Here is a 57,443-nt window from a genome sequence, read left to right as displayed (position 1 = left end):
CTCGAGCACCTGGGTCGCGCCGGCACAAGGCGATTGCCCTTCGCCCCACAGCGGGCCGGTGGGATGCAAGTCAAGAATGGCCAGGCGCGGATCGCTGCACTCGCCCTCTCCTGCCGGGAAGAAACTGCGACTGTCGGTGAACGCGAGCAGGTCGCCGACCTGGGCACGCTGCCAGGTGCCATCGGCCACCCGGGCGGCCAGCACCTGGTTGAACAGGTAGCTGCGCCCGGCCGACAACAGCCGCGAGCGCACGTTGCGCTGCTCGGGCAATGCCTGGCGTGCAGCCCAGTCCTGGGCATCATGCACGTTGCCGCCGGCATGACCGAAACGCTGGCTGCCGAAGTAATTAGGCACACCCTGCTGCTTGAGTTGCTCCAGGCGGGCATCGAGGGCCGGGCGGTCGGCCTGCAGCGCGGTCAGGCGCAAGGTGAAACCATTGGCCGAATGCGCCCCACGCTGCAGCTTGCGCTGATGGCGCACCTGCTTGAGCACCCGCAGGGTGTCGTCCTCGGCGCGGGACAGGTCGGGGTCGGCCTTGCCCGGCAGGTGCAGGCTGAACCACTGGCGTGTCAAGGCTTGGCGGTCCTTCAGGCCGGCATAGCTGATGGCGCGCACCGGCACACCGGCGGCGCGGGCCAGGCGGCGGGCCGCTTCCTCGGTGTTGAGATCGCGCTTCTCGACCCACAGCCACAGATGCTCCCCCTGACCGGACAGCGGGATATCGAGGACTTCATCGACCTGGAAGTCTTCGGCCACCGCCTTGAGCACGGCGGTGCCCAAGGCTTCGCCCGAGGCCCGCGGCCCCAGCAGTTCCAGTTCGGTCATGCTGGCAGTAGCAGGGCGACCGCGTGAACGGCGATGCCCTCCTCGCGGCCGGTGAAGCCCAGCTTTTCTTCGGTGGTGGCCTTGACGTTGACCTGGTCGAGTTCGACCTGCAGGTCTGCGGCGATCTGCTGGCGCATGGTCTCGATATGCGGGGCCATCTTCGGCGCCTGGGCGACGATGGTGGCGTCGACGTTGCCGACCTTCCAGCCCTTGTCGCGCACGACGGCGACCACGTGGCGCAGCAGCACGCGACTGTCGGCACCCTTGAACTGCGGGTCGGTGTCAGGGAAATGCTTGCCGATGTCGCCCAACGCCGCAGCGCCGAGCAGGGCATCGCTCAGGGCGTGCAGCAGCACGTCACCGTCGGAGTGGGCCAGCAGGCCGAACTTGTGGGGGATACGCACCCCGCCCAAGGTAATGAAATCACCGTCGCAGAAACGGTGGACATCGTAGCCGTGGCCAATACGCATAGAAAAACGCCCTGATTGAGTCAGGGCGTGATTCTACCTGCTTTTGAGGTAATGGGGCTGCTTCGCAGCCCATCGCCGGCAAGCCGGCTCCGACAGAAATTGCAGGCGGTGTCAGACCCTGCCCAACGCCACCGCATGATGACGCAGGTGCTCATCGATGAAGCTGGCGATGAAGTAGTAGCTGTGGTCATAGCCCGGCTGCAGGCGCAGGGTCAGCGCATGACCACCCTTGCGCGCCGCCTGCTCCAGCGCCTGCGGCTTGAGCTGCTTCTCGAGGAAGTCATCGCGATCGCCCTGGTCCACCAGCAACGGCGGGCACTCCCCTGCCTCGGCCAGCAACACGCTGGCGTCCCACTCCCGCCAACGCGCACGGTCCTCCCCCAGGTAGCGGGAAAACGCCTTCTCGCCCCACGGGCAATCCATCGGATTGCTGATGGGCGAAAACGCCGACACCGAACGGTAGCGCCCTGGGTTGCGCAGGGCGCAGACCAGCGCGCCATGCCCACCCATGGAATGGCCGCTGATGCTGCGCTGGTCCGACGCCGGGAAGTGCGCCTCGATCAGGGCCGGCAACTCCTCCACCACGTAGTCGTGCATCCGGTAATGCTGGGCCCAGGGCTGCTGGGTGGCATTGAGGTAGAACCCTGCGCCCAGGCCGAAGTCCCAGGCGCCGTCCGGGTCGCCCGGCACCTGCTCGCCACGCGGGCTGGTATCCGGGGCAACGATGATCAGCCCGAGTTCCGCGGCCAGGCGCTGGGCACCGGCCTTCTGCATGAAGTTCTCGTCGGTGCAGGTCAGGCCGCTGAGCCAGTACAATACCGGCAGCTTCTCGCCCTGCTCGGCCTGGGGCGGCAGGTACACGGCGAACACCATGTCGCAGCCGAGCACCTTGGAGCTGTGCCGGTAACGCTTGTGCCAGCCGCCGAAGCTTTTCTGGCAGGAGAGATTTTCCAGGGTCATGGCGAGGCCCTCAGAAGTGGATCACGCTGCGGATGCTCTTGCCTTCGTGCATCAGGTCGAAGGCCTTGTTGATGTCCTCCAGGCCCATGGTGTGGGTGATGAAGGTGTCCAGCGGAATCTCGCCCTTCTCGGACATCTCGACGTAGCTCGGCAGCTCGCTACGACCCCGCACGCCGCCGAAGGCCGAACCACGCCAGACGCGGCCGGTGACCAGCTGGAACGGACGGGTGGCGATTTCCTGGCCGGCACCGGCGACGCCGATGATCACCGACTCGCCCCAGCCCTTGTGGCAGCACTCCAGCGCCGCGCGCATCAGTTGCACGTTGCCGATGCACTCGAAGGAGAAATCGACGCCGCCGTCGGTGAGGTCGACGATCACTTCCTGGATCGGGCGATCGTAGTCTTTCGGGTTGATGCAGTCGGTGGCGCCCAGTTGGCGGGCGATCTCGAACTTGGCCGGGTTGATGTCGATGGCGATGATGCGCGAAGCCTTGGCCTTGACCGCGCCGATCACCGCCGACAGGCCGATGCCGCCGAGGCCGAAGATGGCCACGGTGTCACCCGGCTTGACCTTGGCGGTGTTGAGTACCGCGCCGATGCCGGTGGTCACGCCGCAACCGAGCAGGCAGACCTTTTCCAGCGGAGCTTCCTTCTGGATCTTGGCCACGGAGATTTCCGGCAGCACGGTATACTCGGAGAAGGTCGAGGTGCCCATGTAGTGGAACAGCTGCTGACCCTTGTAGCTGAAGCGGGTGGTGCCGTCGGGCATCAGGCCTTTGCCTTGGGTGGCGCGGATGGCCTGGCACAGGTTGGTCTTGCCCGACAGGCAGAATTTACACTTGCCGCATTCCGGGGTGTACAGCGGGATCACGTGGTCACCGACCGCCACCGAGGTGACGCCTTCGCCTACGGCTTCGACAATCGCCCCCCCCTCATGGCCGAGGATCGACGGGAAGATGCCCTCCGGGTCGGCGCCGGACAGGGTATAGGCGTCGGTGTGGCAGACACCGGAGGCGACAACGCGCAGCAGCACTTCGCCGGCCTTGGGCATGGCCACGTCCACTTCGACGATTTCCAGGGGTTTCTTGGCCTCGAAGGCGACGGCGGCGCGGGACTTGATCATCAAAGGTCTCCAGAACAGGTATGGGTTGCTGGCTTGCAGTGTAATTCACCGCCTTTTGATGAATAATCCAGCCACTCACAAAACATTATTGCTACACAGGGATAATCCATGAGCAGCCGCTGGGAAGGCATCGACGAGTTCGTCGCGGTGGCCGAATCAGGTCAGTTCACCGCCGCCGCCGAACGACTTGGGGTGTCGTCCTCGCACATCAGCCGGCAGATCGCCCGCCTGGAGGAACGCCTGCAGACACGTTTGCTGTACCGCAGCACCCGGCGGGTGACCCTGAGCGAAGCCGGGCAGACCTTTCTCCAGCACTGCCAGCGCCTGCAGGACGGCCGCGAGGAGGCGCTGCGGGCCATGGGCGACCTGGCCAGCGAGCCCAAGGGCCTGCTGCGCATGACCTGCGCGGTGGCCTATGGCGAACGCTTCATCGTGCCCTTGGTGACGCGCTTCATGGCGCAGTACCCGCAGTTGCGGGTCGAAGTGGAGCTGAGCAACCGTACCCTCGACCTGCTGCACGAAGGCATGGACCTGGCGATCCGCCTGGGACGGCTGCAGGATTCGCGGCTGGTGGCCACGCGCCTGGCGCCTCGGCGCATGTACCTGTGCGCGTCGCCGGCCTACCTGGAGCGCTATGGTCGACCGCACAGCTTATCTGAGCTGGCGCGGCACAACTGCCTGGTGGGCAGTTCGGACCTGTGGGCGCTGCAGCAGGAGGGACGCGAGATCAGCCAGCGGGTGCAGGGTAACTGGCGCTGCAACAGCGGCCAGGCGGTGCTGGACGCGGCGCTGCAAGGCATGGGGCTGTGCCAGTTGCCGGACTACTACGTGCTCGAGCATTTGCACAGCGGCGCGCTGGTGTCGTTGCTGGAGGGCCATCAGCCGCCGAATACGGCGGTGTGGGCGTTGTATCCACAGCAACGGCATCTGTCGCCGAAGGTGCGCAGGTTGGTCGACTACCTGAAGGAAGGGTTGGCACAGTTGCCGGAGTATCGCACCACTCCCCCGCAGGCGCTCAGCGGCGCCCGGCCCAGCGCTGGCGCAGCCACTCCAGGTCTTCCGGACGGGTCACCTTGATGTTGTCGCTGCGCCCTTCGACCAGGCGTGGCGCATTACCGGCCCATTCGATGGCCGACGACTCGTCGGTGACCGCCACATCGGATACCAGGCACTCGGCCAGCGCCCGGTGCAGCATGCCAAGGCGGAACATCTGCGGGGTGTACGCCTGCCAGACGGTGCTGCGATCGACCGTGGCCGCCACCCTGCCCTCGCCGTCGGCACGCTTGAGCGTGTCCCGGGCGGGAACGGCGAGCAATCCGCCGACGGAATCTTCAGCCAGGGCTGACAGCAATTTGTCCAGATCGCTGCGCGCCAGGTTCGGCCGCGCGGCGTCGTGCACCAGCACCCAGTCGTCATCCGATGCACCCTGTGCGTGCAGCAGCAACAGCGCATTGAGCACCGAATCGGCGCGCTCGCGACCGCCCGGGGCGCGCTGGATGCGTGGATCGCTGGCGCAGCGCAGGCCGGGCCAGTAAGGGTCTTGTTCGGCAATGCTGACCACCACGCCCTTGAGCATGGGATGGTCGAGGAAACAGTCGAGGCTGTGCTCGAGAATCGTCTGCCCGCCCAGTTGAAGGTACTGCTTGGGACGGTCGGCAGCCATGCGGGCACCAACGCCCGCGGCGGGAATCACGGCCCAGAAGGCCGGCAGTTCATGTGTCATTTCTGCGGCAGCTGGTAGAGGGTTTCGCCCTCCTTGACCATCCCCAGTTCATGACGAGCCCGTTCTTCCACGGTCTCCATACCTTTCTTCAATTCCAGGACTTCAGCGTCGAGCACGCGATTGCGCTCCAGCAGGCGCTCGTTTTCCGCATGCTGGTCGGCGATCTGCTGCTTGAGTTCGGTCACTTGCGCCAGGCTGCCATTGCCTACCCAAAGGCGATATTGCAGGCCGCCGAGCAGCAGGAGCAGGACGAGGAACAACCAATAGGGACTGCGCATGAAGATATCCAGGGTAAAAAAGGCCGCCGCAGCGAGCTTCCGATAGCACGAAGCCTGGCCGAGGCCAGGCTTCGTCGACAGAAACCCGTGGAAACGACCGAACGATCAGTACGAACGTTCAGCCGGCCCCGGCTGCTGCCTTTTTACCATCTCTTGCTCAGCCGCGAAACTCGGCACGACCACGATATACAGCCTTGGCGCCCAGTTGCTCTTCGATGCGCAGCAGTTGGTTGTACTTGCTGACGCGGTCGGAACGGCACAGCGAACCGGTCTTGATCTGACCGGCGGCGGTACCCACGGCCAGGTCGGCGATGGTCGAATCCTCGGTTTCACCGGAACGGTGCGAGATCACCGCGGTGTAGCCGGCGGCCTTGGCCATCTGGATGGCTTCCAGGGTCTCGGTCAGCGAGCCGATCTGGTTGAACTTGATCAGGATCGAGTTGCCGATGCCCTTCTCGATGCCTTCCTTGAGGATCTTGGTGTTGGTCACGAACAGGTCGTCGCCAACCAGTTGCACCTTGGCACCGATCTTGTCGGTCAGGATCTTCCAACCGGCCCAGTCGGACTCGTCCAGGCCGTCTTCGATCGAGATGATCGGGAAACGCTCGGTCAGGCCCTTCAGGTACTCGGCGAAGCCTTCGGCGTCGAACGACTTGCCTTCACCGGACAGGTTGTACTTGCCGTCTTCATAGAATTCGGAAGCCGCGCAGTCCAGGGCCAGGGTCACGTCGGTGCCCAGCTTGTAGCCGGCCTTTTCGACGGCTTCGGCAATGGCTGCCAGGGCGTCTTCGTTGGAAGCCAGGTTCGGCGCGAAGCCACCTTCGTCGCCGACGGCGGTGTTCAGGCCACGGGCCTTCAGTACAGCCTTGAGGTGGTGGAAGATCTCGGTGCCCATGCGCAGGCCATCGGAGAAGGTCTTGGCGCCAACCGGCTGCACCATGAACTCCTGGATGTCGACGTTGTTGTCGGCGTGCTCGCCGCCGTTGATGATGTTCATCATCGGCACCGGCATGGAGTACTGGCCCGGGGTGCCATTGAGGTTGGCGATGTGGGCGTACAGCGGCAGGTCCAGGTCCTGAGCGGCGGCCTTGGCGGCGGCCAGGGATACTGCCAGGATGGCGTTGGCGCCCAGCTTGGCCTTGTTCTCGGTACCGTCCAGTTCGATCATGGCACGGTCCAGGGCTTTCTGGTCGGCGGGGTCCTTGCCCAGCAGCAGGTCACGGATCGGGCCGTTGATGTTGCCGACGGCCTTCAGCACGCCCTTGCCCAGGTAACGGCTCTTGTCGCCATCACGCAGCTCCAGCGCTTCGCGCGAGCCAGTGGAAGCACCCGACGGCGCGCAGGCGCTGCCGATGATGCCGTTGTCGAGCAGTACATCGGCTTCCACGGTGGGGTTGCCACGCGAATCGAGAACTTCACGACCTTTGATGTCGACGATCTTTGCCATTGTTGTAAGCACTCCAGAATTGACGAAAACAACGCAGCTTTGGGAATTCTTGCCGTTCACCAGGCGACATGGCACGGGCAGGCCTGGCGAAGGGAGCCCCTGACCGAAAGGTCAGGGGTGGAACGGGCGGTACTTTACCCGAGAAACGAGCTTTACGCGGTTTCTACCGTCGGAAAACTTTTCACCAGGTCGTCCAGTTGCTTGAGCTGGGCCAGGAACGGCTCCAACTTATCCAGGCGCAGGGCACACGGACCGTCGCACTTGGCGTTGTCCGGATCCGGGTGGGCCTCGAGGAACAGGCCCGCCAAGCCCTGGCTCATGCCAGCCTTGGCCAGGTCGGTGACCTGGGCGCGGCGGCCGCCGGCGGAGTCGGCGCGACCACCTGGGGTTTGCAACGAATGGGTCACATCGAAGAACACCGGGTACTCGAACTGCTTCATGATGCCGAAGCCGAGCATGTCCACGACCAGGTTGTTGTAGCCGAAGCTCGAACCGCGCTCACAGAGGATGAGCTGGTCGTTGCCTGCCTCGACGCACTTGGCGAGGATGTGCTTCATCTCGTGGGGCGCGAGGAACTGCGCCTTCTTGATGTTGATCACGGCACCGGTCTTGGCCATCGCCACGACCAGGTCGGTCTGGCGCGACAGGAAGGCCGGCAGTTGGATGATGTCGCACACCTTGGCCACCGGCTCGCACTGGTAGGGCTCGTGCACGTCGGTGATCACCGGCACATTGAAGGTCTGCTTGATCTCCTCGAAGATCTTCAGGCCTTCTTCCATGCCGGGGCCGCGGTACGAGTTGACCGACGAACGGTTGGCCTTGTCGAAGCTGGCCTTGAACACGTACGGGATGCCGAGCTTCTCGGTCACCCGCACGTACTCCTCGCAGACCTTCAGGGCCAGGTCACGGGACTCCAGGACGTTCATGCCGCCGAACAGGACGAACGGCTTGTCGTTGGCGATCTCGATGTTACCGACGCGAATGATCTTCTGAGTCATGGATCAGGCCTTGTTCTTCTGTGCCAGGGCCGCCTTGACGAAGCCGCTGAACAGCGGGTGGCCGTCACGCGGGGTCGAGGTGAACTCCGGGTGGAACTGGCAAGCAACGAACCAAGGGTGGTCCTTGGACTCGACCACTTCGACCAGCGCGCCGTCCTCGGAACGGCCGGAAACCACCAGGCCGGCGTCGACCAGTTGCGGCAGCAGGACGTTGTTGACTTCGTAACGGTGACGGTGGCGCTCGGTGATCACGTCCTTGCCGTAGCAGTCGTGAACCTTGGAGCCGGCCGCCAGCTGGCAGTCCTGGGCGCCCAGGCGCATGGTGCCGCCCAGGTCGGAGGCTTCGGTACGGGTCTCGACCGCGCCGGTGGCATCGGCCCATTCGGTGATCAGGCCGACAACCGGGTGGCCGCTGTTGCGGTCGAACTCGGTGGAGTTGGCGTCTTTCCAACCCATCACGTTGCGGGCGAACTCGATCACGGCCACCTGCATGCCCAGGCAGATGCCCAGGTACGGGACCTTGTTCTCACGGGCATATTGCACCGCGGTGATCTTGCCTTCGACGCCGCGCAGGCCGAAACCGCCCGGGACCAGGATGGCATCGGCGCCTTCGAGCAGGCTGGTGCCCTGGTTCTCGATGTCCTCGGAGTCGATGTAACGCAGGTTGACCTTGGTGCGGTTGGTGATGCCGGCGTGGCTCATCGCTTCGATCAGCGACTTGTACGCGTCCAGCAGCTCCATGTACTTGCCGACCATCGCGATGGTCACTTCCTGCTCAGGGTTGAGCTTGGCATCGACGACCTTGTCCCACTCGGACAGGTCGGCGCTGTTGCACTGCAAGCCGAAGCGCTCGACGACGAAGTCGTCCAGGCCCTGGGCGTGCAGTACGCCTGGGATCTTGTAGATGGTGTCGACGTCTTCCAGCGAGATCACCGCACGTTCTTCGACGTTGGTGAACAGCGCGATCTTGCGACGCGACGAGGCATCGACCGGGTGGTCGGAGCGGCAGATCAGCACATCGGGCTGCAGGCCGATGGAGCGCAACTCCTTGACCGAGTGCTGGGTCGGCTTGGTCTTGGTCTCGCCGGCAGTGGCGATGTACGGGACCAGGGTCAGGTGCATCAGCATGGCGCGCTTGGAGCCCACTTCGACGCGCAGCTGGCGGATCGCCTCGAGGAACGGTTGCGACTCGATGTCGCCCACGGTGCCGCCGATCTCGACCAGCGCGACGTCGGCATCGCCGGCGCCCTTGATGATGCGGCGCTTGATCTCGTCGGTGATGTGCGGAATGACCTGGATGGTCGCGCCCAGGTAATCACCACGGCGTTCCTTGCGCAGCACGTGCTCGTAGATGCGGCCGGTGGTGAAGTTGTTGTTCTGGGTCATCGTGGTGCGGATGAACCGCTCGTAGTGGCCCAGGTCAAGGTCGGTCTCGGCGCCGTCGTGGGTGACGAATACTTCACCGTGCTGGAACGGGCTCATGGTGCCCGGGTCGACGTTGATGTACGGGTCCAGCTTGAGCATGGTGACTTTGAGCCCCCGCGCTTCCAGGATGGCCGCCAGGGAAGCCGAGGCAATGCCTTTCCCCAATGAAGAAACAACACCGCCCGTGACGAATATGTAGCGCGTCATGAAAAACCCTAGAAGTCTGCGTTAAGGCGGCATGGGCCGCCGGAGAAAGCGAAGGAAGGCCGAAGCCCCCGATCACCTGCGTCAATCACAGTGCATCTCGAAAAACTGCCGCGTCTGTACAGACCAGGGGTGTCCCCGGCATGGAGCTCGCTCGTCATTTTAAGAAATCAGCCCAGCAAAAAACTGCTTGGTAATCGGCAACCTCTGTGATTTTGCGCAACCCACAGAAGCTGTATCAAGAAGGGAGGGTAGTCTACCCGAATGTACCCTTCAGCTCAAACCTTGCACGTTCGTCGGCGGCTGCCAGTGCAACTGACAATCCGCCTGCGCCAGCTCGGGCAGGTTGGCCACCGCGAGCAACTGCTCGCCGCGATACAGCAGCGGCAGTCGCGGGCGCACGAAGTGCGGGACCTGCAGCTCGTTGAGCAGGCGCTTGAGATCGCGCCGACCGCGACCAGGCAGTTGCATGATCTCGCCGCCCTGGCGGTAGCGGATGTGCAGGCCTTCACCCAACGGGGCCGACATCAGGCGGACACTGCCATTACCCGGCAGGCGCAACGGTTGCCCGCTGTCCAGCCAGGGGTGATTACCCGACACCGCAGCCAGCCAAACGCCATTTAGCCACCAGATACGTCCATGGCTGCGATGCAGTTCGCCATCGGTCAGGCGCCAGACCGGGCAGGCATCGGCCGCCGCGTCGCGCAGATCGTTCCAACCGGCCCAGTGGCGGCTGTCGGGCAGGCGGGTGCGCTGGCTGAGCCAGAACTGCAGGGCATTGCGCTGGCGCGCTGGGGACATCGCGGCGAGCACCTCGAGGCTGAGCGAATACAGCTCCAGCCAGGGCAGCGGCGCATTGTCGCAGGCGATCGCCAGGTCGCTGGCGGCCAGTTCGTCCAGCAGGCCCATCGCCTCGCCCAGGTGTTCGGCACTGCGTGCCAGATTGGCTTCGGCCTGTGGCCAGCGCTGGCGCAGGATTGGGAAGACCTCGCCGCGCAGGAAGTTGCGGGCAAAGGCTGTATCGCTATTGGAAGGGTCGTCGACCCATACCAGCCCGTGCATGTCGGCGTAGGTCTGCAGTTGCTGGCGCGACAGCCCCAGCAATGGGCGCACCAGGCTGCCCTGCCCTAGCGGCCGCTGTTGCGGCATGGCGGACAAGCCACGCAGGCCGGCGCCGCGCAGCAAGCGAAACAGCAGGGTCTCGGCCTGATCGTCACGGTGCTGGCCGGTGAACAGCACTTCGCCTAGGCCCAGCCGTTTTTCGAAGGCGTCGTAGCGGGCGTTGCGGGCCGCCTGTTCGAGGCTGGCACCGGGGGCAACCTGGACAGGAAGCACATCGAGTTCGACACCCAGTGCAGCACACACCGCTCGGCAGTGATCGGGCCAGGCATCGGCGGCGGCTTGCAGGCCGTGATGGACATGGATGGCGCGCAGAGGGGGCGCGGGGTGGTTGCGGGTGTAGTCGGCGAGCTGATGCAGGAGGACGGTGGAGTCCAGGCCACCGGAGAAGGCGACGTACCAGGCGGGGGCGTTGAGCCAGGGGGTGAGGTTGAGCATCAGGGCCTCACAGGACTTGAGATCGCCGGGGGCGCCTTGCGCCCCTTTCGCGACACAAGGCCGCTCCCACAAGATGGCGTCAGTTTCGAATACTGCGCAATCCTGTGGGAGCGGCCTTGTGTCGCGAAAGGGCCGCGAAGCGGCCCCCCGGAATCCATCAGAGGCCGTAGCTCATCAGGCGATCGTAACGGCGCTTGAGCAGCGCGTCGTTGTCGAGCTTGCCGAGCATGTCCAGCTGTTCGATCAGATCGGCGCGAACATTGGCCGCCATCTTCGCCGGATCGCGGTGGGCGCCGCCCAGCGGCTCCGGGATGACCTTGTCGACGATGTTCAGGCTCTTAAGGCGCTCGGCGGTCACGCCCATGGCCTCGGCGGCATCGGCCGCGCGGTCGGCGGTCTTCCACAGGATCGAGGCGCAACCTTCCGGCGAGATCACCGAGTAGGTGGAGTACTGCAGCATGTTCAGCTGGTCGCACACGCCGATGGCCAGTGCGCCGCCGGAACCACCCTCACCGATCACGGTGGCGATGATCGGCGTCTTCAGGCGCGCCATCACGCGCAGGTTCCAGGCAATGGCCTCGCTCTGGTTGCGCTCTTCGGCGTCGATGCCCGGGTAGGCACCCGGGGTGTCGATGAAGGTCAGGATCGGCATCTTGAAACGCTCAGCCATTTCCATCAGGCGACAGGCCTTGCGGTAGCCTTCAGGGCGCGGCATGCCGAAGTTGCGGCGTACCTTTTCGCGCACCTCACGGCCCTTCTGGTGACCGATGACCATGACCGGCTTGTCGTTCAGGCGCGCGGTGCCACCGACGATCGCGGCGTCGTCGGCAAAGTGACGGTCGCCGTGCAGCTCCTCGAACTCGGTGAAGATGTGGTCGATGTAATCGAGGGTGTACGGGCGGCGCGGGTGACGGGCCAGACGGGCGATCTGCCAGCTGGTCAGGTTGCCGAAGATGCTCTCGGTCAGGGTGCTGCTCTTGTCCTGCAGACGGGCAATTTCATCGCTGATGTTCAGCGAGTTGTCGTTGCCCACCAGGCGCAGCTCTTCGATCTTGGCTTGCAGGTCGGCAATCGGCTGTTCGAAATCGAGGAAATTCGGGTTCATAGGCTTCCGTCTTGGGTCTACGGCCAGGCGGCCGGCCGGTTGATCCGTTTGGCGCCCTACCTTAAGGGATCAGGCGCATAAAGGTCGAGATTAAAATGCGTCGTTTCAACGGTATTGCAGGAAGACGTTCTCACGCCCGAACTGGTCACGCAGTGCCTGAATCAGCCCATCGGCCGGGTCGATCGACCACTGGTCGCCAAACTGCAGCATGGCCTTGGCGTCGCTGCCGGTGTACTCCAGGGTGATCGGGCAACCACCACGGTGCCGGGTGATCAGCTCGCCCAGCCATTTCAGACGATCGCCCTTGAGCGCGTCGTGACCAACCTTCAGGCGCAGGCTCTCGGCCAGCTTGGTCCGGGCATCCTCCATGGTCATCACGGTCTTGACCCGCAGGCGCAGGCCGCCGGAGAAGTCGTCGTTGCTCACCTCCCCCTCCACCACCACCATGGCGTCGGTCTGCAGCAGGGCCTGGGCGCCCATGAAGGCATCGGCGAACAGCGAGGCCTCGATGCGCCCGGAACGGTCATCCAAGGTGACGAAGCCCATCTTGTCACCCTTTTTGTTCTTCATCACCCGCAGCGCAATGATCATGCCGGCGATGGTCTGGGTGTCGCGGGCCGGTTTGAGGTCGACGATGCGCTGGCGGGCGAAGCGGCGGATCTCGGTCTCGTATTCGTCGATCGGGTGGCCGGTCAGGTACAGGCCAAGGGTGTCCTTTTCACCCTTGAGGCGTTCCTTGAGCGTCAGCTCGCGCACCTTGCGGTGGTTGGCGTAGACGTCGACATCCGCCTCGTCGAACATGCCGCCGAACAGGTCGACGTGGCCACTGTCCGCAGTATGGGCGGCCTGCTCGGCAGCCTTGACTGCCTCGCCCAGCGCCGACAGCAAGGTTGCACGGTTGATGTCGATGTTGGCCTGATAGGCCTTGATCTCGTCATGGAAATGCGGCCCCAGGCGGTCCAGCGCACCACTGCGGATCAGCGCGTCGAGGGTCCGCTTGTTGACCCGCTTGAGGTCGATACGCTCGCAGAAGTCGAACAGGTCCTTGAACGGGCCGCCCTGGGCGCGGGCCTCGACGATTGCCTCCACCGGCCCCTCGCCGACGCCCTTGATCGCGCCCAGGCCATAGACGATGCGGCCATCGTTGTTGACGGTGAACTTGAAGTCCGAGAAGTTCACGTCCGGCGCGTCCAGGCGCAGCTTCATGCTGCGCACTTCCTCGACCAGCACCACCACCTTGTCGGTGTTGTGCATATCCGCCGACAGCACCGCGGCCATGAACGGCGCCGGGTAGTGGGTTTTCAGCCAGGCGGTCTGGTAGGACACCAGGCCGTAGGCGGCGGAGTGGGATTTGTTGAAGCCGTAGCCGGCGAATTTCTCTACCAGGTCGAAAATGTTACCAGCCAGGTCCGCATCGATGTTGTTGGCCACGCAGCCTTCGATAAAACCACCGCGCTGCTTGGCCATTTCCTCGGGCTTTTTCTTACCCATGGCCCGGCGCAGCATGTCGGCGCCACCGAGGGTGTAGCCGGCCATCACCTGGGCGATCTGCATCACCTGTTCCTGGTACAGGATGATGCCGTAGGTAGGCGCGAGTACCGGTTTCAGACCTTCGTACTGGTAGTCGGAGTGCGGGTAGGCCAGTTCCGCCCGGCCGTGCTTGCGGTTGATGAAGTCGTCCACCATGCCCGATTGCAACGGGCCCGGACGGAACAGCGCCACCAGTGCGATGAGGTCTTCCAGGCAGTCGGGCTTGAGCTTCTTGATCAGCTCCTTCATGCCCCGGGATTCGAGCTGGAACACCGCCGTGGTTTCGGCTTTCTGCAGCAGCTCGTAAGTCTTGCGGTCGTCCAGCGGGATGAAGTCGATGTTGACGTCGGGCAGGTTCTTCTTGGCCTGCTCGCGGTTGATGATCTCCATCGCCCACTTGATGATGGTCAGGGTCCGCAGGCCGAGGAAGTCGAACTTCACCAGGCCCGCAGCCTCGACGTCGTCCTTGTCGAACTGGGTAACCAGGCCGCCGCCCTCTTCGTCACAGGCAATCGGTGAGAAGTCAGTGAGCTTGGTCGGCGCGATCACCACGCCACCGGCGTGCTTGCCGGTACCGCGGGTGACACCTTCGAGCTTGAGCGCCATGTCCCAGATCTCGCGGGCATCCTCGTCGCCCTTGAGGAAGTCGCGCAGGATCTCTTCCTGCTCGTAGGCCTTCTCCAGGGTCATGCCCACTTCGAACGGGATCATCTTCGACAGGCGGTCGGCCAGGCCGTAGGACTTGCCTTGCACCCGCGCCACGTCGCGCACCACCGCCTTGGCGGCCATGGTGCCGAAGGTGATGATCTGGCTCACCGCGTTGCGGCCGTAGGCTTCGGCCACGTAGTCGATCACCCGGTCACGGCCATCCATGCAGAAGTCGACGTCGAAGTCAGGCATGGAAATACGTTCTGGGTTCAGGAAGCGCTCGAACAGCAGGTCATAGGCCAGCGGGTCGAGGTCGGTGATCTTCAGTACATAGGCCACCAGGGAGCCGGCACCCGAGCCCCGGCCCGGGCCAACCGGCACGTCGTTGTTCTTCGCCCACTTGATGAAGTCCATAACGATCAGGAAGTAACCGGGGAAGCCCATCTGGATGATGATGTCCAGCTCGAACTTCAGGCGGTCCAGGTAGACCTGGCGCTTCTCTTCGTAATTGGGCGTGGTCTCTTTCGGCCAAAGCACCGCCAGGCGCTCCTCCAGGCCTTCGTGGGAGACGTGACGCAGGTAGTCGTCGATGCCCATGCCGTTGGGCGTCGGGAAATCGGGGAGGAAGTATTTGCCCAGCTGCACGGTGATGTTGCAGCGCTTGGCGATCTCCACGGTGTTGGCGATGGCGTCCGGCAGGTCGCTGAACAGCTCGGCCATCTCTTCGGGCGACTTGAGGTACTGCTGGTCACTGTAGCCGCGCGGGCGGCGCGGGTCGTCGAGGGTCCAGCCCTCGCCAATGCACACGCGGGTCTCGTGGGCGTCGAAATCCGACTGCTTGATGAAGCGCACATCGTTGGTCGCCACCAGCGGGGCGCCGAGCTTGTCGGCCAGGGCCACGGCGGCGTGCACGTACTCTTCGTCACCGGCGCGATTGGTACGCTGCAACTCGACATAGAAGCGGTCCGGGAACATGCCCATCCAGTCGCCGAGCAGGGCTTCGGCTTCGTCCTGGCGACCGGCCATCAGGGCCACGCCGATATCGCCTTCCTTGCCTGCCGACAGGGCGATCAGCCCCTCGCTGGCCGGGGCGATCCAGTCGCGCTGGATGATCACCAGGCCGTTGCGCTGGCCGTCGGTCCAGCCTCGGGAGATCAGCTCGGTGAGGTTGCGATAGCCCTTGGGATTCATGGCCAGGAAGCAGATGCGCGACAGCGGCGCCTCGGAATCGGCCCCGGCCAGCCACAGGTCGGCGCCGCAGATCGGCTTGATGCCAGCGCCCATGGCGGTCTTGTAGAACTTCACCAGCGAGCACATGTTGCTCTGGTCGGTAATTGCCACCGCCGGCATGTTCATCCCGGCCAGGGCCTTGGCCAGCGGCTTGATCCGCACCAGGCCGTCGACCAGGGAGAATTCGGAGTGCACGCGAAGGTGAACGAAGGAGACCGACATGGAGGATCCTGTAGCAGTGCTGAACGACAAGGGCGGGATTGTAGCGTATTGCTCTTCGCTTGCCTCGCCTGGAGGTCAGCGGTTGGTTGCAGAATGCATCGCGGGGCAAGCCCGCTCCCACGCAGCCGATTCCAGTGCAGGCTTGGCGTGGGAGCGGGCTTGCCCCGCGATGAGTGGCGCCGATCAGATCAGCGAAGTGGAAATGCCTTCACGGGCTTCCCATGCGGCCCGAACCGGCGCGAACGAACGCCGATGAATGGGCGTCGGCCCAAGACGGGCCAGGGCCTCAAGGTGCACTGGAGTCGGATACCCCTTGTGCCCGCCGATCCCATAACCCGGGTAGATCAGCTCGAACGCGCTCATCTCGCGGTCGCGGGTGACCTTCGCCAGGATCGATGCAGCGGCGATCGCCGGCACCTGCGAGTCACCCTTGACCACAGGCGCAGCCGGTACCGAAAGCTTCGGGCAACGGTTGCCGTCGATCAGCGCCAGTTTCGGTGTGATGTGCAACCCTTCGACCGCACGCTGCATGGCCAGCATGGTCGCATGGAGGATGTTCAGTCGGTCGATTTCCTCGACCTCGGCGCGAGCGATGCAGAAACTCAGCGCCTTCTCGCAGATCTCGTCGAACAGCGCGTCGCGCTTGGCCTCGGTGAGCTTTTTCGAGTCGTTCAGGCCGAGGATCGGTCGGCGCGGGTCGAGAATGACCGCCGCGGTGACCACCGCGCCGCACAGCGGGCCACGGCCCACTTCATCGACGCCGGCTACCAGCTCTTCAACCAGGTTGAAATCCAGTCCCATCTGCATCTCAGCGGTCCTTCAACAGGGCGAGCACCGCGTCGGCCGCCTGATTGGAGGCGTCGCGGCGCAAGGTGCGGTGGATCTGGTCGAAGCTGTCGGTCTGCTGCGAGCCGTCCTTGACCAGCGGCGCCAGGGTCTGTGCCAGGGCTTCGCTGGTAGCGGCGTCCTGCAACAGCTCCGGTACCAGCAGGCGCTGGGCCAGCAGGTTGGGCAGCGACACGTACGGGCTCTTGACCATGCGCTTGAGGATCCAGTAGGTCAGCGGCGCCAAGCGGTAGGCCACCACCATCGGTCGCTTGTACAGCATCGCTTCCAGGGTGGCGGTGCCGGAGGCGATCAGCACCGCGTCACAGGCGGCCAGCGCCTGGTGCGAGCGGCCATCCAGCAAGGTCAGTGGCAGTTCGCGCCCTTCGAGCATCTGCTCGACCTGAGCGCGCCGGGCGGCATTCGCGCACGGCAGCACGAAGCGCACGCCGGGCACCAGCTCGCGCAAGCGCTGGGCGGCATCGAGGAACAAAGCTCCCAGGCGCCCTACCTCACCGCCCCGGCTGCCAGGCATCAACGCGATCACCGGGCCTTCGGCCAGGCCCAGTTCGGCACGCGCCGCGCCACGGTCGGCCTCCAGGGGAATCGTGTCCGCCAGCGGATGGCCAACGAAACGCACCGGCACGCCCTGCTCTTCATAGAAGCGCGCCTCGAACGGCAGCAGGGTGAGCATCAGGTCGCAGCCCTCACGAATTTTCAGCACGCGCTTCTGCCGCCAGGCCCAGACCGACGGGCTGACGTAATGCACCGTCTTGATTCCGGCCTGACGCAGCTTGAGTTCGATATTGAGGGTGAAATCGGGGGCATCGATACCGATGAACACGTCGGGCTTTTCGCCGATCAGTGTGTGGATCAGTTCCTTGCGCCGCTTGAGCAGCTCGCGCAGGCGCCCGAGCACCTCGACCAGGCCCATGACGGCCAGGCGTTCCATCGGAAAGTAGGAGGTCATGCCCTCGGCTTCCATCAAGGGACCGCCAACACCGATGAACCGCACATCGGGATGACGTGCCTTGATAGCGCGCATCAGGCCGGAACCGAGAATGTCCCCGCTGGCCTCGCCGGCGACCAGCGCCACGCAGAGCTGGGCCATATCAGCGGGTGATGCCGCGTGCGGAATTGGCGATCGATTGACGGAACAGATCGACTTCAGGGAACTGCGTGACCAGCTCATCCAGCTCCTTGAGCGCCTCTTCGACGGTCAGGCCCTGGCGGTAGACGATCTTGTAGGCGCGACGCAGGGCGTGCAGCACTTCGTCGCTGAAACCGCGACGACGCAGGCCTTCGAAGTTCATGCTGCGCGCCTCGGCCGGGCTGCCGAACACGGTGACATAGGCCGGTACGTCCTTGCCGATCGCGGTGCCCATGCCGGAAAACGCATGGGCGCCGATATGGCAGTACTGGTGCACCAGCGTGTAACCGGACAGGATGGCCCAGTCGCCGACATGCACATGGCCCGCCAGCGCGGTGTTGTTGACCAGGATGCAGTGGTTGCCGATGACGCTGTCGTGGCCGATGTGGGCATAGGCCATGATCAGGTTGTGATCGCCCAGGGTGGTTTCCGAACGGTCCTGCACGGTGCCGCGGTGGATGGTGACACCCTCGCGGATCACGTTGTGGTCACCGATCACCAGGCGCGTCGGCTCACCCTTGTACTTCAGGTCAGGGGTGTCTTCGCCGATCGAGGAAAACTGATAGATGCGGTTGTGCTTGCCGATACGGGTCGGCCCCTTTAGCACCACATGCGGACCGATGACGGTACCCTCCCCGATTTCCACATCGGGGCCTACGATCGACCAGGGGCCGACCTCGACGCCCTCGGCCAACTTGGCCGAGGGGTCGATGATCGCCCGTGGGTCAATCGAACTCATAGGGAGCGTTCCGCGCAGGTGATCTCGGCCGAGCAGACCGGCTTGCCGTCCACCAGGGCGCGGCACTCGAACTTCCAGATCATGCTCTTGCGGCTGAGGAACTTGGCTTCCAGCACCAGCTGGTCGCCCGGCAGCACCGGCTGGCGGAAACGCAGCTTATCGGAGCCGACGAAGTAGTAGAGGGTGCCGTCCGCCGGCTTGGCGTCGAGCATCTTGAATCCGAGAATCCCGGCCGCCTGGGCCATCGCCTCGATGATCAGCACGCCCGGCATGATCGGATGCGCCGGGAAGTGGCCATTGAAGAACGGCTCGTTGATGCTGACATTCTTGTAGGCACGAATGCTTTGAGCCTCGAAGTCCAGATCCGTCACACGGTCCACGAGCAGGAACGGGTAACGGTGAGGCAGGTATTCGCGAATCTCGTTGATGTCCATCATTTCGGGGGGAAGCCTGTATAAGAATAGGGAGCGCAGGTGCTGACCACACGCTCCTTTTGCAGATCCAAAGAGGAGCCAGCTAGCGACTGTAACGCTCGCTCAGTAAATGGTATCAGCCTTCTGATGTCGGCTGGCCACCTGAGGTCACGGTGTCGACACGCTTTTCCAGCTGCTGGAGACGCTTGGACATCTCGTCCAGCTGGCGAATGCGAGCGGCGCTCTTGCGCCACTCGGCCAAGGGTTGCATGGCCGTACCGGAAGAATAGCCACCCGGCTCGGTAATCGAACGGGTCACCATGGTCATGCCGGAAACGAAGACATTGTCGCAGACGTCGATGTGGCCGACCATCCCGACACCACCGGCAATCATGCAATGCTTGCCGATGCGGGTACTGCCGGAAATCCCGACGCAGGCCGCCATCGCCGTGTGGTCGCCGACCTGCACGTTGTGGGCGATCTGGATCTGGTTGTCGAGCTTGACGCCATCGCCGATGCGGGTGTCCGACAGCGCACCACGGTCTACCGCGGTGTTCACGCCGATCTCCACATCATCACCCAGGGTGACGCCGCCGATCTGCGCGATCTTGCGCCAGATGCCCTTCTCGTTGGCAAAGCCGAAGCCCTCGCCACCGATCACCGCGCCAGACTGGATGACCACGCGCTTACCAATGGTCACGTCGTGATACAGCGTGACACGCGCAGCCAGCCAGCCACCCTCGCCGATGACACAGCGGGCACCGACGAAGCAGTGCGCGCCGACCGTCACATTGGCGCCGATGCACGCGCCGCTTTCGATCACCGCGAACGGGCCGATGCTGGCGCTGGCATCGACCTGGGCATCCTCGGCCACCACGGCGCTGGGATGGATTCCCGCCACAGCCTTGGGCTTCGGATCGAACAGGTGCGAAATGCGCGCATAGGCCAGGTAAGGGTCGGGAACGATCAAGGCGTTGCCGGCAAAACCTTCGGCGTCCTCGGCCTTGAGCAGTACCGCACTGGCCGAGGAATCGTCCAGGAACTTGCGATACTGCTTGTTGGCCAGGAAGCTCAACTGCCCGCAACCGGCCTCCTGCAAGGTGGCCAGCCCGGTGATCTGCAGCGCCTCGGGGCCTCTGAGTTCGGCCCCGAGGGCTTCGGCCAGCTGGCCGAGCGTCATGGTCACAGTCATATCAACGGGCTTGGTTCATGCGCTCGATGACCTGACGGGTGATGTCGTACTGAGGCTTGACATCGATGACCGCGCCACGCTCCAGAACCAGGTCGAAACCGCCCTTCTTGATCACTTCCTCGACAGCACCGTCGAGCTTCGGCTTGAGCTGCTTGAGCATGTCGCGGTCGGCCACGGCCTTGGCTTCGTTGAGTTCCTTGGACTGGAACTGGAAGTCGCGGGCTTTTTGCTTGAACTCGAGCTCCAGGCGTTCACGCTCAGGCTGAGGCATCTTGTCGCCGCCCTTGATCAGGCGGTCCTGGATACCCTTGGCGCTGCTTTCCAGGCCCTTGAGCTTGGTCAGTTGCGGGCCGAACTTCTTCTCGGCGTCAACGGCGTACTTCTTGGCCGCGTCGGATTCCAGCAGAGCCATCTGATAGTTCAGCACGGCAACTTTCATTTCGGCGAAAGCCGGGGTGGCGACCAGCGCCGCGGCTACGAAGGCCAGTTGGGTCAACTTACGCACGATGCACTCCTGGATAATCCGTTGTCGTTATGCAAGGGCCGACCTCAGAAGGTCTGGCCCAGAGAGAATTGGAACACTTGCGTGTCGGCGTCGTCCGGTTTCTTGATCGGCATCGCCAGGCTGAAGCTCAACGGGCCCAGCGCGGTGATCCAGGTCACGCCCAGACCGACCGAGCTGGCCATGTCCGAGAAGCCGACCTTGGTGCAATCGGGCTTCGAGCCGCAGTTGGTGTCGAACACGTTACCCACATCCCAGAACACGGACGTGCGCAGCGAACGCTGATCCTTGACGAACGGCAGCGGGAACAGCAGCTCCACGCCACCTTGGACGAGGACGTTACCACCGAACGGCAGCGGATCCTGGTCCGGGTCGGCGATGGTGCCCTGGTTGCCGGTTACCGCAGCGCCACGGCTCGGAGTACTGCGTGGGCCCAGGGTGCTGTCCTTGAAGCCGCGCACGGAGTTGAAGCCGCCCGCATAGTAGTTTTCATAGAACGGCAGGCCGGAGGTCGAGCCGAAACCATCACCATAGCCCAGTTCGGTGTGCAGGCGCAGGGTGTAGTCGTTATTGATCGGCTTGAACAGCTGGCCACGGTAGTCGAGCTTGTAGAACGACAGGTCGCTGCCCGGCACGGTGGTTTCCAGCGTCAGGCTCTGGGAGTGACCACGGGTAGCCAGCACGCCTTTGTTCAGGGTCGACTCGGACCAGCCGATCGAGGCCTTGAAGTTCAGGAAGTTGTCGCCTTCGTCCTGAAGGAACTTGAAGATCTCATCGACGGTGTAACGGCCGGTCTTGATCTTGTCCTGCTGCACGGTCAGGCCGTAAGTCAGGCGCGAGGTCTCGCTGATCGGGTAGCCGAGGCTGACACCGGCACCGAGGCTGTCCACCGCATAGCTGGCCACGTCGACGTCGAGGTCGTCGTAGTCGGTGCTGCGGTAGAAGGCGTTGTAGCCCAGGCTCACGCCATCGGCGGTGAAGTAGGGATCGACATAGCCGAAGTTGTAGCGGGTCTGGTACTCGGAGCGGGTCAGGCCAATGGAGACCTTGTTACCGGTACCGAGGAAGTTGTTCTGGCTGATCGAGCCGCCCAGGATCAGGCCGGCGCTCTGGGCGAAACCGACGCTGGCAGTGATCGAGCCGGAGGCCTGCTCTTCGACGCTGTAGTTGACGTCGACCTGGTCGTCGGTACCCGGTACCGGCGGCGTCTCGACGTTGACTTCCTTGAAGAAGCCCAGGCGCTCGAGGCGGGTCTTGGACTGGTCGATCAGGTAGGTCGAAGCCCAGCCACCTTCCATCTGACGCATTTCGCGGCGCAGCACTTCGTCTTCGGTCTTGGTGTTGCCGCGATAGTTGATGCGGTTGACGTAGGCACGCTTGCCCGGATCGACGACGAACATGATGTCGACGGTGTGATCCTGGTCGTTCGGCTGCGGCACGCCGTTGACGTTGGCGAAGGTGTAGCCTTCGTTGCCCAGACGACGGGTTATGAGGTCGGAGGTGGTGGTCATCACCTTGCGCGAGAACACCTGGCCCGGCTGCACCAGCAGCAGCGACTTGATCTGGTCTTCCGGCACTTTCAGGTCACCGGACAGCTTCACGTCGCGGACGGTGTACTTCTCGCCCTCGTTGATGTTGACGGTGATGTAGACGTGCTTCTTGTCCGGGGTGATCGACACCTGGGTGGACGCGATGTCCATGTTGATGTAGCCGCGGTCCAGGTAGTAGGAACGCAGCCGCTCCAGGTCACCGGAGAGCTTTTCCCGGGCGTACTTGTCGTCGTTCTTGAAGAACGACAGCCAGTTGGTGGTCTTGAGCTCGAACAACTGGCCGAGGGTCTCGTCGTCGAAGACCGTGTTACCCACCACGTTGATGTGCTGGATCGCGGCCACGGTGCCTTCGTTGATCTTGATCTTCAGGCCGACGCGGTTGCGCGGTTGCGGAACGACCTCTGCGTCGACCTCGGCGGAGTAGCGGCCCTGGGCAACGTACTGGCGCTGCAGTTCGTTACGCACGCCTTCCAGCGTCGCGCGCTGGAAGATTTCACCTTCGGCCAGGCCCGACTGCTTCAGGCCCTTCATCAGGTCTTCGGTGCTGATCGCCTTGTTGCCTTCGATCTCGATGCTCGACACCGAGGGGCGCTCGACCACGTTGATGATCAGGACATTGCCGTCGCGGTTCAGCTGAATGTCCTGGAAGAAGCCGGTCTTGAACAGCGAGCGGGTCGATTCGACCAGACGGCGGTCGTCGACCTGGTCACCGACGTTCAGCGGCAACGCGCCGAACACGCTGCCGGCGGACACCCGCTGCAGGCCGTTGACACGAATATCGGAGATGGTGAAGGACTCGGCGTGAACTTCAGCGATCATCAGTGCGGAGAGCACCGCAGTTAGCAGCAGACGTTTCATGAAGTCCTTTTATTCCAACTGGCAATAAACAACCTGCCGCGACAAGGCGGCAGGTTTTCGCGATTGAGCGAAGCTTTTATAGTCGACCCAGATCGTTGATCAGGGCGAGCAACATCACCCCGACGACCAAACTGATACCGATCTGGACCCCCCAACCTTGCACCCGATCCGAGAGCGGACGACCGCGCGCCCACTCGATCAGGTAGAACAGCAAATGCCCCCCATCCAGTACCGGGATGGGCAGCAGGTTCAGAACCCCCAGGCTTATGCTCAGGTAGGCCAGGAAATTCAGGAAATCCCCAACGCCCGACTGGGCTGAAGCGCCCGCCACTTTAGCAATGGTTATCGGTCCGCTCAAGTTTTTTACCGAGAGCTCCCCGAACAGCATTTTCTTCAGCGATTCGAGGGTAAGGACGCTCATGTTCCAGGTGCGGGAAAGTCCCTCGCCCACCGCCTCCAGCGGCCCATAGCTGACTTCGCGGAGCATCTTCGCCGGCCACTCGGCGGCCTTGACCCCGGCGCCCAGATAGCCGCCAGAAGCCTGGCCCTCGCCTTTGCGCGCCAGGGTGACGGCAACCTCGAGTGGCGCGCCGTCACGCTCGATGCGCAGGCTGACCTTTTTCTCGGGACGGGCACGGACTGCGTCGACCACCTGCTGCCAATCGGCCAGCTCCACGCCGTCGAGCGCCAGCAGCTTGTCACCGGTCTTGAGCCCGGCCGCGGCCGCCGGCCCTTTCGGATCGATCTCTGCCAGTACCGGCACCACAGCCGGACGCCATGGGCGCAGGCCTAGGGACTGGATCGGCTCGGGTTCGTCAACGCCCTTGAGCCATTGATTCAGGGAAACATTCAATTGGCGCTCGGCCGTCGCGCCCTCATCGAGCACCCCGATCCGCAACGTGCCGGTCTCGCCTAAACGGCGTACCAGTTGCAGATTGACCGCCGACCAGCCATTGGTCGGTTCGCCATCGATGGAAACGATTTCCTGGCCAACGCTCAGACCGGCGCTGGCCGCCAGGCTGCCAGCCTCGACGCCACCGATGACCGGACGTACCTGCTGCGAACCCAGCATGGCCACAACCCAGAAGAACAGGATGGCCAGCAGGAAGTTGGCGATGGGACCGGCGGCCACGATGGCAATACGCTGGCGAACCGACTTGCGATTGAACGACTGCTCGACCAGCGCCGGAGGAACCTCGCCCTCGCGCTCGTCGAGCATCTTGACGTAACCGCCCAGCGGAATAGCGGCGACGACGAACTCGGTACCGTGGCGATCATGCCAGCGCACCAGCGGCGTGCCGAAACCCACCGAGAAACGCAGGACCTTGACCCCGCAACGCCGCGCCACCCAGAAGTGGCCAAACTCGTGGAAGGTAACCAGCACACCCAGTGCAATCAGGGTGCCGACAATCATGTAGAGCGCAGTCATGTCCAATCTCCGGGTGACATTCGGCGGAGTCGGCCGCAGGCTTCAGCGGCCGTGGCGTCGCAGCCACTCCCGGGACAGCTCCCGGGCACGCTGGTCGGCGGCGAACACCGCCTCGAGGGTGGGCAATGCCACCACGGGCTCCTGGTCGAGCACCTGTTCGATCATACCCGCGATCTCCGGGAAGCGGATATGCCGCTGGAGAAACGCCTCGACGGCCACTTCGTTGGCGGCGTTGAGCACCGCCGGCGCACTGTTGCCCGCCTCGGCAGCCTGACGCGCCAGGCGCAGGCATGGGAAGCGCTGTTCGTCGGGCGCCTGGAAATCCAGACGGGCGATGGCGAACAAGTCCAGCGGCGCGACGCCCGAATCGATACGCTCTGGCCAGGCCAGGGCGTTGGAGATTGGCGTGCGCATGTCCGGGTTACCCAGCTGGGCAAGCACCGAGCCATCGACGTAATCCACCAGCGAATGGATGACGCTTTGCGGGTGTACCACCACTTCAATTTGGGACGGCTTGGCATCGAACAGCCAGCAGGCCTCGATCAGCTCCAGGCCTTTGTTCAGCATGCTGGCCGAATCGACCGAGATCTTGCGACCCATGGACCAGTTCGGGTGCGCGCAGGCCTGCTCCGGGGTTACATCCAGCAACACTTCGGCAGGGGTTTCGCGGAACGGCCCGCCTGAGGCGGTCAGCAGGATCCGGCGCACACCGACAGCACCCAGGCCACGGGCGTAGTCGCCGGGCATGCACTGGAAGATCGCGTTGTGCTCACTGTCGATCGGCAGCAACACCGAACCGCTGCGGCGCACCGCATCCATGAACAGGGCCCCGGACATCACCAGGGCCTCCTTGTTGGCGAGCAACACCTTCTTGCCCGCCTCGACCGCGGCCAGGGTCGGGCGCAGGCCGGCGGCGCCGACGATGGCCGCCATCACGGTGTCCACCTCTGACGCAGCGGCCACCTGGCACAATCCGGCCTCACCCTCGAGCACCTCGGTGGCGCAGCCCGCCGCGCCCAGCCCCTGACGCAGGCGCGTGGCCGCCTCGGCGCTCGGCACCACGGCAAACGCCGGACGATGACGCTTGCACAGGGTGAGCAGCTCATCGATGCGCGAATAGCCGCTCAGGGCGAACACCTGGTAACGATCAGGGTGCCGGGCAATGACGTCCAGCGTGCTAAGGCCGATGGAGCCAGTGGCTCCCAGCACGGTTATGCGTTGCACAGCACTCACATCACACCCCACTCAGCCGCCCACAACAGCACGGCAAACATCGGAATCGCCGCAGTCAGGCTGTCGATGCGATCGAGCACGCCGCCATGACCCGGCAGCAGATTGCTGCTGTCCTTGATGCCTTCACGGCGCTTGAACATGCTTTCGGTCAAGTCACCGACTACCGAAGACATCACCACCACCCCGGCGCCCAAGAGCCCCAGTAGCACCTGGCCGATACTCCAGTCACGGGCAAAGCCCACGGTCAGGGTGATCAGCAGACTGACCGCAAGACCGCCATAGACGCCCTCCCAGCTCTTGCCCGGGCTGACCTGCGGCGCCAGCTTGCGCTTGCCGAAGGCCCGACCGGAGAAGTAAGCGCCAATATCGGCAGCCCAGACCAGGACCATGACCGACAGGATCAGCCAGTTGCCCAATGGCCAGTGCTTGAGCAGCACCAACCCCTGCCAGGCAGGCAGCAGCACCAGCAGGCCGATCAGCAGGCGACAGGCGGCACTGCTCCACAGCTCGCCGCTGCGCGGGTAGGTCAGCACCAGCCAGGTGGCCAGGGCCCACCAGATCACCGATGCACCCAGCACCCAAGGCGCGAGGTCGGGCATCAGGTAGAGCAGCATCAGGCCGCCCGCCACCACGGCGGCGTAGGCAATGCGCAGCGGCTGCGCCACCAGGCCGGCCAGACGCGCCCACTCCCAGGCGCCGAGCGTTACCACGCAGCCGATGAACAGGGCGAAATCCCCACCGTTGAGCAGGAAGAAACCACCCAACGCGATCGGCAGCAGGATCAGCGCGGTAATGATGCGTTGTTTAAGCATTAAGCACGGGCTCCGGCTTCGACCTGCTCGCTGGTCTTACCGAAGCGTCGCTGGCGTGAAGCGAAATCGGCCAGCGCGTTGCGCATGGCCTCGTGTTTGAAGTCCGGCCAATAAAGGTCGGAGAAGTACAGCTCGGCGTAGGCCAGCTGCCACAACAGGAAGTTGCTGATGCGGTGCTCGCCACCGGTTCGGATGCACAGGTCGGGCAACGGCAGGTCACCGGTAGCCAGGCAGGTCTGCAGCAGATCCGGGGTGATGTCCTCGGGGCGAAGATGACCGGCCTGGACTTCTCGCGCCAGGCGTTGCGCGGCCTGGGCGATGTCCCATTGGCCGCCATAGTTGGCGGCGATCTGCAGGATGAAACGGTTGCTACCCACCGTCGCCGCTTCGGCTTCGCGCATCGCCGCCTGGAGCTCAGGGTGGAACCGCGAGCGATCACCGATGATGCGCAGGCTGATGTTATTGTCGTTCAGGCGCTTGGCCTCCCGACGCAATGCCGAGAAGAACAGTTCCATCAGCGCACCGACCTCCTCGGCCGGACGCTGCCAGTTTTCGCTGGAGAAGGCGAAGAGCGTGAGCACCTCGACCTTGGCCTCGGCGCAGACTTCGATCACCGCGCGAACGGCATCCACGCCGGCCTTGTGGCCGGCGACGCCGGGCAGAAGACGCTTCTTCGCCCAGCGGTTGTTGCCGTCCATGATGATCGCGACGTGACGCGGCACCGAGCCCGGTGCCGCTGACTTGGTCTTTTCCATTAAGAGAGCAACCCTGGCCTCAAACGGCCATCAGGTCCTTTTCCTTGGCCTTGAAGGCAGCATCGACCTCAGCAACGAACTTGTCGGTCAGCTTCTGGATCTCGTCAGCCGCGCGGCGCTCTTCGTCTTCGCTGATTTCCTTGTCCTTGGTCAGCTTCTTCAGATCGGCGAGGGCATCGCGACGCACGTTGCGCACTGCGACCTTGGCGTCCTCGGCAACGCCGCTGGCCTGCTTGGTGTAGCCCTTGCGGGTTTCTTCGGTCAGGGCCGGCATCGGCACACGAATGGTGGTGCCGGCGCTGGACGGGTTCAGGCCCAGGTCAGAGGTCAGGATGGCCTTTTCGATGGCGGCGCTGAGGTTCTTGTCGTGGGCGACGATCTTCAGGGTACGGGCGTCCTCGACGGTGATCGCGGCCACCTGGTTCAGCGGCATGTCGCTGCCCCAGGCCGGCACCTTGACGCTATCCAGGATGCTCGGGTGGGCGCGACCGGTGCGGATCGCCGCCAGGTTGCGGGCCAGGGCCTCGAGGGACTTGCCCATGCGCTCCTGGGCGTCTTTCTTGATGTCGTTGATCATTTTTGAACTTCCTCGATCAGAGTTCCTTCCGCACCACCATGCACAATATTGAGCAGGGCGCCGGGCTTGTTCATGTTGAAGACGCGCAGCGGCATCTTGTGATCGCGGCAAAGGCAGATTGCCGTCAGGTCCATTACGCCCAGCTTGCGATCCAGCACTTCATCGTAGGACAGATGATCGAACTTCTCGGCATGCGGGTCCTTGAATGGATCTGCAGTGTATACACCATCGACCTTGGTTGCCTTCAATACCACGTCGGCATCGATTTCGATGGCGCGCAGGCAAGCGGCGGAGTCGGTGGTGAAGAACGGGTTGCCGGTACCGGCAGCGAAGATTACGACTTCCTTGGAATTCAGGTGGCGCATGGCCTTGCGGCGATCGTAGTGATCGGTCACACCCACCATGGAGATAGCCGACATGACGATGGCGGTGATGTTCGCCCGCTCCAGCGCGTCGCGCATGGCCAGGCCGTTCATCACGGTGGCCAGCATGCCCATGTGGTCGCCGGTAACGCGGTCCATGCCGGCCGCACTGAGCGCCGCGCCACGGAACAGGTTGCCGCCACCGATCACCAGGCCGACCTGAACGCCGATGCCGACCAGCTGGCCGACTTCCAGCGCCATGCGATCCAGGACCTTGGGGTCGATCCCGAACTCTTCCGAGCCCATCAGGGCCTCGCCGCTAAGTTTGAGTAGAATGCGTTTATAGCGAGCCTGATGACCACTGCCCTGCTGAGCCATTGCGAATCTCTCCTGCGGCGTTTGTAAAAATCTGGCGGGCTGTTTCAGCCTGCGCGTAACTCTAGCGTGACGCACTTGATGCGTCAGCGAGCAACGGTCTCGTGAACCGCTCCCGCTTTGACAAAGAGGCTGCGCGCGTAAGCGGGCAGCCTCTTCGGGGCGACAGACGAATCCGTCTTACTGCTTGGCGGCAGCTACCTGGGCGGCAACTTCGGCAGCGAAGTCGTCAACCGGCTTCTCGATGCCTTCGCCGACCTTGAAGTAGGTGAAGGAAACGATTTCAGCACCGGCTTTCTTGGCCAGCGCGCCAACTTTGACTTCCGGATCCATGACGAAGGCTTGCTCTTTCAGCGAGGCTTCGGCTTTGAACTTGGAGATACGACCGTTGATCATGTTCTCAACGATGTTTTCCGGCTTGCCGGCGATCTTGTCGGCATTCAGTTGCAGGAAGACGTTCTTCTCGCGCTCGATGGCCTCGGCGGAGATTTCCGACGCGTCCAGGAACTCTGGGTTCGAGGCTGCAACGTGCATGGCGATGTTCTTGGCCAGGTCGACGTCGCCGCCTTTCAGGACAACAACGGCACCGATCTTGTTGCCGTGCAGGTAAGCGCCGACAACGTCGCCCTCAACGCGCACCAGGCGACGGATGTTGACGTTCTCGCCGCACTTGGCAACCAGGGCTTCACGAGCGGCTTCACGCGAGGCGATCAGCGGAGCTGCGTCGGTCAGCTTCTGAGCGAAGGCTTCTTCGAGGCTTTCGGCAACGAAGTTCTTGAAGTCGTCCTGCAGGGCCAGGAAGTCGGTCTGCGAGTTCACTTCCAGCAGAACGGCGGATTTACCGTCGGTCTTGACCGCGATAGCGCCTTCAGCAGCGACGTTGCCAGCCTTTTTGGCGGCCTTGATGGCGCCCGAGGCACGCATGTCGTCAATGGCTTTTTCGATGTCGCCGCCGGCCTTTTCCAGGGCCTTCTTGCAATCCATCATGCCTTCGCCGGTACGCTCGCGCAGTTCTTTGACCAGCGCCGCAGTAATTGCTGCCATTTCAAAATCCTCTTGGAAAGTTTTTCAACCATTCCACCCGCTCGTCACGGGCGTTAAATTCTGCAAATCGCTGCCTTTATATCAGCTCGCCCATGATGCGGGGCCGTTGCTGACAGCAGGATTTCAAGGTGGCAAAAAGGGGGCCAAGCCCCCTTTTTGCGTGCCAAGTCGACGCCAGGCGTCAATTACTCGGCAGCAGGTGCAGCCGCTTCTTCAGCGTAGACTTCAGTGCCGCCGGCAACGTTGTTGCGACCGCGGATGACGGCGTCAGCCATCGAAGTCATGTACAGCTCGATGGCGCGGATGGCGTCATCGTTACCTGGGATGATGTAGTCAACACCTTCCGGGCTGCTGTTGGTATCGACAACGCCGATGACCGGGATGCCCAGCTTGTTGGCTTCGGTGATGGCAATGCGCTCGTGGTCGACGTCGATCACGAACAGGGCATCAGGCAGGCCGCCCATGTCCTTGATACCACCCAGGCTGCGATCCAGCTTTTCCAGATCGCGCGAACGCATCAGGGCTTCTTTCTTGGTCAGCTTGGCAAAGGTGCCGTCTTCGGCCTGGGTTTCCAGGTCGCGCAGACGCTTGATCGAGGCGCGAATGGTCTTGTAGTTGGTCAGCATGCCGCCCAACCAACGGTGATCAACGTATGGCGAACCGCAACGAGCAGCTTGCTCGGCGACGATCTTGCCGGCGGAACGCTTGGTGCCGACGAACATGATCTTGTTCTTGCCCTGGGCCAGGCGCTCTACGAAGGACAGAGCTTCGTTGAACATTGGCAGGGTTTTTTCCAGGTTGATGATATGGATCTTGTTACGCGCGCCGAAAATGTACTTGCCCATTTTCGGGTTCCAGTAACGGGTCTGGTGGCCGAAGTGCACACCGGCCTTCAGCATATCGCGCATGTTGACTTGGGACATGATAGTTCCTTGATAAGTCGGGTTGGGCCTCCACGTATCCCAATGACCAACCCGTATTTCCAGGGAAACCGGGCACCCAGGCCATCGTGTCGACACGTGTGTGGGTTTGAGCTGACGGAGGACATCCCCCGAAAGCGGCGCATTTTATACCACAGGCCGAGCGCGAACGGAACCCGGATCATGCTTCGTCCGTCAGCGGCTTTTGCAGGCCCCGCGCTTTGCGGCCAGAATGCCTTCAATAGACCTCCGGATCCACGGGACTCTCCCGACAGATCGCCGCCGCGCTCTGGTAGAATCCGGTCTTTCCCGTTTGTTCGCGCCACACAGGGCGCCGTAGAGAGCCTGTTCATGACCGTCACCATTAAGACCGCAGAAGACATCGAGAAGATGCGCATCGCTGGCCGCCTGGCCGCCGAAGTGCTGGAAATGATCGAGGAACACGTCAAGCCCGGCGTCACCACCGAGGAACTCGACCGCCTGTGCCACGACTATATCGTCAACGTCCAGCAGGCGATCCCCGCGCCTCTCAACTACAAGGGTTTCCCCAAGTCGATCTGCACCTCGATCAACCATGTGGTCTGCCACGGCATTCCCAATGACAAGGCGCTAAAGGACGGCGACACCATCAACATCGACGTGACCGTGATCAAGGACGGCTATCACGGCGACACCAGCCGCATGTTCCATGTCGGCACCGTCGCGCCATGGGCCGAGCGCCTGTCCAAGGTCACTCAGGAGTGCCTGTACAAGGCCATCGAGCTGGTCAAGCCCGGCTGCCGTCTTGGCGACATTGGCGAGGTGATCCAGAAGCACGCCGAGAAGAACGGTTTTTCGGTGGTTCGCGAGTTCTGCGGTCACGGCATCGGCAAGGTGTTCCACGAAGAGCCGCAGATCCTCCATTACGGCCGCGCCGGCACTGGCATGGAGCTCAAGGAAGGCATGACCTTCACCATCGAGCCGATGATCAACCAGGGCAAGGCCGACACCAAGGTGCTTGGCGACGGCTGGACCGCCATCACCAAGGACCGCAAGCTCTCGGCCCAGTGGGAACACACCCTGGTAGTGACCGCCAACGGCTACGAGATCTTCACCCTGCGCAAGGACGACACCATTGCGCGCACCTCGGCCTGACACTGACTAACAGGAACGCGACTCGATGCCCCAGGTGGATCCCGAGCTGTTCGACCGCGGCCAGTTCCAGGCGGAACTGGCCCTCAAGGCAAGCCCTATCGCCGCTTTCAAGAAAGCCATCCGCATGGCCGGCGAGGTGCTCGACAAGCGTTTCCGTGAAGGCCGCGAGATCCGCCGGCTAATCGAGGATCGTGCCTGGTTCGTCGACAATATCCTGCAACAGGCCTGGCACCAGTTCAGCTGGGGCACGCCGGACGGCATCGCCCTGGTGGCGGTGGGCGGCTATGGCCGCGGCGAGTTGCACCCGTTCTCGGACATCGACCTGCTGATCCTGCTCGACGCCGCCGAGCACGAGCAGTACCGCGACGCCATCGAGCGCTTCCTCACGCTGCTGTGGGATATCGGCCTGGAAGTCGGCCAGAGCGTGCGCACCGTCGACGAATGCGCCGAGCAGGCCCGGGCCGACCTCACGGTCATCACCAACCTGATGGAAAGCCGCACCATCGCCGGCCCCGAGTCGCTGCGCCAACGCATGCTCGATGCCACCAGCACCGCGCACATGTGGCCGAGCAAGGAGTTCTTCCTGGCCAAACGCGCCGAGCTCAAGGCCCGCCACCACAAATACAACGACACCGAGTACAACCTCGAGCCCAACGTCAAGGGCGGGCCGGGCGGCCTGCGCGACATTCAAACGGTGCTCTGGGTGGCCCGGCGCCAGTACGGCACCCTGAACCTGCATGCCCTGGCCGGCGAGGATTTCCTGCTGGAGAGCGAGAACGAACTGCTGGCTTCGTCGCAGGCCTTCCTCTGGCGCGTGCGCTATGCCCTGCACATGCTCGCCGGGCGAGCCGAGGACCGCCTGCTGTTCGACCACCAGCGCAGCATCGCCGCGCTGCTGGGCTACACCGACGACAACCCCAAGCGCGCCATCGAACAGTTCATGCAGCAGTACTACCGGGTGGTAATGAGCATCAGCCAGCTGTGCGACCTGATCATCCAGCATTTCGAGGAAGTGATCCTCGCCGATGACGACAGCGGCGCCACCCAGCCGCTGAACGCGCGCTTCCGCCTGCACGACGGCTATATAGAAGCGGTCAACCCGAACGTTTTCCGGCGCACCCCCTTTGCCATGCTGGAGATCTTCGTGCTGATGGCCCAGCACCCCGAGATCAAGGGCGTGCGCGCCGACACCGTGCGCTTGCTGCGCGAGCATCGCCACCTGATCGACGACAAGTTCCGCAACGATATCCGCAACACCAGCCTGTTCATCGAGCTGTTCAAGTGCGAAATCGGCATCCACCGCAACCTGCGGCGGATGAACCGCTACGGCATCCTCGGCCGCTACCTGCCGGAGTTCGGCCTGATCGTCGGGCAGATGCAGCACGACCTGTTCCACATCTACACGGTCGATGCGCACACCCTCAACCTGATCAAGCACTTGCGCAAGCTGCAGTACACCCCGGTTTCCGAGAAATTTCCGCTGGCCAGCAAGCTCATGGGCCGCCTGCCCAAGCCCGAGCTGATCTACCTGGCCGGCCTCTACCACGACATCGGCAAGGGTCGCCAGGGCGATCACTCCGAGCTGGGCGCAGTGGACGCACAGGCCTTCTGCGCGCGCCACCAGCTACCGGCCTGGGACAGCCGGCTGATCGTCTGGCTGGTGCAGAACCACCTGGTGATGTCTACCACTGCGCAACGCAAGGACCTTTCCGACCCTCAGGTGATCAACGACTTCGCCCTGCACGTGGGCGACGAGACGCGCCTGGACTACCTCTACGTGCTGACCGTGGCCGACATCAACGCCACCAACCCCAGCCTGTGGAACTCCTGGCGGGCGAGCCTCTTGCGCCAGCTCTACACCGAGACCAAGCGCGCCTTGCGCCGGGGCCTGGAAAACCCGCTGGACCGCGAGGAGCAGATCCGCCAGACCCAGAGCGCCGCACTCGACATCCTGGTGCGCGAAGGGACCGACCCGGACGACGTCGAACAGCTCTGGTCGCAACTGGGTGACGACTACTTCCTCAAACACACCGCCGCCGACGTGGCCTGGCACAGCGACGCGATCCTCCAGCAGCCGGCCGACGGCGGGCCGCTGGTACTGATCAAGGAAACCACCCAGCGCGAGTTCGAGGGCGGCACGCAGATCTTCATCTATGCCCCCGACCAGCACGATTTCTTCGCCGTGACCGTGGCCGCCATGGCCCAGCTCAACCTGAACATCCACGACGCCCGGATCATCACCTCGAGCAGCCAGTTCACCCTCGACACCTACATTGTGCTCGATAACGACGGCGGCTCGATCGGCGACAATCCGCAGCGGGTCAGGCAGATCCGCGACGGCTTGACCGAAGCGCTTCGCACCCCCGAAGACTACCCGACGATCATCCAGCGCCGGGTGCCGCGCCAGCTCAAGCACTTTGACTTCCCGCCGCAGGTGACCATCCTCAACGACGCCCAACGGCCAGTGACCATCCTCGAGATCACCGCCCCGGACCGCCCCGGCCTGCTGGCACGGATCGGGCGGATCTTCCTGGAGTTCGACATCTCGCTGCAGAACGCCAAGATCGCCACCCTAGGCGAGCGCGTGGAGGACGTGTTCTTCATCACCGACGCCGACAACCAGCCGCTGTCCGACCCGCAGCTGTGCAGCCGCCTGCAGGAGGCCATCGTCCGGCAGCTGCAGGCCGGCCAGGCCAGCGATGCCAGCCCCACCCGCATGACCTTTTGACGATAACGAGACCTTGCGCCAATGAACCCAGCACTGACCCAGCTCCAGCCCTACCCGTTCGAGAAACTGCGTGCCCTGCTGGGGAGCGTGAAACCGGCGGCGGACAAACGCCCGATCGCCCTGTCAATCGGCGAGCCGAAGCACGAATCGCCGGCCTTCGTCGCCAAGGCCATGGCCGACAACCTCGACAAGCTGGCGGTCTACCCCAGCACCCTGGGCCTGCCGGCCCTGCGCCAGGCCATCGGCCAGTGGTGCGAGCGGCGCTTCGGCGTGCCAGTCGGCTGGCTGGACGCCGACCGCCATATCCTGCCGGTCAACGGCACCCGCGAGGCGCTGTTCGCCTTCACCCAGGCCGTGGTCGATCGCTCCGCGGACGGCCTGGTGGTCAGCCCCAACCCGTTCTACCAGATCTACGAAGGCGCGGCCCTGCTGGCCGGCGCCACGCCGCACTACCTGCCCTGCCTGGAAAACAACGGTTTCAACCCGGACTTCGACGCCGTGCCGGCCGACGTCTGGAAACGTTGCCAGATCCTGTTCCTGTGCTCCCCGGGCAACCCCACTGGCGCCCTGGTGCCGATGGACACCCTGAAAAAGCTGATCGCCCTGGCCGACGAGCACGACTTCGTGATCGCCGCCGACGAGTGCTACAGCGAGCTGTACTTCGACGAGGAAGCGCCACCACCGGGCCTGCTCAGCGCCTGCGCGGCACTGGGCCGAAATGACTTCAAGCGCTGCGTGGTGTTCCATAGCCTGTCCAAGCGCTCCAACTTGCCGGGCTTGCGCTCGGGCTTCGTCGCCGGCGACGCCGAAATCATCAAGCCGTTCCTGCTGTACCGCACCTACCACGGCTGCGCCATGCCGGTGCAGACCCAGCTGGCCAGCATCGCCGCCTGGCAGGACGAGGCCCATGTACGCGAAAACCGCGACCAGTACCGCGCCAAGTACGACGCCGTGCTCGACATCCTGCAGCCGGTGCTCGACGTGCAACGCCCGGACGGCAGTTTCTACCTGTGGGCCAAGGTACCGGGCAGCGATGCCGACTTCACCCGCGACCTGTTCGAGGCAGAGCATGTGACCGTGGTGCCGGGTTCGTACCTGTCCCGCGAAGTAGACGGAGTCAATCCGGGCGCCGGGCGCGTGCGCATGGCCCTGGTCGCGCCGCTGGCCGAATGCATCGAGGCGGCCGAGCGGATTCGCGCGTTCCTGGGCCGCTGATGGCAGGCGCCCCTCCTCAAAGGGGGGCGCAATCTCTATCGAGACAAGCATTAAGTACCGCTGGTGCAGAACACTGGCGACCGATAGTTGGCACCTATCAACCCCTGAAGGTGCACAACCATGTCCGATACTCTCGTGGCAAACGCGATCTACCGTCTACGCCAGAAGCTGCATCTGTCCCAGGCGATGAAGCCGCGCAAGAAACGCTCGGTGGCCGATTACTCTGTATTCTGGCGCCCCGGCCAGACACTCAGGATCTCGTTCATCGGCACGCCATGCCCCTGGCTCAAGAAATCGATTTTCGACACCGCGTGCCAATGGCTGAAATATGCCAACCTGAACTTCGAGCTCCTGGACAACGATGTCGACAAAGCCGAGATCCGCATCCAGACCGATGTGCAGGAGGGCGTGAATTTCAGTTTCCTGGGCAACCAGGCCTTGGACGTGGGCGGTGCCACCATGGCATTGGGGGTCAAGCTGTCGGACCCGCTGTTCGAGCCGTTCGTACTGCATGAGTTCGGACACGCATTGGGGATGGAGCATGAGCACCAACACCCAAGGGCCAACATACCCTGGGACCTTGACGCGGTGCGCCAAATGCTGGCCGTGGTCCTGGCCGACGAGGCCAACAACCCGAATGACCTCGACGACCTGATCGAAGAGGACCTTGCCACTCAGTTCCTGCCCTTGCCCGACAACGGCGACCTGCTCATCCTGCCCTATGACAGGCGGTCGATCATGCACTACCCCATCAGGCAGAAACTCACGCGCCACGCGTTCAAGCGCAGCCATAACCTGAAAATCAGCAAAAAGGACAAGCGCTTCATGCGCCTGGTCTATCCGGCTTCATGCCAATAACTAGCGGACCTGCCCGAGGTTGGCCTCGCTCAGGTCCAGCTCGCCTAGCACCTGACGCACCACTTCGTCCCCGACCAGGTGCTGGCGATGCAACTCGTACAACTCCAGCCGCTGCGCACGCAGGGCCCGCAGGCGTAAACGACGTTCGAGCAGATCCATCTGCTCGGCCAACGCCCGGGCCTCGGCACTGTCGTTGTAGCTGTCCAGCTCATCGCGGTATTCGGCCATCAGCCGCGCCTTGAGCTCGGTGGCCAGGGTCGCCTGGGCGGCATCCTGCGGCGCGTTGGCATCGATCACCTCCTCGGCCTCAAGCGCATGGATCGCCGCCTCGGCGGTGCGCCGCCAGGCCTCCTGCACCTCCTGGTGCAAGCGCTCGTCCGGGCTCTTGGTTACCCCGCGCAGCAAGAGAGGCAAGGCAATACAGGCGCTGACCAGCGACAGCAAAATCACTCCGGCGGCGATGAAGATGAGCAGGTCGCGCTCGGGAAACGCCTTGCCCGCGCCGATCAGCAGCGGCACCGACATCACGCCCGCCAGGGTCACAGCACCACGTACGCCGCCCAGGGTCAGCAACCAGCAGGAGCGCGCGGTCGGCATCAGCACCAGCGCAGGCTTGCCGCGCCAGCGTCTGACCACGCCGATAGCCCGCCAGATGCTCTGCACCCAGATGAACCGCAACAGCACCAGCGCAGCGAAGATCGCCACCACATCCAGGCAGCGCCAGGCCAGGGTCGTCCAGGCTGCGGCTTCGTCGGTCACCACTGCCTTGATGATGTCCGGCAATTGCAGCCCCAGCAGCAGGAAGATCAGGCCGTTGAAGGCAAACTCCAGCAGCGACCAGACACTGCGATTGAGCAAGCGCGTGCTGGTCTGCCGGGGCAGCAGGTCCAGCCAGCTCTGCATCATCCCGGCAGCCACCGCCGAGAGAATGCCGGATACGCCGAGCCGTTCAGCCAGTACGTAGGCGGCAAAGGGCAGCAGCAGCATGAATACCACGTGAGTCGCCGGGTCGTCCCAGCCGCGGGTGATCATCCACATACGCAGGCGCCCGACCAGCCAGCTCAGCGCCACCCCCACCGCCAGGCCGCCGAGGGCGACCAGGATGAAGGTCAGGCTGGCCTCGGTCAACGAGAACACTCCGGTGATCGCCGCCACCAGGGCGAACTTGAAGGTCACCAGGCCCGAGGCGTCATTCATCAGCGCCTCGCCCTGAAGCATGTGCATCAGCGGTGTCGGCAGGCGGTCCTGGGTGATGGCCGAGACGGCCACGGCGTCGGTGGGCGACAGCACCGCCGCCAGGGCGAAGGCCACCGCCAGCGGAATGCTCGGCAACAGCCAGTGGATGAAGTAGCCGGCGCCGACCACGGTGAACAGCACCAGCCCCACCGCCAGCGCCACCACGGGCCCGCGGATACGCCACAGTTCGCGCTTGGGCATGCGCCAGCCGTCGGCGAACAGCAGCGGCGGCAGGAACAGGAAAAGGAACAGCTCCGGGTCCAGCGCCACGTGCAGGCCCAGGGTCGGCCAGGCCAGCAAGGCGCCGGCGCCAATCTGCACCAGCGGCAGGGGCAGTGGCAGCACCCGCCCGACCAGTTTCGACACGCTCACCAGCATCAGCAGGATTAGAACGGTATAGGCTGACTGCATCGGCAAGCTTCCTGTTTGATCGGAGAAACCACAGCGAGGCGAAACTTCGCCATTGAAACAATATGTTAGCGGGGACTCGCTATCGTGGACCGCTGCACGATAGTCGCAGCCTGGCCGGGAATGTGTAACACAATGCTACGCGAGAAGCGGTGAAACACATCGGCGACGCCTTCCAGCCCGCAGCCGTGGCGCCAGCCCCATCGATACCGCATAATCGGCCCACCCAATCTTCAAGGAGCATCGGGGACGCCTGGCCCGACCAGGCAGCCCCAGGCATTCAATGGCTTACACTCTCTACGGCATCAAAGCCTGCGACACCATGAAAAAGGCCCGCACCTGGCTTGAAGACAAGGCCATCGGCTACGACTTCCACGACTACAAGACCCAGGGCATCGACCGCGACAGCTTGAACCGCTGGTGCGACGAACATGGCTGGGAAGTCGTGCTGAACCGCGCCGGGACCACCTTCCGCAAGCTCGACGACGCCAGCAAGGCCGACCTCGACCAGGCCAAGGCCGTCGAACTGATGCTCGCCCAACCGTCGATGATCAAACGCCCGGTGCTCGACCTCGGCGAGCGTACCCTGGTCGGCTTCAAGCCTGACCTGTACGCCGCGGCGCTGGCCTGATCCCGCATTACGCTCCATCCCCTTTTCGTACGAGGTAATCGCATGTCTCAATCGCTGTTCAGCCTGGCCTTCGGTGTCGGCACCCAGAACCGCCAGGGCACCTGGCTGGAAGTCTTCTACGCACAACCCGTGCTCAAGCCATCCGCCGAGCTGGTCGCAGCCGTCGCACCAGTGCTGGGCTACGAAGGGGGCAACCAGGCCATCGCCTTCACCACCGCCCAGGCCGCCCAACTGGCCGACGCACTCAAGGGCGTCGATGCCGCCCAGGCCGCCCTGCTGACCCGCCTGGCCGAAAGCCACAAGCCGCTGGTCGCCACCCTGCTGGCCGAAGACGGCGCGCTGACCTCCACCCCAGAGGCCTACCTCAAGCTGCACCTGCTGTCGCACCGCCTGGTCAAGCCGCACGGCGTGTCGCTGGCCGGCATCTTCCCGCTGCTGCCGAACGTCGCCTGGACCAACCAGGGCGCGGTCGACCTGGCCGAGCTGGCCGAGTTGCAACTGGAAGCGCGCCTGAAAGGCGAACTGCTGGAAGTGTTCTCGGTGGACAAGTTCCCGAAGATGACCGACTACGTCGTGCCGGCCGGCGTGCGTATCGCCGACACCGCCCGCGTGCGCCTGGGCGCCTACATCGGCGAAGGCACCACCATCATGCACGAAGGTTTCGTCAACTTTAACGCCGGCACCGAAGGCCCGGGCATGATCGAAGGCCGCGTCTCCGCCGGCGTATTCGTCGGCAAGGGTTCGGACCTGGGCGGCGGCTGCTCGACCATGGGCACCCTGTCCGGTGGCGGCAACATCGTCATCAAGGTCGGCGAAGGCTGCCTGATTGGCGCCAACGCCGGCATCGGCATCCCGCTGGGCGACCGCAACACCGTCGAGGCCGGCCTGTACATCACCGCCGGGACCAAGGTGAACCTGCTGGACGAGAACAACCAGCTGGTCAAGGTGGTCAAGGCCCGCGACCTGGCCGGCCAGACCGACCTGCTGTTCCGTCGCAACTCGCTCAATGGCGCGGTGGAGTGCAAGACTCACAAGTCGGCCATCGAGCTGAACGAGGCGCTGCACGCGCACAACTGAGAACCCGCCTGGGTTTGAAGTGATAAGATCGGGTCTGCTCCCAGGTTTTGCCTGTGGGCAGACCCGATTTTTCTTTCCAGGCCCCGCTAACATGTTCCAGCCCTCCCCCTGGCGTGCCGATTTCCCCGCCATCGGCGCCCTGCAACGGCAGCACCAGACCTACCTGGACAGCGCCGCCACCACCCAGAAGCCCCAGGCTCTGCTGGATGCCCTGGGTCATTACTATGGCCATGGCGCCGCCAACGTGCACCGCGCCCAGCACCTGCCCGGCGCCCTGGCCACCCAAGCCTTCGAGGGCACTCGCGACAAGCTCGCTGCCTGGCTCAATGCCGCCGACGCGCGGCAGATCGTCTTCACCCATGGTGCTACCTCGGCCCTGAACTTGCTGGCCTATGGCCTGGAGCACCGCTTCGAGGCCGGTGACGAGATTGTCGTCAGCGCGTTGGAACACCACGCCAATCTCCTGCCCTGGCAACAGTTGGCGCACCGACGTCAGCTGCGCCTGGTAGTACTGCCGGTGAACGATCTGGGGCAGGTAGATCTGGAACAAGCGCTGCAACTGATCGGCCCGCGCACCCGCGTGCTGGCGATCAGCCAACTGTCCAATGTGCTGGGGACCTGGCAGCCTCTGGCGCCGTTGCTGGCCCATGCCCGCGCCCAGGGCGTGCTGAGCGTGGTCGATGGCGCCCAGGGCGTGGTCCACGGGCGCCACGATGTGCAGCAGCTGGACTGCGACTTCTATGTGTTCTCCAGCCACAAGCTGTACGGCCCGGATGGCGTCGGCGTGCTGTACGGTCGCCAGCAGGCGCTGGCACTGCTGCGCCACTGGCAGTACGGCGGCGAGATGGTGCAGTTGGCGGACTACCAGGAGGCCAGCTTCCGCCCGGCACCGCTGGGATTCGAGGCCGGCACGCCGCCGATCGCCGGTGTCATTGGCCTGGGCGCCACCCTGGACTACCTGGCCAGCCTTGATGCCAATGCCGTGGCCGCCCATGAGGCCACCTTGCACCAGCACCTGGTGCGCGGCCTGGCCGATCGCGAGGGGGTTCGCCTGCTTGGCTCACCGCACGCGGCACTCGCCAGCTTCGTCATTGACGGGGTGCACAACGCCGATATTGCCCATCTGCTGACCGAACAGGGCATCGCCGTGCGCGCCGGGCATCATTGCGCCATGCCGCTGCTCAGGCATCTGGGCCTGGACGGCGCGATCCGCGTGTCGCTGGGGCTTTACAGCGACAGCGACGACCTGCAACGGTTCTTCGACGCACTCGATCAGGGCCTGGAGCTGCTGCGATGAGCCTGTCGGCCGAGGCCAGCCAGGCGCTGGAGAGCTTCAAGCAAGCGCGCGGTTGGGAGCAGCGGGCGCGGTTGCTGATGCAATGGGGTGATCGGCTGGAGCCGCTGGACGACAGCGAGAAGATCGAGGCCAACCGAGTGCATGGCTGCGAGAGCCTGGTGTGGCTGGTGGCCCAACAAGAAAAGGGTCAGTGGCATTTCAAAGCCGCTAGTGATGCACGGCTGTTGCGCGGCTTGCTTGCACTGTTGCTAGTGCGGGTGCAGGGCTTGGCGAGCGATCGATTGGCAGCGCTCGACCTGAGCGCCTGGTTTACCCAGTTGGGGCTTGAGCGGCAGTTGTCTCCGTCGCGCAGCAATGGGCTGCATGCGGTGTTGCTAAAGATGGCCGAACTCGCTACCCAAGCCTGAATCGCTGTTGGATTCATCGCGGGGCAAGCCCGCGATAACCTATTCGGCCTTGATCCGCTCAGAAGGCCGCCGCGCCCCGGCCACCAGCTTCTCCACGGCCTTGCTCGCCGCGACCATGCCGAAGGTCGCGGTCACCATCATCACCGCGCCGAATCCACCGGCGCAGTCCAGGCGCACGCCTTCACCGACAAAGCTCTTCTGCAGGCACACGCTGCCGTCGCCCTTGGGGTAGCGCAGCTGTTCGCTGGAAAACACGCACGGCACGCCATAGTTGCGGCTGGTGTTGCGCGAGAAATTGTAGTCCCGGCGCAGGGTCGAGCGCACCCGTGAAGCCAACGGGTCGTTGAAGGTCTTGTTGAGGTCGCCGATCTGGATCTGGGTCGGATCGATCTGCCCGCCGGCGCCACCGGTGGTGACGATGGCAATCTTGCGGCGGCGGCACCAGGCGATCAGCGCCGCCTTGGCCATCACGCTGTCGATGCAGTCGATCACGCAGTCCATCTGCTCGGTGATGTGCTCGGCCATGGTCTCGCGGGTGACGAAATCGGCCACCGCGTGCACCGTGCAGGCCGGGTTGATCGCCCGCAGGCGCTCGGCCATCACCTCGACCTTGGCCCGGCCGACCTGGCCTTCGAGGGCGTGAGCCTGGCGGTTGGTGTTGCTCACGCAGACATCGTCCAGATCGAACAGGCTGATCTCGCCCACGCCGCTGCGGGCAAGCGCTTCGGCCGCCCACGAACCGACGCCGCCAATGCCGACGATGGCCACATGGGCCTGGCGCAAGCGTTGCAAACCGTCGTCGCCGTAGAGCCGGGCGACGCCGGCAAAGCGTGGATCTTCTGTGCTCATGCTGATACCCCGAAAAAACCGGCGCGCATTATAGGCCAAGCCATGGGTTCGCGGGCAAAGCGCGCCACCCGATCATGCCGCCAGGACATGCCAGAGCGGCCACGGGTTGGAAAAAGTCCTACCAAGCCTGCTTTAATGTCCTATCAAGTAACTATATCTGGACGGCAGGCAGGCGGACTGAGAACTACATCCCCTGCCGATAATCCAACGGGTTACCTTCCCCGGAATCCGTGGACCCACGCCCCAGCGGCTACGCCTCGCGCCCTTCTTCGGAACCTCGAACACCTATGCCATCACGCAAATTCGGTCTCAACCTGGTAGTGGTCCTGGCCATCGCCGCGCTGTTCACCGGGTTCTGGGCCTTGATCAACCGCCCGGTATCCGCCCCCGCCTGGCCGGAACAGATTTCCGGTTTTTCCTACTCGCCCTTCCGTCTCGGCCAAAGCCCACAGAAGGGCCAGTACCCCAGCGAGGATGAGATCCGCCAGGACCTTGAGCAACTGAACAAGCTGACCGACAACATCCGTATCTACACCGTCGAAGGTACCCAGGCCGAGGTGCCGCGCCTGGCCGAGGAGCTTGGCCTGCGCATCACCCTGGGAATCTGGATCAGCAACGACCAGGAACGCAACGAGCGGGAGATCGAAAAGGCCATCGGCCTGGCCAACACTTCGCGCAGCGTGGTGCGGGTGGTCGTCGGCAACGAGGCGTTGTTCCGCGAGGAAGTTAGCGCCGAGCAGTTGATCGGCTACCTCGACCGGGTCCGTGCCGCGGTCAAGGTGCCGGTGACCACCAGTGAGCAGTGGCACATCTGGAAGGAGCACCCGGAGCTGGCGAAACACGTCGACCTGATCGCCGCGCACATCCTGCCCTACTGGGAGTTCGTGCCCATGAAGGACTCGGTGCAGTTCGTCCTCGACCGCGCCCGCGAGTTGCGCAAGCAATTCCCACGCAAGCCGCTGCTGCTCTCGGAGGTCGGCTGGCCGAGCAACGGCCGCATGCGTGGCGGCGCCGACGCCACCCAGGCCGACCAGGCCATCTACCTGCGCACCCTGGTCAACACCCTCAACCGCCGCGGCTACAACTACTTCGTCATCGAGGCCTACGACCAGCCTTGGAAGGCCAGCGACGAAGGCTCGGTGGGCGCCTATTGGGGCGTGTACAACGCCGAGCGCCAGCAGAAATTCAACTTTGAAGGCCCGATCGTGGCGATCCCGCAATGGCGCGCCCTGGCCGTGGCCTCGGTGGTGCTGGCGATGATCGCCCTGGCCATCCTGCTGATCGACGGCTCGGCCCTGCGCCAGCGCGGGCGTACCTTCCTCACCTTCATCACCTTCCTGTGCGGGTCGGTGCTGGTGTGGATCGCCTACGACTACAGCCAGCAGTACAGCACCTGGTTCAGCCTGACGGTCGGTGTACTGCTGGCGCTGGGCGCCCTCGGGGTGTTCATCGTGCTGCTGACCGAGGCCCACGAACTGGCCGAGGCAGTGTGGATCCACAAGCGCCGCCGTGAGTTCCTGCCCGTGCAGGGCGACAGCGCCTATCGCCCGAAGGTCTCGGTGCACGTGCCGTGCTACAACGAGCCGCCGGAGATGGTGAAGCAGACCCTGGATGCCCTCGCCGCGCTGGACTACCCGGACTACGAAGTGCTGGTGATCGACAACAACACCAAGGACCCAGCCGTGTGGGAACCGCTCAAGGCCCACTGCGAGAAGCTCGGCGAGCGCTTCAGGTTCTTCCACGTCGCGCCACTGGCCGGCTTCAAGGGCGGCGCGCTGAACTACCTGATCCCGCACACGGCCAAGGACGCCGAGGTGATCGCGGTGATCGACTCCGACTACTGTGTCGACCGCAATTGGCTCAAGCACATGGTGCCGCACTTCGCCGACCCGAAGATCGCCGTGGTGCAATCGCCCCAGGACTACCGCGACCAACACGAGAGCGCGTTCAAGAAGCTGTGCTACAGCGAATACAAGGGCTTCTTCCATATCGGCATGGTCACCCGCAACGACCGTGACGCGATCATCCAGCACGGCACCATGACCATGACCAGGCGCAGCGTGCTCGATGAACTGGGCTGGGCCGAGTGGTGCATCTGCGAGGATGCCGAGCTTGGCCTGCGCGTGTTCGAGAAGGGTCTGTCGGCGGCCTACGCCCACAACAGCTACGGCAAGGGCCTGATGCCCGACACCTTCATCGACTTCAAGAAGCAGCGCTTCCGCTGGGCCTACGGCGCCATCCAGATCATCAAGCACCACGCCGGCGCCCTGCTGCGTGGCAAGGGCAGCGAGCTGACCCGTGGCCAGCGCTACCACTTCCTGGCCGGCTGGCTGCCTTGGATTGCCGATGGCATGAACATTTTCTTCACCGTCGGCGCGCTGCTGTGGTCGGCGGCGATGATCATCGTGCCGCACCGGGTCGACCCGCCGCTGATGATGTTCGCCATTCCGCCGCTGGCGCTGTTCTTCTTCAAGGTCGGCAAGATCGTCTTCCTCTACCGCCGCGCGGTGGGCGTCAACCTGAAGGATGCCTTCGCCGCCGCGCTGGCGGGGCTGGCGCTGTCGCACACCATCGCCAAGGCGGTGCTGTACGGGTTCTTCACCAGCAGCATGCCGTTCTTCCGCACGCCAAAGAATGCCGACAGCCACGGTGTGCTGGTGGCGATCTCCGAGGCCCGCGAAGAACTGTTCATCATGTTGTTGTTGTGGGGTGCTGCACTGGGGATCTACCTGGTACAGGGGCTGCCGAGTTCGGACATGCGCTTCTGGGTAGCGATGCTGCTGGTGCAGTCGTTGCCATACCTGGCGGCGCTGGTGATGGCGTTGCTGTCGTCGTTGCCCAAGCCCTCCGAAAAGGTTGCAGAGCCACAACAGGCTTGAGATCGCCGGGGGCGCGTTGTGCCCCTTTCGCGACACAAGGCTGCTCCCACAGGATCACCGCAGCCCAGAAGGCCTGTGCAACTCCTGTGGGAGCGGCCTTGTGTCGCGAAAGGGCCGCACAGCGGCCCCATCGGCCCGTCAGTTTGATATAAGATAACGCCCCTCAGTTTCCCGCCTTGCCATGCCCCGGAGTCCCTCAATGACGGCCCCAGCCGAGCTCTCGCCTACCCTGCAACTGGCCTGCGACCTGATCCGTCGCCCCTCGGTCACCCCGGTCGATGCCGACTGCCAGACCCAGATGATGAACCGCCTGGGCGCCGTCGGCTTCCAGCTCGAGCCAATGCGTATCGAGGACGTCGACAATTTCTGGGCCACCCATGGCACCCAGGATGGCCCGGTGCTGTGCTTCGCCGGCCACACCGACGTGGTCCCCACCGGCCCGGTGCAGCAATGGCAGCATGAGCCGTTCGAGGCGCTGATCGATGCCGACGGCATGCTCTGCGGACGTGGCGCCGCCGACATGAAGGGCAGCCTGGCATCCATGGTGGTGGCCAGCGAGCGCTTCGTGCACGACTACCCGAACCATCGCGGCAAGGTCGCCTTCCTGATCACCAGCGACGAGGAAGGCCCGGCCCACCATGGCACCAAGGCCGTGGTCGAGCGCCTCAAGGCACGCAACGAACGCCTGGACTGGTGCATCGTCGGCGAGCCGTCCAGCACCACCCTGCTCGGTGACGTGGTCAAGAACGGCCGTCGCGGCTCGCTTGGCGCCAAGCTGACCGTGCGCGGCAAGCAAGGCCACGTGGCCTATCCGCATCTGGCGCGCAACCCGATCCACCTGGCCGCGCCGGCCCTGGCGGAACTTGCCGCCGAGCACTGGGACGAAGGCAACGCGTTCTTCCCGCCGACCAGCTTCCAGATCTCCAACCTCAACTCCGGCACCGGAGCCTCCAACGTGGTCCCGGGCGAGCTGACCGCGCTGTTCAACTTCCGCTTCTCCACAGAATCGACGGTCGAGGGCCTGCAGCAGCGCGTCGCGGCGATCCTCGACAGGCATCAGCTGGAATGGAGCATCGACTGGGCGCTGTCGGGCCTGCCGTTCCTCACAGAGCCGGGCGACCTGCTCGATGCGGTGTCGTCGAGCATCAAGGCGGTCACCGGTCGCGAGACCCGTCCGTCGACCAGCGGCGGCACTTCCGACGGCCGCTTCATCGCCACCATGGGCACCCAGGTGGTCGAGCTCGGTCCGGTCAACGCCACCATCCACCAGGTGGACGAACGCATCCTGGCCAGCGACCTCGACCTGCTGACCGAAATCTACTACCAGACCCTGGTGCGGTTGCTCGCCTGATGCTCGCCTGCCCACTCTGCCAGGCCCCCCTGGCGCGACTCGACAATGGCGTGGCCTGCCCCGCCGGCCACCGTTTCGACCGCGCCCGCCAGGGCTACCTGAACCTGCTGCCGGTGCAGCACAAGAACAGCCGCGATCCGGGCGATAACCAGGCCATGGTCGAAGCCCGCCGCGACTTCCTCGACGCCGGCCACTATGCGCCGGTGGCCCGGCGCCTGGCGCAACTGGCCGCCGAGCGCCAGCCCCAGGCCTGGCTGGACATCGGCTGCGGCGAAGGCTACTACACCGCGCAGATCGCCCAGGCCTTGCCGGCGGCCGACGGCTACGCCCTGGATATCTCCCGCGAGGCGGTCAAGCGCGCCTGCCGCCGCGCCCCCGAGGTGACCTGGATGGTCGCCAGCATGGCCCGAGTGCCCATGGCCGATGCCAGCTGCGGTTTCATCGCCAGCGTGTTCAGCCCGCTCGACTGGCAGGAGGCCAAGCGCCTGCTGGCACCCGGCGGCGGCCTGATGCGGGTCGGCCCAACCAGCGGCCACCTGATGGAACTGCGCGAGGTGCTCTACGATGAAGTGCGCCCTTACGCCGACGACAAGCACCTGGCCCTGGTCCCCGAAGGCATGGCCCACGCCCACGGCGAGATTCTCGAGTTCCGCCTGACCCTGGCCGACGCCAAGGCCCGCGCCGACCTGCTGGCCATGACCCCGCACGGCTGGCGCGCCAGCGCCGAGAAGCGCGCGCGGGTGATCGACCAGCCCGAACCCTTCGAGGTCACCGTTTCCATGCGTTATGACTATTTCGTGCGCCAAGACTGAGCACACTGGAGCCCCCCATGCGTCAACCCGATATCGAGATCTACCTCAAGGACGACGACGTCGACCACAAGCAGATCGCCGACTGGCTCACCCAGGCCCTGGGGCCGTGCAGCGAATGGAAGCAGAAGGGCCAGACCTTCAAGTGCACGGCCGGTAACATTCCGGTCACTTGGTTACCGAAGGCTGTGGGAAAATGGAACAGCCTGTACCTGGAAAGCGACCAGACCCCGTGGGCCGACGACATCGCCTGCGCCCGGGCGGCATTTGCCGCGCTCAACGTCGAAGTGCGTTGCGCGCCAGGCAGCTGGACGGAGGAAGACGGGGAAGAAGATGCAGACCGTTGGATCCGCATCAGCGCCGACGGTGAACAGGAAATCACCTGGCGCACTCACTGAAGGCGTTCGCATCAGGCTGCAAGTTCCACGGTCAACTTGCAGCTTGAGCGTTAAGCCTCGAGGCTCAGAGCCCTACCACGTCCTCGGCCTGCAGGCCTTTCTGGCCTTGCACGAGGGCGTACTCGACCTGCTGCCCTTCGACCAGGGTGCGATGCCCCTCACCGCGGATAGCCCGATAGTGGACGAACACGTCCGCACCACCTTCGCGCTGAATGAAGCCATAACCCTTGGCATCGTTGAACCACTTCACATTCCCAGTCTCACGAGACGACATCTGAACTACTCCGGATTTTTATTTTGAAGATCGCCTTGCTGGCGCGGGTTCACCATCCGCGCCGACGCAGCTTGCACAAATATCCTGCAAGCGGCAGGCCGAGTATATGACAGGGAACAAAAAAAATTCATGACAGGGTCATTTTTGGCCGAATTTTGCTGAACTTACGCAGATACGGCAGACTAACGGGCTGTAAAACACGAAAACTTTCACCCAGGGCCCCACCCCATGACCCGTTCTCCCCTGCGCCGCCTCATCTTCGGCGCCCTGCGTCGCGTTCTCTACCTGTGGGTGCGCTCCGAAACCATCAACCAATCCTCGCTGACGCTCAAGCTCGACCGTAGCCGACCGGTGTTCTACGCCCTCTCCTCGCCGTCGCTCACCGACCTGGCCGTGATCGACCACGAGTGCACCAAGGCGGGGCTGCCACGCCCAGTGCTGCCGGTGGCTGTCGGCCCATTGCAGGAGCCTGCGGCGTTCTTCTACCTGACCCCCGAGCCTGACTGGCTCGGCCGCCAGGACAAACGCGGCGCGCCACCGACGCTGGAGCGCCTGGTTGCGGCGATCAGCCAGCACGCCGAGGAAGACGCGCAAATCATTCCGGTCAGCGTGTTCTGGGGCCAGACCCCCGCCAGCGAGTCGAGTCCGTGGAAGCTGCTGTTCGCCGACAGCTGGGCCGTCACCGGCCGCCTGCGCCGCCTGCTCAGCGTGCTGATCCTGGGGCGCAAGACCCGGGTGCAGTTCTCCGCGCCGATCCACCTGCGCGAACTGGTGCAGCACAACAAGGGCCACGAGCGCACCGTGCGCATGGCCCAGCGCATGATGCGCGTGCATTTCCGCAACCTGAAGACCGCGGTGATCGGCCCCGACATCTCGCACCGACGCAACCTGGTCAAGGGCCTGGTGCACGACCCGCTGGTGCGCCAGGCCATCAGCGACGAGGCCGACCGCGAGAAGATCCCCTACGCCAAGGCCGAGGCCAAGGCGCTGCACTACGGCAACGAGATCGCCTCGGACTACACCTACACCGCCATCCGCTTCCTCGAAGTGGTGCTCAGCTGGTTCTGGAACAAGATCTACGACGGCATCAAGGTCAACCACATTGAGCAGGTGCAGGGCATCGCCCCCGGTCACGAGGTGATCTACGTGCCCTGCCACCGCAGCCACATCGACTACCTGCTGCTGTCCTACCTGCTGTTCCGCAATGGCCTGACGCCGCCGCACATCGCCGCCGGCATCAACCTCAACATGCCGGTGATCGGCGGCCTGCTGCGCCGCGGCGGCGCCTTCTTCATGCGCCGCACGTTCAAGGGCAACCCGCTGTACACCGCGGTGTTCAACGAGTACCTGCACACCCTGTTCACCAAGGGTTTCCCGGTGGAGTACTTCGTCGAGGGCGGCCGTTCGCGCACCGGGCGCATGCTGCAGCCGCGCACCGGCATGCTGGCGATCACCCTGCGCAGCTTCCTGCGCTCCTCGCGCACGCCGATCGTCTTCGTCCCGGTGTACATCGGCTACGAGCGGGTGCTCGAAGGCCGCACCTACCTGGGCGAACTGCGCGGCGCCAGCAAGAAGAAAGAATCGATCTTCGACATCTTCAAGGTCATCGGCGCGCTCAAGCAGCGCTTCGGCCAGGTCTACGTCAACTTCGGCGAGCCGATCCGCCTCAATAGCTTCCTCGACGAACAGCAGCCCGGCTGGCGCGATCAGCCGCTCGGCCCGCAGTTCCGACCGGCCTGGCTCAACGACACCACCACCCGCCTGGGTGAGACCGTCGCCCGTCACCTGAACGAAGCTGCGGCGATCAACCCGGTCAACCTGGTGGCTCTGGCCCTGCTGTCGACCAGCCGCTTGGCCCTGGACGAGCGCGCCCTGACCCGCGTGCTCGACCTGTACCTGACCCTGCTGCGCCAGGTGCCCTACTCGCCGCACACCACCCTGCCAGAAGGTGACGGCAAGGCGCTGATCGACCACGTGCTGGGCATGGACCTGCTGGCCGAGCAGAAGGATGCGCTGGGCCGGATCCTCTACCTGGACGAAGCCAACGCGGTGCTGATGACCTACTACCGCAATAACGTGCTGCACATCTTCGCCCTACCGGGGCTGCTGGCGAGCTTCTTCCTCAGCAGCTCGCGCATGAGCCGCGACCTGCTGGGCCAGTACGTGCGAGCGTTGTATCCGTACCTGCAGGCCGAGCTGTTCCTGCGCTGGACGCCCGAGCAACTGGACGAGGTGATCGACCAATGGCTGACAGCGCTGGTCGAGCAGGGGCTGCTACGCCGGGAGCAGGACATCTACATGCGCCCGGCCCCCAGCTCGCGGCAGTTCGTCCTGCTGACGCTGCTGGCGCGCACCATCACCCAGACCCTGCAGCGCTTCTACATGGCCACCTCGTTGCTGCTCAACAGCGGCCAGCACACGCTGAGTGCCGAGGAGCTGGAGGAGCTGTGTGTGATGATGGCCCAGCGCCTGTCGATCCTGCATGGCCTGAACGCCCCGGAGTTCTTCGACAAGACCCTGTTCCGCCACTTCATCCAGACCCTGGTGCGCGAAGGCGTGCTGCAGCCGGACACCGATGGCAAGCTGGGCTACCACGACAAGCTCGCCGAGCTGGCCGAAGGCGTGGCCAAGCGGGTACTGTCGGCGGAGCTGCGCCTGTCGATCCGCCAGGTAGCCTTGCACCGCGATGAAACACCGGAACCTGTGGCGGTTGAGTGAACTGGCCCGATCCCGGTCTACCCGATACGCTGAACCTGCTCCATTCTGCCCATAAGGAAATCCCCATGATTCGCTCCTCCTTGCGCTTCACCACCCTGTGCGCCGGCCTGCTGCTGTCGGCCAGCGCCCTGGCCCTGTCGCTGGGCGACCTGTCCCAGAGCGACGCCTCCGGCGGCCTGAAGGACGCCCTCACCCAAGGCGCGCAGATCGCCGTCAAGCAATTGAGCACCCCCGGCGGTTTCAGCAACAACCCCGACGTGCGCATCGAGCTGCCGGGCAACCTCGGCAAGGCCGCCAAGGCCATGAAGATGTTCGGCAAGGGTGAACAGGTCGAAGCCCTGGAGACCAGCATGAACAAGGCCGCCGAGGCCGCTGTGCCGCAAGCCCAGGCGATCCTGGTGGACGCGGTGAAGAAGATGACCGTGACCGATGCCAAAGGCATCCTCAGCGGCGGCCAGGACTCGGCCACCCAGTACCTGAACAAGAGCAGCCGCGAGCAGATCCGCGCCAAGTTCCTGCCGATCGTCAAGCAGGCCACCGACAAGGTCGGCCTGGCCCAGCAGTACAACAACTTCGCCGGGCAGGCCGCAGGCCTGGGCGTGGTCGACGCCAAGAGCGCCAACATCGAGAACTACGTGACCGAGAAGGCGCTGGACGGTCTGTTCGAGATGATCGCCAAGCAGGAAGAGAGCATTCGCCAGAACCCGGCCGGTGCCGCGACCAGCCTGGCCAAGAAGGTGTTCGGCGCACTCTGAGGCGTCGGTTCCGATCGCGGGTCAAGCCCGCTCCCACCGTGGGAGCGGGCTTGACCCGCGATGTTGTCAGTCCTTCCTGACCCTGAACCACGCCGCATACAACGCCGGCAGGAACAACAGGGTCAACACCGTGGCGACGATCAACCCACCCATGATCGCCACCGCCATCGGCCCGTAGAACACGCTCCTCGACAGCGGAATCATCGCCAGCACCGCCGCCAGCGCGGTCAGCACGATCGGCCGGAAGCGCCGCACCGTGGCCTCGATGATCGCCTGCCAACGCGCCATCCCGGCGGCGATATCCTGTTCGATCTGGTCTACCAGGATCACCGAGTTACGCATGATCATCCCCGCCAGGGCGATGGTCCCGAGCATGGCGACGAAGCCGAACGGCTGGCGGAACACCAGCAGGAACAGGGTCACGCCGATCAGCCCCAGGGGCGCGGTGAGGAACACCATGAACATCCGCGAGAAACTGCGCAGCTGGATCATCAGCAGGCTCAGCACCACCACGATGAACAAGGGCATGCCGGCGTTCACCGAGCGCTGGCCACGCTCGGAGTCCTCCACTGTGCCGCCCACTTCCAGCAGGTAGCCATCGGGCAACTCGTCCTTGATCTGGGCCAGGGTCGGCTGGATCTGCTTGACCAGGGTCGCCGGCTGCTCCTTGTCGTAGATATCGGCGCGCACGGTGACAGTGGGCAAGCGGTTACGGTGCCAGATGATGCCTTCCTCGAAGCCGTATTCCAGGGTCGCCACCTGCGACAGGGCCACGCTCTGGCCGTTGTCGGTGGGTACCGCCAGGCTGCCCAGGTTACCCAACTCGCGCCGCTCCTCCGGGGTGCCGCGCAGGAGGATCTCGATCAGCTCGTTGTCCTCGCGGTACTGGCTGACGTTGCTGCCAGTCAGCGAGCTCTGCAGGAAGCTCGACAGGTGCGCGGTGCTCACTCCCAGCGCCCGGGCACGGTCCTGGTCGATATCCAGGTACACCGCCTTGCTCGGCTCTTCCCAGTCCAGGTGCACGTTGACCACATGGGGGTTCTCGCGCACCTTGGCCGCCACCTCGCGAGCCAGGGCGCGGACCTTCTCGATGTGCTCGCCGGTGACGCGGAACTGCACCGGATAGCCCACGGGCGGGCCGTTCTCCAGGCGCGTGACCCGCGAGCGCAGGTCCGGGAACTGCTGCTCGAGGGTGCCGATCAGCCAGCTGCGCAGACGCTCACGGTCCTCCAGCGACTTGGCCAACACCACGAACTGGGCAAAGCTCGCCGCCGGCAGTTGCTGGTCCAGCGGCAGGTAGAAGCGCGGCGAGCCAGTGCCGACGTAGGCGACATAGTTGGCGATGCCGTCCTGCTGCTTGAGCAGCGCCTCCAGCTGCTTGACCCGTTCGGCGGTGTTGTTCAGCGAAGCGCCTTCGGCCAGTTTCAGGTCGACCATCAGCTCCGGCCGGCCGGAGGCCGGGAAGAATTGCTGCGGCACAAAACGGAACAGCAGGATGCTGCCGACGAACGCGGCGATGGTCAGCACGATCACCGTCTTGCGCCGCCGCACGCACCACTCCACCACCCGCCTGACGCGCTGGTAGAACGGCGTGGCATAGGGGTCGGGGGCATGCCCGTCGGCGCCATGGCGGGCCGCGTGAAGCTTGGCCAGGTCCGGCAACAGGCGCTCGCCCAGGTAAGGCACGAACACCACCGCGGCGACCCAGGAGGTCAGCAGGGCAATGGTCACCACCTGGAAGATCGAGCGGGTGTACTCCCCCGTGCTCGAAGCCGCCGTGGCGATCGGCAGGAAACCGGCGGCGGTGATCAGGGTGCCGGTGAGCATCGGGAACGCGGTACTGGTCCAGGCGTAGCTCGCCGCCTTGAGCCGGTCGTAGCCCTGCTCCATCTTGATCGCCATCATCTCCACCGCGATGATCGCGTCGTCCACCAGCAGCCCCAGGGCCAGTACCAGCGCCCCCAGCGAGATCTTGTGCAGGCCGATGCCAAAGTAGTGCATGGCGGCGAAAGTCATGGCCAGTACCAGTGGGATCGCCAGCGCCACTACCAGGCCGGTACGCAGGCCCAGGGAGAAGAAGCTCACCAGCAGGACAATCGCCAGTGCCTCGATCAGCACCTGCACGAACTCGCCGACCCCGGCCTTCACCGCCGCCGGCTGGTCGGACACTTTGCGCAGCTCCATGCCCGCCGGCAGGCTCTGCGCCAGGCGGGCGAACTCGGCTTCCAGGGCCTTGCCGAGCACCAGGATGTCACCGCCGTTCTTCATCGACACCGCCAGGCCGATGGCATCCTCGCCCATGAAGCGCATGCGCGGCGCGGGTGGGTCGTTGAAACCGCGCTGCACGTCGGCGACATCGCTGATGCGGAAGGTGCGGTCACCGACGCGGATGGGGAACTGGCGAATCTGCTCGACGCTGTCGAAGCGCCCGCTGACCCGCAGTTGCAGGCGCTCGCTTGCGGTTTCGAAGAAGCCCGCTGTACTTACCGCGTTCTGCTCGCGCAGCGCCTGCTGCACGGCGGCCAACGGCACGCCCAGGGTGGCCAGCTTGACGTTGGACAATTCGATCCAGACCTTCTCGTCCTGCAGGCCGATCAACTCGACCTTGCCCACGTCCTTGACCCGCTGCAATTGGATCTGGATACGGTCGGCGTAGTCCTTGAGCACGGCATAGTCGAAGCCGGCGCCGGTCAGGGCATAGATGTTGCCGAAGGTGGTGCCGAACTCGTCGTTGAAGAACGGCCCCTGCGCCTCGGGCGGCAGGGTGTGCTTGATGTCCGCGACTTTCTTGCGGATCTGGTACCACAGCTCGGGAATATCCGCGGAATGCATCGAGTCACGGGCCATGAAGGTGACCTGGGACTCACCGGGCCGCGAGAACGAGACGATCCGCTCGTACTCGCCGGTCTCCATCAGCTTCTTCTCGATGCGCTCGGTGACCTGGCGCGACACTTCCTCGGCGGTCGCCCCGGGCCACAGGGTGCGGATGACCATGGCCTTGAAGGTGAAGGGTGGATCTTCGCTCTGCCCCAGCTTGGTGTAAGACATGGCGCCGATCGCCGCCAGCAGGATCATCAGGAACAACACGATCTGGCGATTGCGCAGCGCCCAGGCGGAAAGGTTGAAACCCATCGGGACTTACTCCTTGGCCGCCAGGTTCACTTCACGATTGCTGCGGTCCACAGGCCGCACCTGTTGCCCTTCGCGCAGAACATGACCGCCCGCGGCGACCACCCAGTCGCCGGGCTGCAGTCCTTCGAGCACCGGCACGCTGTCGGCGCCATAGGCGCCCAGGCGCACCTGCGCACGCTCCAGGCGATTATCCTTGCCGACCCGCCAGACATAGGCCTGCCCGGCCTCTGCGGTCACCGCCGAGAGCGGCACCGCCAGTGGCGAGCGTTCGGCATGATCGATGAACACCCGGGCGCTCTGGCCAAGCTCGGCCGGCGTGGCATTGGAGGTGAAGGCGATGCGTGCGGCAAAGGTCCGCGAACGTGGGTCCGCCGCCGGAGAGAGCTCGCGAATCAGTCCCTCGAAACGCCGGTCAGGATGCGACCACAGTTCCACGCTCACCGCCTGGCCGACGGCAAAGCGGGCGAACTGCTGCTCGGGCAAGCCGATGGCCACTTCGCGCTCACCGTCGGCGGCGAGGGTGAACACGGTCTGCCCGGCGGCCACTACCTGGCCCACCTCGACCTGGCGCTTGGCAATCACCCCGGCCTGGGGCGCGCGCAGCACCGCGTACTCGGCCTGGTTGCCGGCCACTTCGAACTCGGCCTTGGCCTGCTTCAGCCGCGCCTGGCCGGCACGGTAGAGGTTCTCGGCGTTGTCGAACTGGGAGCGGCTGACCATCTGCCGGCCCAGTAGCTTCTGGTAGCGGTCGCGCTCGGCGCGCACCAGCGCCAGGTTGGCCTCGGCCGCCGCCAGCTGGGCGCGGTTGGCCTCCAGTTGCAGGCGCACGTCCTGGGGATCGAGTTCGGCCAGCGGCTGCTCGGCCTTGACCCGCTGCCCCTCTTCCACCAAGCGCTTGCTGACCTTGCCGCCAATGCGAAACGCCAGTTCGGGTTCAAAGCGCGCGCGCACCTCGCCTGGATAGCTGTCGGCCGAGGCCTGCGCGGGGTGCGGCTGGACCACCAGCGCCGGGCGCGGCGCGACAGGTGAAGCGGCCTCCTGGCCGCAAGCGGAGAGCAGAAGCACGGCGGCTGCCGGCAGAGCGAGGGACAACGCACGACGCAACATGATGAATGACCTTTGGCAGAGGGCGCATCGAATATTTATACTGGCGAGTATATTAAGTCAGCGAACCTGGCCGGGGAAGCGGGCGCGTTAGAGAAAATCCATAATAGTGTTGCGACGGATGCTGCAGCCGACACCTTCTCGACCCGGTAAGATGTGCCTCTTTCACATTGAATGCGGTCCCTCATGTCCAACGACGCACCCATCGGCCCAGGCCGGCCCAAGGACCTGGCCAAGCGCGAGGCCATTCTCGAAGCCGCCAAGCACCTGTTCCTCAGCCTTGGCTATGCCAACACCAGCATGGATGCGGTCGCGGCGGCGGCAGGTGTTTCCAAACTCACCGTCTACAGCCATTTCACCGACAAGCAGACGCTGTTCGGCGCGGCGGTCATGGCCACCTGCCAGAACCAGTTGCCTGACTTGATGTTCGAGTATCCGGAAGGGGTGGCGGTGGAGGATGTGCTGCTCAACATTGCCCGGGGGTTCCAGGCGCTCATCAGCAGTGACGAGGCGGTCAAGCTGAGTCGCCTGATCTTTGCCCTCGGCAGCCAGGATCCGGGGTTTGGGCAGTATTTCTACGAGGCGGGGCCGAAGCGGGTGATGGCCGGGATGGCGGCGCTGCTGCACTGTGTCGACCAGCGGGGGTTGCTGCGGATCGACAACCCGTTGCGGGCGGCGGAGCATTTCTTCTGCCTGGTGAAGGGGGCGCCGGATTATCGGTTGTTGCTGGGGTGCGCGCAGGCGCTGAGTGGGGATGAGGCTGAGGCGCATGTGCGGGAGGCTGTTGGGGTTTTTGTTCGGGCTTTTCGGGGGTAGTTCGGGTTCGGGTTCGGGTTCGGGTTCGGGTTCGGGTTCGGGTTCGGGTTCGGGTTCGGGTTCGGGGAGATTGTTTTGATTTTTTTATGCGCATTCGTAGAAGATAACGACATTTAGTCACCTTTCCGCCCTTACGGCGGCCTACTTTTGTCTTGGCAAAAGTAGGCAAAACCGTTCCGCTCCGTTCATCCGGCCCCTACGCTTCGCTTCGGGGTTCCCTCGCTCCGTTCTTGCTCCCGGGAGGACCGCGCTGAACGCCCCATCCTGGGGCGCAGCGCTTGACGGCCATCCATGGCCGTCACCTCCCTCCGCAAGAACTCCGCTCGGCCTCCTGAAGTCGCAATTGGCGGCGCCTGGACTATTGCGCGCTTAGAAGCAAGAGCAAGAGCAAGAGCAAGAGCAAGAAATGCGAAGTTAGTTGTTTTACAGTTCATTATGCATTGGCTATTCCAGCCCTTCCGCGGGGCGAGCCCGCTCCTACAGGATTATATATAACGTCGACTGTTGGGTGGGAGCGGGCTTGCCCCGCGATGCGATCGAAAGATTAATTAAGCTGCAACTAGCGACAGCTGCGCCAACCCAGGCGCCGCCCGTAACTTCGCGACTTCAGGAGGCCGAACGGAGGTCTTGCGGAGGGAGGTGACGGCCATGGATGCCCGTCAAGCGCTGGGGCCCAGGATGGGCCCTGCAGCGCGGCCCTCCCGGGAGCAAGGCCGGAGTGAGGGAACCCGGAGCGAAGCGCAGGGCCGGATGAATGGAGCGCAACGGCTTTGGTTACTTTGGCCAAGACCAATCTATGGTCACCCCATTTTTTGCAATACTGTTCATCAGATGGAATGGATGGCTTGCTTCAATCTATCCGGCGTCTATTGGGCTCGCATCCCGC

48 protein-coding genes (1 of these 48 running past the window's edge) are annotated in these 57,443 nt (G+C 64.2%); 16 read left to right on the top strand and 32 right to left on the bottom strand.

The features are described 5' to 3' along the window. The 4 genes from truD to AC25ND_RS16835 all read right to left on the bottom strand — a co-directional run. Positions 1-825: the 5' portion of a tRNA pseudouridine(13) synthase TruD gene (truD, locus tag AC25ND_RS16850; RefSeq protein ID WP_028690654.1), read on the bottom strand. Its footprint begins 234 nt before the window's first position; the window shows 825 of its 1,059 coding nt (coding positions 1-825); its start codon is at positions 823-825; its stop codon lies off the left edge, out of view. Next, positions 822-1,295: a 2-C-methyl-D-erythritol 2,4-cyclodiphosphate synthase gene (gene ispF, locus AC25ND_RS16845; protein WP_028690655.1), complete on the bottom strand. Its 474-nt coding sequence runs from the start codon at positions 1,293-1,295 to the stop codon at positions 822-824. The genes truD and ispF overlap by 4 nt, the downstream gene beginning before the upstream one ends. A gap of 111 nt (positions 1,296-1,406) precedes the next feature. Then, on the bottom strand, positions 1,407-2,255 hold the full coding sequence (gene fghA, locus AC25ND_RS16840; RefSeq protein ID WP_028690656.1) for an S-formylglutathione hydrolase: 849 nt from the start codon (positions 2,253-2,255) through the stop codon (positions 1,407-1,409). Between the two features lie 10 nt (positions 2,256-2,265). Next, on the bottom strand, positions 2,266-3,378 hold the full coding sequence (locus tag AC25ND_RS16835; RefSeq protein WP_016712915.1) for an S-(hydroxymethyl)glutathione dehydrogenase/class III alcohol dehydrogenase: 1,113 nt from the start codon (positions 3,376-3,378) through the stop codon (positions 2,266-2,268). Positions 3,379-3,486: 108 nt separating this feature from the next. Between AC25ND_RS16835 and AC25ND_RS16830 the strand changes: the two genes are divergently transcribed. After that, positions 3,487-4,455, top strand: a complete 969-nt coding sequence (locus AC25ND_RS16830) for a LysR substrate-binding domain-containing protein (protein WP_028690657.1) — start codon at positions 3,487-3,489, stop codon at positions 4,453-4,455. Here the strand turns inward: AC25ND_RS16830 and ispD are convergent. From ispD to rpsB, 23 genes are all read right to left on the bottom strand, one after another. Next, on the bottom strand, positions 4,394-5,101 hold the full coding sequence (gene ispD / locus AC25ND_RS16825; RefSeq protein ID WP_207851735.1) for a 2-C-methyl-D-erythritol 4-phosphate cytidylyltransferase: 708 nt from the start codon (positions 5,099-5,101) through the stop codon (positions 4,394-4,396). The genes AC25ND_RS16830 and ispD overlap by 62 nt on opposite strands. Continuing rightward, positions 5,098-5,379, bottom strand: coding sequence for a cell division protein FtsB (gene ftsB / locus AC25ND_RS16820; protein WP_011535259.1), 282 nt, complete (start codon positions 5,377-5,379; stop codon positions 5,098-5,100). Before ftsB ends, ispD begins: the two co-directional genes overlap by 4 nt. 157 nt (positions 5,380-5,536) lie before the next feature. Next, on the bottom strand, positions 5,537-6,826 hold the full coding sequence (gene eno, locus AC25ND_RS16815) for a phosphopyruvate hydratase (protein ID WP_028690659.1): 1,290 nt from the start codon (positions 6,824-6,826) through the stop codon (positions 5,537-5,539). A gap of 152 nt (positions 6,827-6,978) precedes the next feature. Continuing rightward, entirely contained in the window at positions 6,979-7,824 is an 846-nt protein-coding gene (kdsA, locus tag AC25ND_RS16810) for a 3-deoxy-8-phosphooctulonate synthase (protein ID WP_028690660.1), read from the bottom strand. A 3-nt stretch (positions 7,825-7,827) separates the two neighbouring features. Next, the gene (gene pyrG / locus AC25ND_RS16805; RefSeq protein WP_028690661.1) at positions 7,828-9,456 is read right to left on the bottom strand and encodes a CTP synthase; all 1,629 of its coding nucleotides are present in this window, start codon (positions 9,454-9,456) and stop codon (positions 7,828-7,830) included. Positions 9,457-9,726: 270 nt separating this feature from the next. After that, the gene (gene tilS, locus AC25ND_RS16800) at positions 9,727-11,010 is read right to left on the bottom strand and encodes a tRNA lysidine(34) synthetase TilS (RefSeq protein ID WP_486976452.1); all 1,284 of its coding nucleotides are present in this window, start codon (positions 11,008-11,010) and stop codon (positions 9,727-9,729) included. Positions 11,011-11,167: 157 nt separating this feature from the next. Further along, positions 11,168-12,115: an acetyl-CoA carboxylase carboxyltransferase subunit alpha gene (locus tag AC25ND_RS16795; protein WP_028690663.1), complete on the bottom strand. Its 948-nt coding sequence runs from the start codon at positions 12,113-12,115 to the stop codon at positions 11,168-11,170. A 105-nt stretch (positions 12,116-12,220) separates the two neighbouring features. Next, a complete protein-coding gene (gene dnaE, locus AC25ND_RS16790) occupies positions 12,221-15,745 on the bottom strand; it encodes a DNA polymerase III subunit alpha (RefSeq protein WP_062361385.1) in 3,525 nt (1,174 codons plus the stop codon). Positions 15,746-15,928: 183 nt separating this feature from the next. Then, on the bottom strand, positions 15,929-16,552 hold the full coding sequence (gene rnhB, locus AC25ND_RS16785) for a ribonuclease HII (protein WP_088852257.1): 624 nt from the start codon (positions 16,550-16,552) through the stop codon (positions 15,929-15,931). 1 nt (position 16,553) lies between these two features. Beyond that, entirely contained in the window at positions 16,554-17,681 is a 1,128-nt protein-coding gene (gene lpxB, locus AC25ND_RS16780; RefSeq protein ID WP_028690666.1) for a lipid-A-disaccharide synthase, read from the bottom strand. Between the two features lies 1 nt (position 17,682). Continuing rightward, positions 17,683-18,459, bottom strand: a complete 777-nt coding sequence (gene lpxA / locus AC25ND_RS16775) for an acyl-ACP--UDP-N-acetylglucosamine O-acyltransferase (protein ID WP_028690667.1) — start codon at positions 18,457-18,459, stop codon at positions 17,683-17,685. Beyond that, positions 18,456-18,896 carry a 3-hydroxyacyl-ACP dehydratase FabZ gene (gene fabZ, locus AC25ND_RS16770; RefSeq protein ID WP_003252314.1) on the bottom strand — a complete coding sequence of 147 codons (441 nt, stop codon included), beginning with the start codon at positions 18,894-18,896 and terminating at the stop codon, positions 18,456-18,458. Before fabZ ends, lpxA begins: the two co-directional genes overlap by 4 nt. A gap of 112 nt (positions 18,897-19,008) precedes the next feature. Next, on the bottom strand, positions 19,009-20,064 hold the full coding sequence (gene lpxD, locus AC25ND_RS16765) for a UDP-3-O-(3-hydroxymyristoyl)glucosamine N-acyltransferase (protein WP_028690668.1): 1,056 nt from the start codon (positions 20,062-20,064) through the stop codon (positions 19,009-19,011). A gap of 1 nt (position 20,065) precedes the next feature. Beyond that, the gene (locus tag AC25ND_RS16760) at positions 20,066-20,569 is read right to left on the bottom strand and encodes an OmpH/Skp family outer membrane protein (RefSeq protein WP_028690669.1); all 504 of its coding nucleotides are present in this window, start codon (positions 20,567-20,569) and stop codon (positions 20,066-20,068) included. A gap of 44 nt (positions 20,570-20,613) precedes the next feature. Continuing rightward, positions 20,614-22,974 (bottom strand): outer membrane protein assembly factor BamA, encoded by a 2,361-nt coding sequence (bamA, locus tag AC25ND_RS16755; protein WP_486976451.1) that lies wholly within the window; start codon positions 22,972-22,974, stop codon positions 20,614-20,616. A 76-nt stretch (positions 22,975-23,050) separates the two neighbouring features. Continuing rightward, positions 23,051-24,403, bottom strand: a complete 1,353-nt coding sequence (gene rseP / locus AC25ND_RS16750) for an RIP metalloprotease RseP (RefSeq protein ID WP_062361388.1) — start codon at positions 24,401-24,403, stop codon at positions 23,051-23,053. Between the two features lie 42 nt (positions 24,404-24,445). Then, positions 24,446-25,636: a 1-deoxy-D-xylulose-5-phosphate reductoisomerase gene (gene ispC, locus AC25ND_RS16745; protein WP_486976450.1), complete on the bottom strand. Its 1,191-nt coding sequence runs from the start codon at positions 25,634-25,636 to the stop codon at positions 24,446-24,448. Next, the gene (locus AC25ND_RS16740) at positions 25,633-26,448 is read right to left on the bottom strand and encodes a phosphatidate cytidylyltransferase (protein ID WP_028690673.1); all 816 of its coding nucleotides are present in this window, start codon (positions 26,446-26,448) and stop codon (positions 25,633-25,635) included. The genes ispC and AC25ND_RS16740 overlap by 4 nt, the downstream gene beginning before the upstream one ends. Further along, positions 26,448-27,203, bottom strand: a complete 756-nt coding sequence (gene uppS, locus AC25ND_RS16735) for a polyprenyl diphosphate synthase (protein WP_028690674.1) — start codon at positions 27,201-27,203, stop codon at positions 26,448-26,450. Before uppS ends, AC25ND_RS16740 begins: the two co-directional genes overlap by 1 nt. Before the next feature lie 19 nt (positions 27,204-27,222). Next, entirely contained in the window at positions 27,223-27,780 is a 558-nt protein-coding gene (gene frr, locus AC25ND_RS16730; RefSeq protein WP_028690675.1) for a ribosome recycling factor, read from the bottom strand. Then, entirely contained in the window at positions 27,777-28,520 is a 744-nt protein-coding gene (pyrH, locus tag AC25ND_RS16725; protein WP_028690676.1) for a UMP kinase, read from the bottom strand. Before pyrH ends, frr begins: the two co-directional genes overlap by 4 nt. A gap of 177 nt (positions 28,521-28,697) precedes the next feature. Then, on the bottom strand, positions 28,698-29,561 hold the full coding sequence (gene tsf, locus AC25ND_RS16720; RefSeq protein ID WP_028690677.1) for a translation elongation factor Ts: 864 nt from the start codon (positions 29,559-29,561) through the stop codon (positions 28,698-28,700). A 185-nt stretch (positions 29,562-29,746) separates the two neighbouring features. Next, the gene (gene rpsB, locus AC25ND_RS16715; protein WP_028690678.1) at positions 29,747-30,484 is read right to left on the bottom strand and encodes a 30S ribosomal protein S2; all 738 of its coding nucleotides are present in this window, start codon (positions 30,482-30,484) and stop codon (positions 29,747-29,749) included. 348 nt (positions 30,485-30,832) lie between these two features. Here rpsB and map point away from each other — a divergent pair, with 348 nt between their 5' ends. The 4 genes from map to AC25ND_RS16695 all read left to right on the top strand — a co-directional run bounded on the left by map (position 30,833) and on the right by AC25ND_RS16695 (position 36,416). Next, a complete protein-coding gene (gene map, locus AC25ND_RS16710) occupies positions 30,833-31,615 on the top strand; it encodes a type I methionyl aminopeptidase (protein WP_028690679.1) in 783 nt (260 codons plus the stop codon). 25 nt (positions 31,616-31,640) lie between these two features. Continuing rightward, entirely contained in the window at positions 31,641-34,343 is a 2,703-nt protein-coding gene (locus AC25ND_RS16705; RefSeq protein ID WP_028690680.1) for a [protein-PII] uridylyltransferase, read from the top strand. Between the two features lie 21 nt (positions 34,344-34,364). After that, the gene (gene dapC, locus AC25ND_RS16700; RefSeq protein WP_062361393.1) at positions 34,365-35,558 is read left to right on the top strand and encodes a succinyldiaminopimelate transaminase; all 1,194 of its coding nucleotides are present in this window, start codon (positions 34,365-34,367) and stop codon (positions 35,556-35,558) included. 120 nt (positions 35,559-35,678) lie between these two features. Continuing rightward, positions 35,679-36,416, top strand: coding sequence for a zinc metalloprotease (locus AC25ND_RS16695; protein WP_062361395.1), 738 nt, complete (start codon positions 35,679-35,681; stop codon positions 36,414-36,416). Here the strand turns inward: AC25ND_RS16695 and AC25ND_RS16690 are convergent, their stop codons facing one another. Continuing rightward, the gene (locus AC25ND_RS16690; RefSeq protein ID WP_028690682.1) at positions 36,417-38,063 is read right to left on the bottom strand and encodes a Na+/H+ antiporter; all 1,647 of its coding nucleotides are present in this window, start codon (positions 38,061-38,063) and stop codon (positions 36,417-36,419) included. 280 nt (positions 38,064-38,343) lie between these two features. Here AC25ND_RS16690 and AC25ND_RS16685 point away from each other — a divergent pair, with 280 nt between their 5' ends. The 4 genes from AC25ND_RS16685 (at position 38,344) to AC25ND_RS16670 (ending at position 41,472) form a co-directional block, all read left to right on the top strand. After that, on the top strand, positions 38,344-38,691 hold the full coding sequence (locus AC25ND_RS16685; RefSeq protein WP_028690683.1) for an ArsC family reductase: 348 nt from the start codon (positions 38,344-38,346) through the stop codon (positions 38,689-38,691). A gap of 42 nt (positions 38,692-38,733) precedes the next feature. Then, a complete protein-coding gene (dapD, locus tag AC25ND_RS16680) occupies positions 38,734-39,768 on the top strand; it encodes a 2,3,4,5-tetrahydropyridine-2,6-dicarboxylate N-succinyltransferase (protein ID WP_028690684.1) in 1,035 nt (344 codons plus the stop codon). 91 nt (positions 39,769-39,859) lie between these two features. Next, positions 39,860-41,065 (top strand): cysteine desulfurase, encoded by a 1,206-nt coding sequence (locus tag AC25ND_RS16675; protein ID WP_186596857.1) that lies wholly within the window; start codon positions 39,860-39,862, stop codon positions 41,063-41,065. After that, entirely contained in the window at positions 41,062-41,472 is a 411-nt protein-coding gene (locus tag AC25ND_RS16670; protein WP_486976449.1) for a SufE family protein, read from the top strand. The genes AC25ND_RS16675 and AC25ND_RS16670 overlap by 4 nt, the downstream gene beginning before the upstream one ends. Positions 41,473-41,511: 39 nt before the next feature. Here AC25ND_RS16670 and tcdA read toward each other — a convergent pair whose 3' ends face one another. Continuing rightward, a complete protein-coding gene (tcdA, locus tag AC25ND_RS16665; RefSeq protein ID WP_062361401.1) occupies positions 41,512-42,321 on the bottom strand; it encodes a tRNA cyclic N6-threonylcarbamoyladenosine(37) synthase TcdA in 810 nt (269 codons plus the stop codon). Positions 42,322-42,608: 287 nt separating this feature from the next. Here tcdA and AC25ND_RS16660 point away from each other — a divergent pair, with 287 nt between their 5' ends. From AC25ND_RS16660 to AC25ND_RS16645, 4 genes are all read left to right on the top strand, one after another. Beyond that, a complete protein-coding gene (locus tag AC25ND_RS16660; protein ID WP_028690688.1) occupies positions 42,609-45,200 on the top strand; it encodes a glycosyltransferase in 2,592 nt (863 codons plus the stop codon). Between the two features lie 199 nt (positions 45,201-45,399). Then, positions 45,400-46,551: a succinyl-diaminopimelate desuccinylase gene (gene dapE / locus AC25ND_RS16655; protein WP_236179303.1), complete on the top strand. Its 1,152-nt coding sequence runs from the start codon at positions 45,400-45,402 to the stop codon at positions 46,549-46,551. Then, entirely contained in the window at positions 46,551-47,363 is an 813-nt protein-coding gene (locus tag AC25ND_RS16650) for a putative RNA methyltransferase (RefSeq protein ID WP_028690690.1), read from the top strand. Before dapE ends, AC25ND_RS16650 begins: the two co-directional genes overlap by 1 nt. A 17-nt stretch (positions 47,364-47,380) precedes the next feature. After that, entirely contained in the window at positions 47,381-47,758 is a 378-nt protein-coding gene (locus AC25ND_RS16645; protein WP_028690691.1) for a hypothetical protein, read from the top strand. Positions 47,759-47,822: 64 nt separating this feature from the next. Here AC25ND_RS16645 and AC25ND_RS16640 read toward each other — a convergent pair whose 3' ends face one another. Further along, on the bottom strand, positions 47,823-48,032 hold the full coding sequence (locus tag AC25ND_RS16640) for a cold-shock protein (RefSeq protein ID WP_011535295.1): 210 nt from the start codon (positions 48,030-48,032) through the stop codon (positions 47,823-47,825). Between the two features lie 228 nt (positions 48,033-48,260). Here AC25ND_RS16640 and plsB point away from each other — a divergent pair, with 228 nt between their 5' ends. Both plsB and AC25ND_RS16630 read left to right on the top strand, forming a co-directional pair. Further along, complete coding sequence (plsB, locus tag AC25ND_RS16635) at positions 48,261-50,750, top strand: glycerol-3-phosphate 1-O-acyltransferase PlsB (RefSeq protein ID WP_028690692.1); 2,490 nt, start codon at positions 48,261-48,263, stop codon at positions 50,748-50,750. A 65-nt stretch (positions 50,751-50,815) separates the two neighbouring features. After that, positions 50,816-51,505: a DUF4197 domain-containing protein gene (locus AC25ND_RS16630; protein WP_028690693.1), complete on the top strand. Its 690-nt coding sequence runs from the start codon at positions 50,816-50,818 to the stop codon at positions 51,503-51,505. Positions 51,506-51,571: 66 nt separating this feature from the next. Here the strand turns inward: AC25ND_RS16630 and AC25ND_RS16625 are convergent, their stop codons facing one another. Together AC25ND_RS16625 and AC25ND_RS16620 are read right to left on the bottom strand one after the other, a co-directional pair. Beyond that, positions 51,572-54,637 carry an efflux RND transporter permease subunit gene (locus AC25ND_RS16625; RefSeq protein ID WP_062361404.1) on the bottom strand — a complete coding sequence of 1,022 codons (3,066 nt, stop codon included), beginning with the start codon at positions 54,635-54,637 and terminating at the stop codon, positions 51,572-51,574. 6 nt (positions 54,638-54,643) lie between these two features. Then, complete coding sequence (locus AC25ND_RS16620) at positions 54,644-55,744, bottom strand: efflux RND transporter periplasmic adaptor subunit (RefSeq protein ID WP_062361406.1); 1,101 nt, start codon at positions 55,742-55,744, stop codon at positions 54,644-54,646. Positions 55,745-55,915: 171 nt separating this feature from the next. Between AC25ND_RS16620 and AC25ND_RS16615 the strand changes: the two genes are divergently transcribed. Next, positions 55,916-56,557 (top strand): TetR/AcrR family transcriptional regulator, encoded by a 642-nt coding sequence (locus AC25ND_RS16615; protein WP_062361408.1) that lies wholly within the window; start codon positions 55,916-55,918, stop codon positions 56,555-56,557. The last annotated feature ends 886 nt before the right edge of the window (positions 56,558-57,443 follow it).

This window comes from Pseudomonas sp. P110(2024), assembly GCF_057480795.1.
Note: the sequence above shows the minus strand (reverse complement) of the source record. Positions and strands in the feature narration are given on the sequence as shown.

What these genes read in the sequence shown, in the direction of transcription:
- ispF (WP_028690655.1), bottom strand. Translation starts at nt 1,295, where the DNA reads ATGCGTATTGGCCACGGCTACGATGTCCACCGTTTCTGCGACGGTGAT.
- fghA (WP_028690656.1), bottom strand. Translation starts at nt 2,255, where the DNA reads ATGACCCTGGAAAATCTCTCCTGCCAGAAAAGCTTCGGCGGCTGGCAC.
- AC25ND_RS16835 (WP_016712915.1), bottom strand. Translation starts at nt 3,378, where the DNA reads ATGATCAAGTCCCGCGCCGCCGTCGCCTTCGAGGCCAAGAAACCCCTG.
- AC25ND_RS16830 (WP_028690657.1), top strand. Translation starts at nt 3,487, where the DNA reads ATGAGCAGCCGCTGGGAAGGCATCGACGAGTTCGTCGCGGTGGCCGAA.
- ispD (WP_207851735.1), bottom strand. Translation starts at nt 5,101, where the DNA reads ATGACACATGAACTGCCGGCCTTCTGGGCCGTGATTCCCGCCGCGGGC.
- ftsB (WP_011535259.1), bottom strand. Translation starts at nt 5,379, where the DNA reads ATGCGCAGTCCCTATTGGTTGTTCCTCGTCCTGCTCCTGCTGCTCGGC.
- eno (WP_028690659.1), bottom strand. Translation starts at nt 6,826, where the DNA reads ATGGCAAAGATCGTCGACATCAAAGGTCGTGAAGTTCTCGATTCGCGT.
- kdsA (WP_028690660.1), bottom strand. Translation starts at nt 7,824, where the DNA reads ATGACTCAGAAGATCATTCGCGTCGGTAACATCGAGATCGCCAACGAC.
- pyrG (WP_028690661.1), bottom strand. Translation starts at nt 9,456, where the DNA reads ATGACGCGCTACATATTCGTCACGGGCGGTGTTGTTTCTTCATTGGGG.
- tilS (WP_486976452.1), bottom strand. Translation starts at nt 11,010, where the DNA reads ATGCTCAACCTCACCCCCTGGCTCAACGCCCCCGCCTGGTACGTCGCC.
- AC25ND_RS16795 (WP_028690663.1), bottom strand. Translation starts at nt 12,115, where the DNA reads ATGAACCCGAATTTCCTCGATTTCGAACAGCCGATTGCCGACCTGCAA.
- dnaE (WP_062361385.1), bottom strand. Translation starts at nt 15,745, where the DNA reads ATGTCGGTCTCCTTCGTTCACCTTCGCGTGCACTCCGAATTCTCCCTG.
- rnhB (WP_088852257.1), bottom strand. Translation starts at nt 16,552, where the DNA reads ATGCAGATGGGACTGGATTTCAACCTGGTTGAAGAGCTGGTAGCCGGC.
- lpxB (WP_028690666.1), bottom strand. Translation starts at nt 17,681, where the DNA reads ATGGCCCAGCTCTGCGTGGCGCTGGTCGCCGGCGAGGCCAGCGGGGAC.
- lpxA (WP_028690667.1), bottom strand. Translation starts at nt 18,459, where the DNA reads ATGAGTTCGATTGACCCACGGGCGATCATCGACCCCTCGGCCAAGTTG.
- fabZ (WP_003252314.1), bottom strand. Translation starts at nt 18,896, where the DNA reads ATGATGGACATCAACGAGATTCGCGAATACCTGCCTCACCGTTACCCG.
- lpxD (WP_028690668.1), bottom strand. Translation starts at nt 20,064, where the DNA reads ATGACTGTGACCATGACGCTCGGCCAGCTGGCCGAAGCCCTCGGGGCC.
- bamA (WP_486976451.1), bottom strand. Translation starts at nt 22,974, where the DNA reads ATGAAACGTCTGCTGCTAACTGCGGTGCTCTCCGCACTGATGATCGCT.
- rseP (WP_062361388.1), bottom strand. Translation starts at nt 24,403, where the DNA reads ATGACTGCGCTCTACATGATTGTCGGCACCCTGATTGCACTGGGTGTG.
- AC25ND_RS16740 (WP_028690673.1), bottom strand. Translation starts at nt 26,448, where the DNA reads ATGCTTAAACAACGCATCATTACCGCGCTGATCCTGCTGCCGATCGCG.
- uppS (WP_028690674.1), bottom strand. Translation starts at nt 27,203, where the DNA reads ATGGAAAAGACCAAGTCAGCGGCACCGGGCTCGGTGCCGCGTCACGTC.
- frr (WP_028690675.1), bottom strand. Translation starts at nt 27,780, where the DNA reads ATGATCAACGACATCAAGAAAGACGCCCAGGAGCGCATGGGCAAGTCC.
- pyrH (WP_028690676.1), bottom strand. Translation starts at nt 28,520, where the DNA reads ATGGCTCAGCAGGGCAGTGGTCATCAGGCTCGCTATAAACGCATTCTA.
- tsf (WP_028690677.1), bottom strand. Translation starts at nt 29,561, where the DNA reads ATGGCAGCAATTACTGCGGCGCTGGTCAAAGAACTGCGCGAGCGTACC.
- rpsB (WP_028690678.1), bottom strand. Translation starts at nt 30,484, where the DNA reads ATGTCCCAAGTCAACATGCGCGATATGCTGAAGGCCGGTGTGCACTTC.
- map (WP_028690679.1), top strand. Translation starts at nt 30,833, where the DNA reads ATGACCGTCACCATTAAGACCGCAGAAGACATCGAGAAGATGCGCATC.
- AC25ND_RS16705 (WP_028690680.1), top strand. Translation starts at nt 31,641, where the DNA reads ATGCCCCAGGTGGATCCCGAGCTGTTCGACCGCGGCCAGTTCCAGGCG.
- dapC (WP_062361393.1), top strand. Translation starts at nt 34,365, where the DNA reads ATGAACCCAGCACTGACCCAGCTCCAGCCCTACCCGTTCGAGAAACTG.
- AC25ND_RS16695 (WP_062361395.1), top strand. Translation starts at nt 35,679, where the DNA reads ATGTCCGATACTCTCGTGGCAAACGCGATCTACCGTCTACGCCAGAAG.
- AC25ND_RS16690 (WP_028690682.1), bottom strand. Translation starts at nt 38,063, where the DNA reads ATGCAGTCAGCCTATACCGTTCTAATCCTGCTGATGCTGGTGAGCGTG.
- AC25ND_RS16685 (WP_028690683.1), top strand. Translation starts at nt 38,344, where the DNA reads ATGGCTTACACTCTCTACGGCATCAAAGCCTGCGACACCATGAAAAAG.
- dapD (WP_028690684.1), top strand. Translation starts at nt 38,734, where the DNA reads ATGTCTCAATCGCTGTTCAGCCTGGCCTTCGGTGTCGGCACCCAGAAC.
- AC25ND_RS16675 (WP_186596857.1), top strand. Translation starts at nt 39,860, where the DNA reads ATGTTCCAGCCCTCCCCCTGGCGTGCCGATTTCCCCGCCATCGGCGCC.
- AC25ND_RS16670 (WP_486976449.1), top strand. Translation starts at nt 41,062, where the DNA reads ATGAGCCTGTCGGCCGAGGCCAGCCAGGCGCTGGAGAGCTTCAAGCAA.
- tcdA (WP_062361401.1), bottom strand. Translation starts at nt 42,321, where the DNA reads ATGAGCACAGAAGATCCACGCTTTGCCGGCGTCGCCCGGCTCTACGGC.
- AC25ND_RS16660 (WP_028690688.1), top strand. Translation starts at nt 42,609, where the DNA reads ATGCCATCACGCAAATTCGGTCTCAACCTGGTAGTGGTCCTGGCCATC.
- dapE (WP_236179303.1), top strand. Translation starts at nt 45,400, where the DNA reads ATGACGGCCCCAGCCGAGCTCTCGCCTACCCTGCAACTGGCCTGCGAC.
- AC25ND_RS16650 (WP_028690690.1), top strand. Translation starts at nt 46,551, where the DNA reads ATGCTCGCCTGCCCACTCTGCCAGGCCCCCCTGGCGCGACTCGACAAT.
- AC25ND_RS16645 (WP_028690691.1), top strand. Translation starts at nt 47,381, where the DNA reads ATGCGTCAACCCGATATCGAGATCTACCTCAAGGACGACGACGTCGAC.
- AC25ND_RS16640 (WP_011535295.1), bottom strand. Translation starts at nt 48,032, where the DNA reads ATGTCGTCTCGTGAGACTGGGAATGTGAAGTGGTTCAACGATGCCAAG.
- plsB (WP_028690692.1), top strand. Translation starts at nt 48,261, where the DNA reads ATGACCCGTTCTCCCCTGCGCCGCCTCATCTTCGGCGCCCTGCGTCGC.
- AC25ND_RS16630 (WP_028690693.1), top strand. Translation starts at nt 50,816, where the DNA reads ATGATTCGCTCCTCCTTGCGCTTCACCACCCTGTGCGCCGGCCTGCTG.
- AC25ND_RS16625 (WP_062361404.1), bottom strand. Translation starts at nt 54,637, where the DNA reads ATGGGTTTCAACCTTTCCGCCTGGGCGCTGCGCAATCGCCAGATCGTG.
- AC25ND_RS16620 (WP_062361406.1), bottom strand. Translation starts at nt 55,744, where the DNA reads ATGTTGCGTCGTGCGTTGTCCCTCGCTCTGCCGGCAGCCGCCGTGCTT.
- AC25ND_RS16615 (WP_062361408.1), top strand. Translation starts at nt 55,916, where the DNA reads ATGCGGTCCCTCATGTCCAACGACGCACCCATCGGCCCAGGCCGGCCC.